Consider the following 40,783-nt stretch of genomic DNA (forward strand, 5'->3'; position numbering starts at 1 on the left):
TCCGCGCCGACGAAGAAGGCGTTGACGCCGATCAGCACGATCGCCAGGAACACTCCGACGGGATCGCTCATCGCGGACCCCCCGCCGCGCCGGTGTCGCCGTCACCCTGCAGCTCGTTGAGTTCCAGCAGGTCGATCCGGCGTCCCTCCACCCGGATGACCGTTGCCTGCCAGCGCAGCGAGGTGTCCAACAGGCCGTCGGCGTCCAGGGCCGGCAGCTTCACCGTTTCACCGGCCACCGGGATGTGGCCGAATTCGCGCAACGCCAGCCCGCCGATGGTCTCGTAGGGCCCTTCCGGCGCCCGGAACCCGGTGGCGGTGGCGACCTCGTCGATGCGCAGCAGTCCCGAGACGCGCCAGCCGGTGCCGGCCGCGACGACGTCCGGGGTGGCGTCGTCGTGTTCGTCGCGGACGTCGCCCACGATCTCTTCGATCAGGTCCTCGACGGTCACCATGCCCGCGGTGCCGCCGTATTCGTCGACCACCATCGCGGTCTGCAGGCTGTTCGCGCGGATCTCGGCCATGACGGCGTCGCCGTCCAGCGTCGAGGGCACCACCGGGACGGGCTGCGCCACGTTGGTCAGCGGCGTGCGCGCCCGGTCGGCCGCCGGGATGGCCAGCACCTGTTTGACGTGCACGATGCCGATGGTCTCGTCGAGATCGCCGTCGACGATCGGGAACCGGGAGAACCCGGACTCGGCGGCCGCGGCCACCAGGTCGGCGACGGTGTCGTCGGTCTGCAGCGCGACGATCTTGGATCGGGGCGTCATCAGCTCCTCGGCGGTCAGGGCGCCGAACTGCAGCGAGCGCCGCACCAGTGACGCGGTCGCGGGATCCAGCGAGCCGCTGCGCGCCGAGGAGCGCACCAGGGACAGCAGTTCCTGCGGCGACCGGGCCGACCGCAGCTCTTCGGCCGGCTCGATGCCCAGCTGGCGCACGATCCAGTTCGCCGCGCCGTTGGTGAGCCGGATCGCCGGGGTGAACAGCAGCGAGAACAGCAGCTGAACGCCCACCACGGCGCGCGCGGTGGACAGTGGCCGGGCCACGGCAAGGTATTTGGGAACCAGCTCGCCGAACACCATCGACACCGAGGTGACGATGACCAACGCCACGAACGCCATGATCGCGTCGGCCACCTTGTCGGGAATGCCCATCGCGTCGAACCACGGGTGCGGCAGGTCGGCCAGCATCGGATCGGTCAGGTAACCGGCCGCCAGTGTGGTTGCGGAGATGCCCAATTGGGCGCCGGAGAGCTGGAACGACAACTTGTGGTGGGCGCGCCGGATCGCGCGGTCGCGCCGGCCGCCGCGCCGCGCGTTGGCCTCCACGGCGCTGCGGTCCAGCGTGGTCAGCGAGAACTCGGCCGCCACGAATACCGCGTTACCGAAGATGAGCACCGCGATGGCAATGATGCTGATCACGGCGACGCTGACGTTCATCGAGCACGCCGCCCGCGGGCCGATTGTGTTGGCGGGATGGCCGGGGAAGGCTCCGCATCGGGCGGCTCGTCGGACGGCTGCCGCGCCCGGAAGCCCATGGGCTGCACGGGTGCCTGCGGCACGTCAATCCCTTCGCTGCCTGAAACCGGTGCGGACGCGGTCGCTTCCGTCTTTGCTGATTTATCGTAGCCCGGTCCGCCCCCCGTTCGGTCAACGACCGTTTTCACGGGGAGGCCGGGCCCGCCCGGGACCCAAGTATGGTTTGCCTAACCTTACTCGATAGGCTGGCGGACTATGGCGTCCGAAGGCCCACCCGAAACCAAACCGGCCCAAGTCCTTCCGCGCGAGCGCGTCGACATCTCCGACAAGGTGGCGCGCATCGGGCGACCGCCGGCCCCCGCGCTCGAACCGCCCTTCGCGCTGCGTGTCGCGCGGCCCGAGGACGCGGGCATGGTGGCGGAGTGGATGAACCGCCCACACCTGGCCGCGGCCTGGGAGTACGACTGGCCGGCCCCGCGATGGGAGCGGCACCTCGGCGCGCAGCTGGACGGCACGTATTCGGTGCCACTGCTGGGCAGCGTCGATGGCCAAGATTGCGCCTACCTCGAATTATACTGGGGCGCAAAGGACTTGATCTCGCACCACTACGATGCCGATCCGTATGACCTGGGGCTGCACGCCGCCATCGCCGACCCGGGCCTGATGAACCGGGGCCTGGGCCCGATGCTGTTGCCGCAGATCGTCGGGAGCGTCTTCGCCATGGAGCCCCGCTGCCGGCGCGTCATGTTCGACCCCGATCACCGCAACACCACCGCGCGCCGACTCTGCGAATTCGCCGGCTGCGCGTTCCTCGGCGAACACGACACCAGGAATCGCCGCATGTCGCTCTACGCGTGGGAACGTCCGGCCGGCGCCTGACCCACCAAATTGCCTGCGCCGCCAAAGAATTGCGTGCGGCGGGGGTCACCAACCCAGCGGCAGTGGATGGCCTTCGGCGAAGCCCGCGGCCGACTGCACCCCCACGACGGCGCGCTCGTAGAGGTCCGTCAGGTTGGCGGCGCCGACATAGGTGCACGTGCTGCGCACGCCCGAGGTGATGTGGTCGATCAAATCCTCGACGCCCCCGCGGTCGGGGTCCAGGCCCATGCGTGAGGTCGAAATGCCTTCCTCGAAGAGCGCTTTGCGGGCGCGGTCGAAGGCGGTGTCGGCGGCGCTGCGGGCGACCACCGCACGCTTGGAGGCCATGCCGTAGCTCTCCTTGTAGGGCTGGTCCTCGCGGTCGCGCATCAGGTCGCCGGGCGACTCGTAGGTGCCGGCGAACCACGATCCGATCATCACGTTGGACGCGCCGGCCACCAGCGCCAGCGCCACGTCCCGGGGATGTCGAACGCCGCCGTCGGCCCACACGTGACCACCCAATTGCCTTGCCGCCGAAGCACATTCGACGACGGCCGAGAATTGCGGGCGCCCCACAGCGGTCATCATCCGGGTGGTGCACATCGCCCCCGGCCCGACGCCGACCTTGACGATGTTCGCCCCGGCGCCCAGCAGATCGCGCGTGCCCTCCGCGGAGACGACGTTGCCGGCCACCAGCGGCACCCCGAGTTCGAGCGAGGACACCGTGCGGATCGCCTCGAGCGTCTTCACCTGATGCCCGTGTGCGGTGTCGATGACGAGCACGTCGACGCCCGCCTCGACCAGGGAGCGCGCCCTGGCGCCCACGTCGCCGTTGATGCCGACGGCCGCGCCCACTCGCAGCCGCCCTTCACGGTCGAGCGCCGGGGTGTACAGGCCGGTGCGGACGGCCCCGGTGCGGGTGAGCACGCCGGCCAGCGTGCCGTCGACGTTCGTCACGACGGCAACCCCGATCGGGGCGTGCTCGAGCAGGTCGAAGATCTTGCGTGGTTCGGTCCCGACCGGGGCGGTGACGAAGTCGGTGATCGCGACATCCCGAACCCTGGCGAAGCGGTCCACGCCCAGGCAGCAGGATTCGCTCACCAAGCCCATCGGGCGGCCCTCGAAGACGACGACCGCGACCCCGTGTGCGCGCTTGTGGATCAGCGCGGTCGCATCGGACACCGAGTCGTCGGGGCCCAGCACGACCGGGGTGTCGAGAACCAGGTCGCGGCTCTTGACGAAGTCCACCGTCTGCTGCACCGCGGTGATCGGGATGTCCTGCGGCAGAATCACCAGGCCGCCCCGCCGGGCGACCGTCTCGGCCATCCGCCGCCCGGCCACCGCGGTCATGTTGGCGACCACCACCGGGATGGTGGTGCCCGAGCCGTCCTGGGTGGACAGGTCGACATCGAAGCGCGACGCGACCTCCGACCGGTTCGGCATCACGAAGACGTCGTTGTAGGTCAGGTCGTAACCGGGCCGATGCCCGTCCAGAAATCTCATCGCTGTCGCCGCGCCCCCTCGTGTCCCTCAAGTAGTACCCGGCTAGGCGGGCACTTCACTGCGGTCCCCGCTCCACAGCGTGTGGAAGCGCTTATCGGGGTCGTCGTCGATGCGGCCATAGGTGTGCGCGCCGAAGAAGTCGCGCAGCCCCTGGGTGAGCGCCGCGGGCAGCCGCTCGGTGCGCAGCGCGTCGTAGTAGGACAGCGCCGAGGAGAAGCCGGGGATCGGGATGCCCAGCTGCGTAGCGGTCACCACGACGCGGCGCCAGCCGTCGATCGCGGCCTCGATCGCGCTGCGGAAGTAGGGCGCGACGATCAGGCTCGGCAGATCGGGGTCCTCGTCGAACGCGTCTTTGATGCGGTTGAGGAACTTGGCCCGGATGATGCAGCCGCCGCGCCAGATGGTGGCCAGGTCGCCCGGCGTGATGCCCCAGTCGTATTCGGCGCTGCCGGCCTGAATCTGGTTGAAACCCTGGGCATACGCGATGATCTTCGACGCGTAGAGGGCCTGGCGCACGTCCTCGACGAACTGCTGCGCGTCGGCGGGCTTGGCGCCCAACTCGCCCGAGGCCAGCCCCGTGGTGGCCTTGCGCTGGGTCACCGAACCCGACAGCGCGCGGGCGAACACCGCCTCGGCGATCCCGGTTACCGGGACGCCGAGGTCCAGGGCCGACTTCACGGTCCAGCGGCCGGTGCCCTTCTGCTCGGCCTCGTCGAGGATGACGTCGACGAGCGGCTTGCCCGTCTTCGCGTCCTTCTGGCGCAGGACCTCGGCGGTGATCTCGACGAGGAAGCTGTCCAGGTCGCCCTTGTTCCACTCGTCGAACACGTCGGCGATCTGCTCGGCGGTCTTGCCCAGGCCGTCGCGCAGCAGCTGGTAGGCCTCGCCGATCAGCTGCATGTCGGAGTACTCGATGCCGTTGTGCACCATTTTGACGAAATGGCCCGCGCCGTCGGGCCCGATGTGGGTGCAGCACGGGACCCCGTCGACGTGTGCGGAGATCTCCTCGAGCAGCGGGCCCAGCGACGTGTAGGACTCGGCGGGGCCGCCCGGCATGATCGACGGGCCGTTCAGCGCGCCCTCCTCGCCGCCGGAGATGCCGGCGCCGACGAAGTGCAGGCCCCGTTCGCGCATCGCCTTCTCGCGGCGAATGGTGTCGGTGTAGAGGGCGTTGCCGCCGTCGATGATGATGTCGCCTTCCTCCATGGCGTCGGCGAGCTCGTTGATGACGGCGTCGGTGGGGTCGCCGGCCTTGACCATGATCAGCACCCGCCGCGGCTTCTCCAGGGCGTCGAGAAACTCAGCGATGGTCTCCGACCGCACGAACTTGCCCTCGTCACCGTGCTCTTTGAGCAGCGCGTCGGTCTTCGCGATCGAGCGGTTGTGCAGCGCCACCGTGTAGCCGTGCCGGGCGAAATTGCGCGCGATGTTCGAGCCCATCACCGCCAGGCCGGTGACGCCGATCTGCGCGGTAGCGGTGGTTGATTCCGACGAACCCATGTCTTCGCCTCTCGAGTCGGAGAACTGTGCCCAAAAGCTTTCCGTCACACTGTGGCACAGGGGACCGGCGTCCGCCCGGGGTGCTGGCCGTCGAACGCGTCAGAGGTTGATCAGGCGCCGCAGCTCGGTGAGCCACGGCACGGCCAACGCGACGGTGGGCACGACGAACACGGCGACCGCGGCCAGGTATGCGGCCGCTGCCAGCGCAAGGCTGTTGCCGCCCCCGCACAGCCGGCGGACGCGGACCACGGTGCTGGGTCCGCCGGCGGCCAGTGCGCCGGACGGCGCCCGCCCGGACGCGCAGGCGACCAGCGCGCGAGCCAGGGGAGTGCGGCCCGCCGCGCGCACGGCGGCGTCGTCGGCGAGCAGCTCGACGAGCAGCTGCACCGCCCCGAGCGCGTTCGCGCTGCGCACCAGCCGCGGGAACGCGGCGTGCACCGCGGTGAAGGCCTCCAGGACGAGGTCGTGGCGGGCCCGCAGGTGGGCCCGCTCGTGGGTGAGGATCGCCGCGACCTCGGCGTCGGCGAGCGTGCTCAGCGCCCCCTCGCTGACCACCACCCTGCTGCGGACGCCCGGCAGGCAGTAGGCGAGCGGCTGCGGCACGTCCAACACACGAAGGTCCCGCGTGTGGGCGCAGGGCTGGGGAAGCGCGCCGCCGTGGTCCAGGCCGACCAGATCGACGACCATGCGGTGATGGGCGCGCCGTCGCCGGTTGGCGATTGCCACCCGGACGACGGCCACCATCAATCGGGCGCCGACCAGCACGGTCAGGGCGAAGACGCCGATGTACGCGGCCCACAGCGGCCAGCCGAGGCGGCCGGCGGCGCCGAGGATGCTGGCGGTGGGCCGCCCGTCGGGACCGGGCATGAGCAGCCGAGTGGCGATCGCGATGCCGGCGCTGAACGCCGAGAGGACCGCGGCGAGCGCGATGGCCTGCCACAACACCATCGCGGCGCGGGGAGCGCGCAGCGGCCAGCTCGCGCGTGCCAACAAGGCCGGCACCGGACCGACCAGCAGCACCGCGAGGATGGTGAAGGCCAGCGCGGACACGCTGTCAGTCTCCCTCAGTCCTCCGGCGACGCGCCAGCGGTTGGCGCGTTGTTGCGTTGATTAGCTTCCAGTTCGGCGAGCGCCCGCCGGAGCGCAGCTGCCTCATCGGCGCCGACCCGCTCGACGAAATGGACGAGCGCGGCCTGCCTGCCGCCGGGGTCCTCGGCCTGGGCCAGCGCGTCGACCATCAGCCCGGCGACCAGTTCGTCGCGGCCGTGCACGGGAGCGTATCGGTGCGCGCGGTCGTCGCGAATCTGCGAGACCAGGTTCTTCTTGGCCAGCCGCTGCAGGACGGTCATGATCGTCGTGTAGGCGAGGTCGCGTCGCGCGGACAACGCCTCGTGGACCTGGCGGACCGTTTGAGGTTCCGGCGTGGACCACAAGTGGTCCATCACGGCGCGTTCCAGATCCCCGAGCCGGGTCAGTTTCGCCATAGTGCGTTCTCTCCTGACGTCGACAACATCTTACTCCGCTTACTACCGACCGTCGTACCGCAGCTGCTCACCGCGCCGCCGGATAGGCGCTTGCGAAATTAGGGCAGCCTTGCCTATGCTAACCCAGTCGAGCGAACAACGACCGCGGCAGAGTCCTGAGGGCTGCAGTGACCCCCGGTCTACTCGATCGGCGAGCCCCGTGCCCCCGCGGCACGGGGCTCAGCCGTTTCCGGGGCGGCAACCCCGCCACCAGCGCCGTCGCCGGACCCATGGTGTAGACACAGAACGTGCCTCAGCCGCCGAGCATGCCGCCGGATTTCACCGCCCCCTTCGATCAGGAGATCGGGCTGCAGTTCACCGAACTGAGCCCCGACGGCGCCCGCGCGCAACTCGAGGTCACGCCCAAACTGCTGCAACCGATGGGCCTCGTGCACGGCGGGGTGTACTGCTCGATCATCGAGAGCATGGCCAGCGTGGCCGCCTACACCTGGCTTGCCACCCGCGGCGGCGGCAATGTCGTGGGGGTCAACAACAACACCGACTTCCTGCGTTCCATCGGTTCGGGCATGGTGTACGGCGTCGCCGAACCGATCCATCGCGGCCGGCGCCAGCAGCTGTGGCTGGTCACGATCACCGACGGCGACGGCAAGGTGGTCGCCCGCGGCCAGGTGCGGCTGCAGAACCTGTAGATCCGCGCGACGGCGTATTGCTGTGTTGCGCAACGACTTTCGCGGAGGCCGGATCCGCGATTTGGGCCCTGCTGCGATTGGCCCGTTAGCTCGCTCGCTTAGCGGTCGCCGGCCGCTTGGCTTCGGCGGCGAGCACCGCCAGCTGTTCGAGGCGGGTTCGGGCGAAGGCCTGCTGCTCGGTGATCGTCAGCTGGCCACGCCGGGTGCTCAGGAAGGTCACCGTCCACGACAGCAGCGTGCTGACCTTGGTCTTGAACCCGACCAGGTAGACGAGGTGCAGCACCAGCCACATCAGCCAGGCGATGAAGCCGCTGAACTCCAGCGGGCCCACCTTGGCCACCGCGGAGAACCGCGAAACCGTTGCCATGGAGCCTTTGTCGAAATACTGGAACGGCTCGCGCTCGGCGGGGTCGGCCCCGCCGAGTTCGGCCTTGATCGTGCCGGCGACGTACTTGGCGCCCTGGATCGCGCCCTGCGCCACCCCGGGTACGCCCTCGACGGCGGCCATGTCGCCGATCACGAACACGTTCGGGTGGCCGGGAACCGACAAGTCGGGCAGCACCTTGACGCGGCCCGCCCGGTCCAGTTCCACCGACGACTGGTCGGCGAGGTCTCGGCCCAGCCCGCTGGCCTGCACGCCCGCAGACCACACCTTGCACGCGGACTCGATGCGCCGGATGGTGCCGTCGGAGTCCTTGACGGTGATGCCGTTGCGGTCGACGTCGGTGACCATCGCCCCCAGTTGGATCTCCACGCCCATCTTCTCCAGCCGGGCCCGCGCCCGCGTCCCCAGCTTGTCGCCGAACGGCGGCAGCACGGCGGGGGCGGCGTCGAGCAGGATCACCCGCGCCTTGGTGGAGTCGATGCCACGGAACGAGCCCTTCAGCGTGTGGGCCGCCAATTCCGCGATCTGGCCTGCCATTTCGACGCCGGTGGGGCCTGCGCCGATGACGGTGAACGTCAGCAGCTTGGCCCGTCGCTCCGGATCGCGCGACCGTTCGGCTTGCTCGAAGGCGCTCAGGATCCGACCGCGCACCTCCAGTGCGTCGTCGATCGACTTCATGCCGGGTGCGAACTCGGCGAAGTGGTCGTTGCCGAAGTAGGACTGCCCCGCGCCGGCGGCGATAATCAAGCTGTCGTAAGGGGTTTCGTAGGTGTGACCGAGCAAATCGGACACCACGAACTTCCCATCGAGATCGATGTGCGTGACGTCACCGAGCAGGACCTGGACGTTGCGCTGCCTGCGCAGCACGACACGGGTGGGCGGGGCGATGTCGCCCTCGGACACGATGCCCGTGGCCACCTGATACAGCAACGGTTGGAAGAGGTGATGGGTCGTGCGCGCGATCAATTTGATGTCGACGTTGGCGTGCTTCAGTTTCTTTGCCGCGTTGAGTCCACCGAATCCCGAACCGATGATGACGACCTGGTGGCGCCGTTCGGTTCCAGCTGTGGTTTCGGGTGGGGGGCTCATGTTTCCGCTGCTCCTGACGGGGGCTTTTGGACACGCGACTGCAGTTAGCCACAACGCTAGTCAGGCGGGTACCCGGAAACCTAGTTGATACGCATGTGTTGTTTGCAACACTAACGGTGTTCGGGGCGAAAACCCTGGTGGGCGCCGGCCACTGTGGCGCAACTATCAGGGTGGCCGGCCCGCTGGCACGAGGCCGCCGTTATTGGCTCGAGCCTCCGCCCACGCAGTGGTCGTGGCCCGCCTGGATCGTTCCGCCGGGGGCGCGTGAGAGCGCCTGTGCCTCCGCCTCTTCGGGCGTCGGGCCCCAGCCCCCGAAGTATTTGGTCTTCGACGCGTTCATCACCAGCGCCACGCACCCACCCTGCCCACTGGCCAGCAGGCGGCAGTCGCTGATCGTCTTGCGGCAGGTCTCCATAACCGCCTTCTCGGCCGCACCCACGCTCGAGGCGCCGTCGGCGATGTCGATGTGGCCGGTGGAGTCCGATATCGCCATCGCGATCCCGTCGCCGCCGGCATGCGCGAGCGGGGGTGCGACAAACGCCACGCCGGCCACCATCAACGCCAGGGCTGCTGTCTTCATTGCCTTCCCGGCCTCTTCTTCCGCGCTGCGCCCCGGTGGCGCAGGTAAACGCTGCTACACGGAAGTATTACCGCCGCGGGGCCAAACCGCGACCCCACGACCCGCGGCGTCGGCTGCTACAGGCCGACGACCGGGCGCAGCGCCTCACCTACGGAGCTGATCACGCCGGGGGCGTAGAAGGGCAGGTTGATGATGACGCCGTCGATGCCGGCGTCCACCACCTTGGTTTTGATCTGCTCGGCGACCGACTCGGGGCCGCCGACCACCATGCGCTGGGTCATCTCGGCCGGAATCTGGTCCGGCTTGGTGTTCTCGTCGACCAGCACCGTGGTCAGCGTGCTGGTTTCCAGCGTCGCCGGGTCGCGGCCGATCTCTTCGCAGCGCCGCCGCACGACGTCCAATTTGCCCGGCAGTTCGTCGAATCCGGCGATGACGTTGAGGTGATCGAAGTGGCGCGCGGCGAGGGGGATCGTCTTCTTCTCACCGCTGCCCCCGATCATCAGCGGAATGTGGTCGCGGAAGCGGGGATTCGCCATCGCCTCGCGCACCTGGTACCACTTGCCCGAGAAGGTCGGCCGCTCGCCCTTGATCATCGGCAGGATGATCTGCAGCGCCTCCTCGAGCCGGTTGAATCGGTCGGTGAAAGTGCCGAATTCGAAACCCAGTTGATCATGCTCGAGTTCGAACCAGCCGGTTCCGATGCCGAGGATGGCGCGGCCCTGGCTCACCACGTCGAGGGTGGTGATGGTCTTGGCCAGCAGCGTGGGATTGCGGTAGGTGTTGCCGGTCACCAAGGTGCCCAACTGGACTCGCTCGGTGGCGGTGGCCAGCGCGCCCAGGGCGGTGTAGGCCTCCAGCATCGGTTGGTCGGGGTCGCCCAACATGGGCAGTTGGTAGAAGTGGTCCATCACGAAGACCGAGTCGAAGCCGGCGGATTCGGCCTCGCGGGCCTGAGCGATGACAGTGGGGAAGAGCTTGTCCACCCCGGTGCCGTAGGAGAAGTTGGGAATCTGCAGACCGAGTCGAATAGCCACGCGGTCTACCGTAGTGCCGCTCCACGCGCGACGAAACGGCTCGCGCCGCGATTACGCCCTCAGCCGAATTGGGCGAGCGCGCCGTGGCTGACGTGCAGCGTCTGGCCGGTGATGTGGCGGGCCGCCGGGGTGGTCAGGAACAGGGCCAGCCGGGCCACCTCGCCGGCGACCGACGGGGGCGTGCGCGACAGGCCGTCGTAGCCGGGCTGCGCGCTGCGCCCGCTGGCGACGGCGTTGACCGTGATGCCGCGGGTGCCGAAGACGCCCGCCTGTCCGGCGACCCAATTCGACAGGGTCGCCTTGATCGCGGCGTCGACGCTTCCGGCGGGCGGGTTCTCCGGCACCACGCTGATGATGGAGCCACCCGAGCGCAAGTGATCGCCCACGGTCTGCACCGTCAGCACGGCCGATAGCACCGTGGCGTCCAGGGCATTCCGCCAGGCGTTGGCCGTGTCGGCGATCGAGTACGCGCGGGGGTCGCCGGCCTCCCAGGTGGGAGCCGGCACGTTGACGATGGTGTCCAGATGGTGGGGGAACAGGGGACGGGCCTCGGTCAGGCTCGCCGGGTCGGTGGTGTCGCAGACGATCGCGTCGACGTCGAGTTCCTTGGCGGCGATCTCGAGGTCGCTGCGCCGTGCGCCCACGAGGGTCACCTTGTGACCGTCATCGCGGAAGCCTTCGGCCACTGTGCGTCCAAGTTCGGTGTCTCCACCGGTGACCAGCACTTCCACTGCCATGACCTCCTCGTGTTCAACGTTGAACCCAGATCCTGCTGCGGATCGAATGACGGACCGGCCTGGGATCTCAGCACGTTATGGCATCAGTATGCGTCCATGTTACTGGACAGTAGCTAGTCGGCGAAATTGTTCGCGCCGCGACGCGCGGATCATTTCCGTAACTATTCGACCCTCACTTTTTTGCGCCGTTAGGCCTGCAATAGGTCCGCATCGTCGGCGGGTTAGGGTGCATCCATGCCTCGGATCGGGTTCCTGGCCGGTTTCGTCTCGACGATGCTGATGGCGGCCCTGATCGGGTGCGGATCGAAACCGGCGGCGCCCGGGACGCTGGTGGTGTTCGCCGCCGCCTCGCTGAAGCCCGCGTTCACCCAGATCGGAGCGCAGTTCAAGGCCCAGAACGCCGGCAGCAACGTCGACTTCGAATTCGCGGGATCGTCGGAACTGGCCACCCAGTTGACGCAGGGCGCCGCCGCCGATGTCTTCGCGTCGGCGGACACCGCGCAGATGGACACGGTCGCCAAGGCCGGCTTGGTCGCCGGCGACCCGACGAACTTCGCGTCGAACACGCTGGTGATCGTCACCGCGCCGGGCAACCCGAGGCAGGTCGGGTCGTTCGCCGATCTCGCGAGGCCGGGGGTGGCCGTGGTCGTCTGCCAGAAGCCGGTGCCCTGCGGGTCGGCGACCCGGCGCGTCGAGGACAGCACCGGCGTTCACCTCAACCCGGTGAGCGAGGAACCGAGCGTGACGGACGTCCTCAACAAGGTCACCACGGGGCAGGCGGACGCCGGGCTCGTCTATGTCACCGACGCCCACAGCGCCGGGAACAAGGTGACGACCGTCAGCTTCCCGGAGGCCGCCGGCGCGGTGAACGTCTATCCGATCGCGGTGATGAACAAGGCGCCGCAAGCGTCGCTGGCGAAGCGGTTCGTGGCCATGGTGACCGGTGACGTCGGCCAAAACATCCTGGCCCAGGCGGGGTTCGCCAAGCCCTGATCAGCGGGGCGGTCCGAAACCCGTTCGGGCCTGGTCGATTTGGTCATATGCGTAGGTCACCATCTCGGCGGTGGTCATCGTCTCACCCTTGCGGGCGAGCGATTCGTAGGTTTGGTCACCGAGGACCTCGCGAAGGTCGGCGATCATTTCTGCGAGTTCGGGCAAGGTCGTTGCTGCCATCGGGCTGACCGCCGCCAAACCGGCGATGGTGGCAGCCGGTTCGTAGTGTCCTAGCCGGTTGAGGAACACGGCGAGGACGGCGAGCGCGTTGTACATCATGCCGATGTTGCCCGACTCGTGGTTGTTGCGGATGGCCGAGGCGAGGTGATCCACCGCCGCCCCGGGGTCCCCTTGCTCGGCCATGAGTCCGGCGGCCCAGTACGGGAATTGGGTCTCGTAGAACCGGTTGCCGCTATCCCGCGCGACGAGCAGACTGCGGCGCAGCGCCGCGAGGGCGCGATCCGGATCGGTCGCACGGACCGCGTACCCATACACGAAGAGTGCGTAGGCGAGGACCCATGGATTCCCGGTGGCCTCGGCGGCATCGATGAGGCCCTCGCCCGTTGCCAACGCCTCGTCAGACGAACCGCAGACGGCCAGAGCGAACACCAGGTTTGCCCTGGCGAAAGTGTTGGCGTCCCCACCGCGCCCCACCTGGGCCCGGCATAGCTCGAGATACCGTTCGGGCTGCCCGACGAACAAATACGCGCTGCCGAGAAAGGCCTCCCCGAACGACGACACCTTGTCGCTGGCGGCGGCGATGACCGTCTCGCCGATTTCGCTGTAGCGCACGGCCTCTTGGTACCGGCCGACCAGAACGGCCAGCGATGCCCCCACGCACACGGCTGCCAGCCGTGGGTGGTCGACGGCACGAAGGGGTTCGACCATTTCTTCGGCCCAGGCGATGGGTTCGTAGTTCTCGAGGAACGGACCAAGCAAGCCCGCGTATGCGGCGATGGCCGCACCCGCATCCAGGTCGCCGTGTTCGGTCGACCAGCGAAAGGCGGTGCGCAAGTTGGCCAACTCGACCGTGAGCCAGTCGTATGCCTCGCGCTGGCGCGGGCCGTCCCACAGCGCCATGACGTCGGCCTCGCGCCCGGCGAAATGGCGGGCATGCGCGGCGCGGATCTCTCCCGCAGCGCCGGAGGTGATGAGCTGTTCCTCGGCGAATTGGCGGATCGTCTCGAGCATCGAAAACCGGGTGCGCCCCGAAGACCGGTCGACGACCAGCAGCGACTTGCGCACCAAGGCATCGAGCAGGTCCAGAATCACGTACTCATCCTCGGCGCCCATTACGGCGCAGGCACTTTCGAGGTCGAATCCGCCCGCGAACACCGAACAGCGTGCCAGCACTGCCTTTTCGTCGTCGTCGAGAAGGTCGTAGGACCAGGCCACGGCGTGGCGCAGCGTGTGGTGGCGCTCCAGGCCGCGCCGCGCACCGACCAGCAGCCTGAAGCGGTGGTCGAGGCGGTCACGCACTTCACTGGCGGTCATTGACGCCATCCGCGACGCGGCCAGCTCGATGGCTAGGGGAATCCCGTCCAGCCGCTGACAGATCTCGGTGACGGCGGCGGCATCACGGCCGTCGACCATCGAGAAGCCCGCCGAAATGCCTTGGGCGCGTTCGGTAAACAGGGTAACCGCCGCGGAGTGGACGCCCGCCACGTCCAGGGAACGGACGGGCCGCACCTGCTCGTCGGGAATTCCCAGTCCTTCGCGGCTGGTGGCAAGGATCTTCACGGTGGCCGATCGGGCGAGGATGGTTTCGATCAGCTGGGCGGCGGCGTCGAGCACGTGCTCGCAGTTGTCGAGCACCAACAGCCTTACCCGGCCCTCCAATGCGGCAGCGACCGACTCGCCGACGGTCTGGCCCGGCTGCTGGGTGATGCCCAACACCGCCGCGACCGCGTCGGGAACCGCCGCCGGGTCGGTCACCGCGGCCAACTCGAAAAGCCACGCCCCGTCCGGGAATTCATCAGCCAACCGCGTGGCCACCTCTAACGCGAGGCGGGTCTTGCCGACCCCACCCACTCCGGTCAGCGTCACCAAACGATGCGTCTTGACCGCCGCTTCGATGTCGGCAACGGCGGCCTCGCGGCCGATCAAGCTCGTGTGGGCGGGCCGCAGGTTGCCCGGACTCGTGTCCAGCGCCCGCAGCGGCGGAAAGTCGGCCCGCAGGCCGGCGGCTCGGACCTGAAACACGCCGACCGGCATGGGGACGTCCCGCAACCGACGGGGTCCCAGGTCGACCAGATCCACGCCGCTCAGCAAGCCTGCCGTCGACGCGGCCACCAGGATCTGACCGCCGTGCCCGGCGGCCATCACGCGCGCCGCACGATTGAGCACCGTGCCGAAGTAGTCGCCGTCGCGCAGCTCGGCCTCGCCGGTCGCCAGCCCCATCCGCACCGGCAACTCGAGTGAGCGCTGTGCGGCCACGGCGGCATCGACCGCCGCGCGCGGCGAGGCGAACGCCGCGCACACGCCGTCACCGGTGTGCTTGAACAACCAGCCCCCGTGCGCCTCGATCGCGGTGCGCAACGCGTCGTCATGGGCCGCGAGGGCCACCCGCATCCCGTCCGCGTCGGCCTCCCACCGACGCGTCGAGCCCTCGACGTCGGTGAACAGAAACGTCACCACCCCCGAAGGAGCGGCCGCCGGCCGAGCGGACACCCCAGCAGAATCTCACAACGCACCTGCTTCTACCTCGCACATCGGCGGAAACCTCGGCTCTCGGGCGCTAGGTTGGGGCGGTGTTCATCGCCCGATCATGGTTGGGGTCCAAGCATTAGCGAGCGTCGCGCCGATCTACCGCGGTGGGTGTACGTTCCCGCCGCCGCGGGGACCGGGTTCGTGGTGCTGCCGCTACTCGCCATCGCGATCAAGGTCGACTGGCCCAACTTCTGGTCACTGATCGCCAGCGCGTCGTCGCGAACCGCCCTGCTGCTCAGCCTCAAGACCGCCGCGGCCAGCACCGTGCTCTGCGTGCTGTTTGGCGTCCCGATGGCCCTGGTGCTGGCCCGCAGCACCGCGCGACCGGTGCGGCTGCTGCGACCATTTATCCTGCTGCCCTTGGTGTTGCCGCCGGTCGTCGGGGGGATCGCGCTGCTGTACGCGTTCGGCCGGCTCGGGCTGCTCGGCAAGTACCTCGAGGCCGCCGGTGTCAGCATCGCGTTCAGCACCACCGCGGTGGTGTTGGCGCAGACCTTCGTGTCGCTGCCGTTCCTGGTGATCTCCCTGGAGGGCGCCGCGCGCACCGCCGGCGCCGACTTCGAGGTGGTGGCGGCGACCCTGGGGGCGCGGCCCAGCACCGTCTGGTGGCGAATCACCCTGCCGCTGCTACTGCCGGGCCTGGCGTCGGGCGCGGTGCTGGCGTTCGCCCGCTCGCTGGGGGAGTTCGGCGCCACGCTGACGTTCGCCGGGTCCCGCCAAGGGGTCACCCGCACGCTGCCGCTGGAGATCTATTTGCAGCGGGTCACCGACGCCGACGCCGCGGTCGCGCTGTCGATCCTCTTGGTCGCGGTGGCGGCGCTGGTGGTGCTGGGGCTCGGCGCCCGCCGGCTGACCGGAGACGAAACGAGATAGCCGGGGCCATGAGCGAACTGCAGCTGCGCGCCGACGTCGCGGACCGCCGACTGGACGTGGAGTTCACCGTGTCGGCCGGCGAAGTCCTTGCGGTCCTGGGGCCCAACGGCGCGGGCAAATCCACCGCGCTGCATGTGATCGCCGGGCTGGTTCGCCCGGACCACGGGGTGGTGCGGCTGGGCGACCGGGTGCTGACCGACACCGCGGCCGGGGTCAACGTGGCAACCCATGACCGCCGCGTCGGCCTGCTCATGCAGGACCCGTTGTTGTTCCCGCACATGAGCGTCGCCGCCAACGTGGCCTTCGGGACGCGCAGCCGGGGCGGGGGGCTGCGAACACGACGAGCCGCGGGGAGGGCGGCGGCCCTGCGCTGGCTGCGCGAGGTGGACGCCGAGCGGTTCGCCGACCGCAAGGCGCGGCAGCTGTCCGGCGGGCAAGCCCAGCGCGTGGCGGTGGCGCGGGCGCTGGCCGCCGAGCCCGACGTGCTGCTGCTGGACGAGCCGCTGAACGGTCTTGACGTCGCGGCGGCCGCGAGCATTCGCGCGGTACTGAGGCGCGTGGTCGCCCGCACCGGCTGCGCGGTGGTCCTGATTACGCACGACCTGCTCGACGTGTTCACGCTGGCCGACCGGGTGCTGGTGCTCGAGTCCGGCAAGATCGCCGAGATCGGTCCCGTTTCCGACGTGCTCACCGCGCCGCGCAGTCACTTCGGGGCGCGGATCGCGGGCGTCAACCTGGTCAACGGGACGGCCGCCGCGGACGCCGCACTGGACGCGCGCTCCGGCGTGCGCTGGCATGCGGCGCCGGGGGGTGAGGGGCTCGCCGCGGGCCAGAATGCGATTGCGGTGTTCCCGCCCACGGCGGTGGCGATCTATCGGGACCGACCGCACGGCAGCCCGCGCAACACGGTCGAGGTGACGGTGGCGGAGCTGGACATCCGCGGGGCGGCGGTGCTGGTGCGCGGCGAGCAGCAACCCGACGGTGCGCCCGGCCTGGCCGCGGAGATCACGGTCGACGCCGCATCGGAGCTGCGGCTGGCGCCCGGGGAAAGGGTGTGGTTCTCGGTCAAAGCGCACGAGGTCGAGTTGTATCCGGCGGCGCACTGAGGGTGCAATCGGGCGCCCGGTCGCGCATCGGCAACATCGGAAAAACGACGCTGCAATTGTCCGCAAGGCTCCTTGCGTCACAGCGGTAACACGGTAGGTTCGTCGCCATGGAGCAGGTGGATCCCAACTCGACACGTCGCAAAGGCCTGTGGGCGACGCTGGCGATAGCCACAGTGACCAGTGCCAGCGCCGTCACGATCGCATTGCCGGGGGCCGCGAACGCCGATCCGGAGGTTCCGACTCCGGTCCCGCCGACGACAACGACGGCGCCTCCTGCAGCCGGCCCCGCGGCTCCCGCGACCACACCGCCGCCGGCCGCCCCGCCGCCCGGCGCGTCCCCGGCACCGGTCGACCCGAACGCGCCGCCGCCGCCGCCCGTCGACCCGAACGCACCGCCGCCGCCCCCCGTCGACCCGAACGCCGGGCGGGTCGCCAACGCCGTGGGCGGTTTCAGCTACGTCCTTCCGCCCGGCTGGGTGGAATCGGACGCTTCCCACCTCGACTACGGCTCGGCGCTGTTGAGCAAGACGACGGGGCCGCCGCCGCTGCCCGACCAGCCGCCACCGGTCGCCAATGACACCCGCATCGTGATGGGCCGCCTGGACCAGAAGCTTTACGCCAGTGCGGAAGCCAACAACGCCAAGGCCGCCGTGCGGCTCGGCTCGGACATGGGTGAGTTCTTCCTGCCGTATCCGGGCACCCGGATCAACCAGGAAGCCACCACGCTCACCGGCGCCAACGGCATCACGGGCAGCGCGTCGTACTACGAGGTCAAGTTCAGCGACGCCTCCAAGCCCAACGGCCAGATCTGGACGGGCGTGGTCGGGCTGCCCGCGACGAACGCGGGCGGACCGCCGCAACGCTGGTTCGTGGTCTGGCTCGGCACGGCCAACGACCCGGTGGACAAGGGTGCGGCCAAGGCGCTGGCCGAGTCGATCCAGCCCTGGGCGGGCCCGCCCGCGCCGGCCGCTGGAGCCCCGGCGGCTCCGGGCGCACAGCCGGCACCGGCGGCACCTCCGCCCGGAGGCCAACCTGCGCCCGCCGCCCCGGCGGCCCCGGGAGCGCCATCGCCGGCTCCCGCTCCGGCTCCGGCCGGGGAGGTAAGCCCCACCCCGGCGCCGGCACCACAGCGGACGCAGTCCACCTGACACCCTGATCGGGGCGCCGGGATGATGGGCGAACCGTCGCCGAATCCGGACCTTTTTCGTTACGCGGAGCGGGTATACCGAAGTGACGGCCCAGCAATTCGCTGGGCTTTGCCAGCGAATGCAAGGAGACCCGCATGGACGTCATGGCAGCTACCGAATATCTGGCCCGCTCAACCACGTTCACGAGCGTCGGCATCATCGGATACATCATCATCGGCGGTCTGGCCGGCGCGCTCGCCAGCAAGATCATCCGGGGCAGCGGCGCCGGGATCCTGATGGACATCGTGATCGGAATCATCGGCGCGTTGATCGGCGGCTTCATTTTGAGCTTCTTCGTCAACACCGCGGGCGGGGGCCTGATCTTCACCTTCTTCACCGCGCTGCTAGGGTCGCTGATCCTGCTCTGGATCGTCGGGATGGTGCGCAGGACGTAGACCCCAGTCAACCCGTTGCGGCCGTGGCGGTTGGCGGCATGATTGACGGATGATTGCACCGCTGTCCACCGCGGCCATGCGCGCATGGCGGGTGCGTCAACCCGGCCCCATGGACACCGCCCCGCTCGAGCAAGTCGCCTCGGAGGTGCCGCGCCCCGGGCCATCGGATTTGCTGGTCGCCGTCCGGGCCTGCGGCGTCTGCCGCACCGACCTGCACGTCACCGAGGGCGACCTGCCCGTGCATCGCGACCACGTGACGCCCGGCCACGAGGTGGTCGGGGAGGTCGTGGAAATGGGCGCGCAAGCGGGCGACGAGTTTCGAGTGGGAGACCGGGTCGGCATCGCCTGGCTACGCCACACCTGCGGGGTGTGCAAGTACTGCCGCCGCGGCGACGAGAACCTGTGCCCGCAGTCCCGCTACACCGGCTGGGACGCCGATGGTGGTTACGCCGAATTCGCCACGGTTCCCGCCGCTTTCGCGCATCCGCTGCCCGCCGGTTACAGCGACAGCGAGCTCGCGCCGCTGCTGTGCGCCGGCATCATCGGCTACCGCTCCCTGCTTCGTGCCGACCTGCCGCCAGGCGGACGGCTCGGGCTGTACGGCTTTGGCGGCAGTGCCCACATCACCGCGCAGGTCGCGTTGGCGCAGGGCGCCGAGGTGCACGTGATGACCCGCGGAGCCGAGGCGCGTGAGCTCGCCATGCAGCTCGGGGCGGCGTCGGCGCAGGGAGCGGCCGACCCGCCACCGGTGCCACTCGACGCGGCGATCCTGTTCGCGCCGGTCGGGGAGCTGGTGCTGCCCGCGCTGGAGGCCCTGGACCGCGGCGGCACCCTCGCGATCGCCGGCATCCACCTGTCCGACATCCCGGTCCTGAATTACCAGCGACACCTGTTTCAGGAGCGCCAGGTCCGCTCGGTCACGTCGAACACCCGGGCCGACGCGCGGGCGTTCCTCGACTTCGCGGGCGAGCATCACATCGAGGTGACCACACCGGAATACCCGCTGGACCAGGCGGATCGGGCGCTGGCCGACCTCAGCGCGGGCCGCATCGCCGGCGCGGCGGTGCTGCTGGTGTGAGCGCCCTCAGCTGGTCAGATGCCACACCAGGGCGGCGGCCAGCGCCCCAAGCCCGTTCAGCGACCAGTGCAACGCGATCGGCGCGATCAGGCTGCCACTGCGCCGGCGGAGCCAGCTGAAGACGAAGCCGGCCGCACCGGTGGCCAGCACCGCGCCGGTGACACCCGCCAGCATCCCCACGACGCCGCCGCCGAACAGCCGGGTGAAGCCGACGTTGCTGCTGGTCAGCCCCAGCGACGTCGCGACGTGCCACAGGCCGAACAGCAGCGAACCCGCCAACGCGACCCCGCGGAAGCCCCAGGCCCGGTGCAGCGCGCCGTGCAGCACGCCCCGAAATGCCAGCTCCTCCGGGATCACGGTTTGCAGCGGGATGATCACCATCGATGCGATCAGCGCGCCGGAGACCGTGGCGTAGCGGTGGTTGAGGAACATCGGCCGGGTCATCGGCAGCAGCACCCCGACAGCTATCACCGACGCCACGACCAGCACCGCGGCCACGGCATAGCCCAACCCCGATTTCCAGTGTTCGCGCCCCAGACCCAAATCGGCCCACTCCAGACCGTTGGCGCGCATCAGGAACACCAGGCCGACGGCGGCGGCGGGAACGACGCAGATGCCGGCCCAGGGGGTGGTGAAGTGGGCGACCAGGTTGGTCAGCACCAGCACGAGCACGACGACGGCGATGTCGAGGTGGATCCGGACCCTGTGCAGCGCCGACAGCTGCGCGAGCACCGGGTGGGTGTCAGCGATGGCGGGCGCCTCGGGCATTTGGCCAGTTTACCGGTGAGCCGCGGCGGCGTGACTCCAACGAGATGGCCGTCACGGTTGTGGTCGGCGCCCGGGGCGCGACCGTGACGGCAATCTCGGCGCGCATGTACGTCTCGCTCCCATCACTGCTCGCTCGCCTCCCAGCCTGATCGGTCGTCTCGCTCCCATCACTCACTACGTTCGTTCTGCTCGCTCGCCTCCCAGGTCCAGTTGGCGATCTGCGGGTCGTCCTCGCCGTGCTCCCGGGTGTAGATGCGCGCCGCGAGCCGGGCGTCGACCATGCGCTGGCGCAGCACCGCGGCCTTGCTGGCCAGCCCGTCCACCCGGTCGATGACGTCGATAACCAAGTGGAAGCGGTCCAGATCGTTGAGCATCACCATGTCGAAGGGTGTCGTCGTGGTGCCCCGCTCCTTGAACCCACGCACGTGGATGCGCGGGTGGTTGGTGCGCCGGTAGGTGAGCCGGTGGATTAGCCACGGGTAGCCGTGGTAGGCGAAGATCACCGGCTTGTCGCGCGTGAACAGCGCGTCGAACTCCCGGTCCGGCAAGCCGTGCGGGTGCTCGGAATCCGGCTGCAGCCGCATCAGGTCGACGACGTTGACCACCCGGACCGCGAGCTCGGGCAGTTCGCGACGCAGGATGTCGGCCGCGGCCAGGGTTTCCAGCGTCGGGATGTCGCCGGCGCAGGCCAGCACGACGTCGGGTTCGGCGGTGGCGGTGCTTGCCCACGGCCAGATGCCCACGCCGCGCGCGCAGTGCGCGATGGCCTGGTCCATGTCCAGGTAGGCCAGCGCCGGCTGCTTGCCGGCGACGATGACGTTGATGTAGTCGCGGCTGCGCAGGCAGTGGTCGGTCACCGACAGCAGCGTGTTGCCGTCCGGCGGCAGGTACACCCGGGTCAGTTCGGCCCGCTTGTTGGCGACCAGGTCGATGAAGCCGGGGTCCTGGTGCGACGCGCCGTTGTGGTCCTGGCGCCAGACGTGCGAGGAGAGCAGGTAGTTCAGCGACGCGATCGGCCGCCGCCACGGCAGCTCCAGGCTGGTGGCAAGCCACTTCGCGTGCTGGTTCAGCATCGAGTCGACGATGTGGACGAACGCCTCGTAGCAGTTGAACAGGCCGTGCCGGCCGGTCAGCAGGTAGCCCTCCAGCCAGCCCTGGCACAGGTGCTCGGAGAGCACCTCCATCACGCGGCCGTCGGGCGCGAGGTGCTCGTCGTCGGGCCCGATTTCCGAGAGCCACACCTTGTCGGTCGACCCGTAGACGGCGTCCAACCGGTTCGACGCGGTCTCGTCGGGACCCATCAGCCGGAACCGGTCGGAGTTGCGGGCGATCACGTCCCGCAGGAAGGTGCCGAGCACCCGGGTCGCCTCGTGCGTCGTGGCGGCGGGCCGCGGCACCGCGACGGCGTAGTCGCGGAAGTCCGGCAGGTCGAGGTCGTGCAGCAACAGTCCGCCGTTGGCGTGCGGGTTGGCGCTCATCCGGCGGTCACCGCTGGGCGCCAGCGCGCGCAGCTCGGCGCGCAGCCTGCCGTCGTCGTCGAATAGCTCCCCGGGCCGGTAGCTGCGCAGCCACTCCTCGAGCTGGGCGCGGTGCTGAGGGTTGTCGTGCGTCTCGGCCAGCGGGACCTGGTGCGCTCGCCAGGTGCCCTCGACCTTCTTGCCGTCCACCACCTTCGGGCCCGTCCAGCCCTTGGGGGTGCGCAGCACGATCATCGGCCACACGGGCCGCTCGGTCCCGTTGCCGGCGCGGGCCGCGCGCTGGATGGCCGCGATGTCGTCGAAGGCGTCGTCGAGGGCGGCGGCCAGCTGCTGATGGACGTTCGCCGGATCGTCACCGGCGACCGTGATGGGCCGGTAGCCGTAGCCACGTAGCAGCGCCTCGAGTTCGTCGTGCGGGATGCGCGCCAGCACCGTCGGGTTGGCGATCTTGTAGCCGTTGAGAGCCAGGATGGGCAACACCGCGCCGTCGGTGACCGGGTTGAGGAACTTGTTGGAATGCCAGCTGGCCGCCAGTGGCCCGGTTTCGGCCTCGCCGTCCCCGACCACGCAGGCCACGACCAGATCCGGGTTGTCGAAGGCCGCGCCGTAGGCATGCACCAGCGCGTAGCCGAGTTCACCGCCCTCGTGGATGGAGCCGGGCGTCTGGGCGGCGACATGGCTGGGGATGCCGCCGGGAAAAGAGAACTGCCGGAAGAGCTTTCGCAGCCCTTCGGCGTCCTGCTCGATGCCGGTGTACACCTCGCTGTAGGTGCCCTCGAGGTAGGCGTTGGCGACCAGCGCCGGGCCGCCGTGGCCGGGCCCGGTGACGTAGATGATGCTGGCGTCGCGGTCGCGGATGATCCGGTTGAGGTGCGCGTAGATCAGGTTCAGGCCCGGGGTGGTGCCCCAGTGCCCCAGCAGCCGCGGTTTGACGTGCTCGGGCGAGAGCGGTTCGGTCAGCAGGGGATTGTCCAGCAGGTAGATCTGCCCGACGGACACGTAATTGGCGGCGCGCCAATACGCGTTGATCAGGTCGAGTTCGTCGTCGGCAAGGGGAGCGGTTGTCTGGGTTTCTAGGCTCACTCAGCCGATTGTCCGCGCTTGCGGTGAACGGCGCCCGACGCGGTCGCGATCGCCGACTACTCTTCGCCGCGGGCGCGCGACTCGTAGGCCCTGCGCTGCTCGGCGTCGACGTGGTCGGTGAAGACGTGCTCGCCGCCGAGCGCGCGGTTGAGCCCCTCGGACAGCGCGCGCGGCATGAACTTCTGCGAGGCGATCAGCGCGCCGGCCGTCTTGGTGACCCGCACACGCGGCCTGGGATGCGCCACCAGGTTGACGATCGCCTCGGCGATGTCGGCCGGCTCGGCGTTCTTGATGCCCTTGGCCCCCGACGTGCCGGCGATCAGCTCGGTGTTCACGAACGTCGGCATGACGACCGAGAATTTCACGCCCGTGCTGCGGTATTCGATCCGCGCGGCGTCGGTGAACCCGATCACCGCGTGCTTGCTTGCGCAGTAGGTGGCCGCCCCGGCGATGTAGGTCTCGCCGGCGAGCGAGGCGATGTTGATGACGTGGCCGGATCCGCGGGGCACCATGCGCTGGGCTGCCAGTTTGCTGCCCAGGATCACGCCGTAGACGTTGATGTCGAGGACGCGCCGGGTGACGGCGTCCGGCTCGTCCACGATCCGGCCGAGCGGCATGATGCCGGCGTTGTTGACCAGCACGTCGACCGGGCCGAGCTGGCGCTCGACCTCGTCCAGGAAATCGGAGAACGAGTGCGGGTCGGTGACGTCGAGTTTGCCGTACACGTCCAGGCCGAGCGCGGCGCCGGATTCCTTCACCCGGACCTCGTCGACGTCGCCGATCGCCACCTTGGCACCCAGATTGTGCAACGCGGTGGCGGTGGCCAGCCCGATGCCCCGGGCGCCGCCGGTGATGACGATGACCTTGCCGCGAACCTTCAACCCGACCGATGCCGTGTCTGCCATTTCCCTACCCTCCGAATTCTTGACGGGTGTCAACAGGCGACCCGGTAAGCACAGCACTCGGCGTCGGGCTGCGCAACAACCGTGGATACTGCACCGGTGATCGAGGTGCGCGCGGCGGTCCCCGCCGATGCCGACGAGGTGGCCCGCCTGCACGTGCGGTCGTGGCGGTCGGCGTACCGCGGTCTCGTCGCCGACGAGTACCTGGACAGTCTGACCCCGGAGGCGGTGGTCGATCGGTACGCCTTCGGCCGCGTGGGGTTGCGAATGCCCTCCACCTTGGTCGCCGTCGACGGCCCCGCGATTCGCGGCTTCGCCACCGCGGGCCTGTGTCGCGACGCGGCGTTGCCGAACTTCGGTGAGCTGATGGCTCTTTACGTCGACCCGGCGCACGCGGGTGCGGGGGTGGGCACCCTGTTGCTGGGGGCGGCCCGGTACCGGCTGCGGGCGATCGGCGTGACCGGGGCCGTGTTATGGGTGCTGGACGCCAACGCCCGCGCCCGCCGGTTCTACCAACGAGGCGGCTGGCGGCTCGATGGGGCTTGCCGCACAGAGCATTTCGGTGATGAACCGGCGCGACTGGTGCGTTATCGACTCGAGCCGGTGTAGCGGCGCATCACCAACCCGTCGAGCCCGGAACCCCTTTGAACGGCCCGGTCACCCAGCTGGTGATCCAGCCGCCGTAGAAACCGCCTGGTTGGGGCAGGACGACCTCTCCATTGACCGTGCAGCGGTCGACGTTGGCGGCCATCACCGCGACCGCCCCGGCGATAGCTTCGAATCCCGGCGCCGGACTCAAATAACTCCACGCGGATTTCGGGGCCACGACCCCGCCGGCGAGCAGGTCGTAATAGGTTGCCCTGCCTTTCCATTCACACCACGAGCTCCCGGACGCCCGGCGCAGCGCGCCGTCGGCGAAAGCCTCGCGCGGGAGGTAATAGGTCGGTGGATGACTCGTCTCGAGCACCCGCCAGGCCCGCCGGGTGGAAGCGACGACTTCCCCACCCAACTCGACGGTGATGGGACCGGTGAACGGCTCGACTCTGGGCGGGCGTGGGTAGTCCCACACCGACTCCTGGCCGGGTGCGGAACGTCCGGATTCAAAACGGCTCATGTGGGTTGCCTCGACTCGTCGGTCACTTCGTACCTCCGGCCAGGCTACGACCAATCTAGGGCCAGTATTCGTTCATCGGCTGGGCGAATTTGTCGTTGTTGGTGAGGCGGGGAAGCTGGAGGGAATCTTCGATGGTGCGCAGCAGGCTGTAGTGGTTGTTGTGGCTGGTGGACACCAAATGACCTTGGCGCATACCCGAATTCGGGGACGGGATGACGATCATCGGGATGTGGTTGCCTTCGTTGCCGTTGGTCAGCGACAGGTTGTTGTAATCCTCGTCCCACGTGATGAAGATGGCGCTGCGTTGCGTCTGGAAGGCGGGCGAATTGACGATCGTCGGCAGTACCTGCCGCAGAAACTGGTCGCCGGCCTTGATGTTGTACTGATGCGATGTCAGCTGGCTGCCAACGAAGCGCAGGTTGACCGGTCCTTCCATGTTGTTGTTTTCGTCGGCGGCGAACCACACGAAGTTCGGGGTGGTGTTGGCCGAGGCGAGATCCGTGGCCAGCCGCGTCAACGGCAGCACATGCGCCTCACACCGCGGGGTGTTGGACACGATGTCGTGGAACGCGAGGAACGGTAGTTCGCCCGGGGTGTATGGGCCGCTCGACGTCTTGGCGCACGGGGTGGGCATGGACTGCTCATAGCTGGCCCACGTCTTGTTGTTCGCCTCGACGGAGTCGGCCAGGTTGGGCGCGTCGAAGCAGTTCAGTTCGCAGTTGTAGTTGGCGCCGAAGTCGGATCCGCCGAGGATCGGGTAGTAATTGGGCAGGCTCGGGTGCGTCAGGGCGAAGTAGTTGGCCCCGTAGCCGTACGAGCTGATGAGGCTGTTGATGTACGGCGCATTGGGGCTGCCCACAACGTCTTTCACGCCATGGTTTTCCATGTACACCAGGAACACGTGGTCCAGTGGCTTGACCGTCGAGTTGGGCGGCGTGGGCAGCGGCGGGGCGGGCAGCGGGGCGCCGACGGTGAACGAGAGGTTGTCGGCATACGAGTGGTTGTACGCGCCGCCCGCCCAGTGGGTGTCCTTGAAGAGGACGGTCACCCGCGCGCTGCGCGTGCCGGCCGGGATTGTCCCGGTGGTGCTGCGCTCGAACAGCTCATTCTGGAATTCCCGCTGGAACACGGAGACCGGCCCGATTTTCCCTGTGCCCAGCGGTAATTGGCTGGCGGCCAGGAAATCCACGGTGGCCGACGCCTCGGACAGCTCCAGCCTGTTGCCGCCGAGCCAGCCGCTGAACGTGTACGGCACGGTGCCGGTGTCGATGGCCGCCGCGGCACCACTGAGGTCGACGACCTGGGTGATGGTGGACGACGCCACGTTCCCGCCGCCGAAGTACTGGGCGCCGCCGTCGGGAGGCCCGTGCTGGGCGGACGGAAACGCCAGGAACTTCGGCATGGTCGGCCCGGGCGACCCGAGCGGCGAGGGCAGGCGGACCAGGGTGTTGTATTTGATGACCGTCGGCGTTCCCGTCACGGTCCAGCCGGGCATGGTCACCCCGCTGTATCCCGACAATGACGGGTCACCGAGTTCGGCGCCCGGGTTGACCAACAGGTTCGGACTCATCGGGACCAGGGCGCCCACCTTGGGAGCCGTCAACGTCGAAAGCGCAAGCAGGGCGGTCCCGGCGGCAGCGCCGGCCACACGACCAAGGCGACAAAACATTCAGGCTTCACCTCTGTGATTGGGACGCCGCGCATTTGCTCCGTCGATGGTGAGCTACGCCACGCCGCGCGCCTATGTTCTTGCGCGAATCGATACCCAGCGGTTGCCGTTTGGTGACCGAGTCGGTGAAGCCTTGTCACCGAAATCGTGTACGGCGTTCAGCTGATGGCGAGCCACACCAGGCTGGCGCCGCCGGCCAGCGCGCAGTAAACGGCGAACGGCGTCAGGGTTCGGGTCTGGAAGTACCGCGTCAGGAACCGCACGGCGAGGTAAGCGCACACGAAAGAGGCGATGCTCCCGGCGAGCACCTGGCCGCCGATCCCGGCCGCGCGGGGCCCGAACAGTTCCGGGATCTTGTACACGCCGGCGGCCAGGATGATGGGCGTCGCCAGCAAGAAGGAGAACCGCGCGGCGTCCTCGTGTGACAAGCCGCGCCACAGGCCGGCCACCATGGTGATGCCCGAGCGGCTGATGCCGGGGAGCAGGGCCAGGATTTGCGCGGCGCCGATCAGGACGCCGCGGCGCAGGGGGAGTTGGGCCAGGCGGTTGTCGACGGCCTCGCCGCTGTGCGCGGGCTCTTCCCCGGCGGTTTGGTCGTGGTCGGGCGTGGGGGAGACGCGCCGGCGCAGCACCTCGCCCGCGTAGAGGGCGATGCCGTTGAGCAAAAGGAAGATCGCCGCGGGGACGGGCTTGCCGAGCGTGGTGCGGAACGTCCGCTCCAGCGCCAGCCCCGCCAGCCCGACCGGGATCGTGGCGCCCACGATCAGCCAGGCGAGCCGCTCGTCTGCGGTCTGGATGCGTCGATACCGCAACGACGACGTGAATCCGGCCACGATGCGGAGCCAGTCCCGCCAGAAGAAGACCAGCAACGCGGCCGCGGTGGCCACGTGCAGGCCGACGATGAATGCGAGGTAGGGCGATTCGGGGGCGGAGACGCTCAGGTCCCGGGCCCATCGACCGCCGACCACCGCCGGCACCAACACGGCGTGCCCGAGGCTGGAGACCGGGAACAGCTCGGTGACGCCCTGGAACGCCCCAACCACCACGGCCTCGATGTAGGTCAGGTGCGCGCTCATAGTGGATGCCTCCGTCGGATCGTTTCGCCCATGGCCTCGCCGATCGGCCTGTGACGATAGCCGACGGCGGGTTGGCCCACCCAATCAGCTTGCCCAGTTGGCCTTTTGGGGGGACAACACGGGGCCGGGCCGGATCAGGCACCTGCGGGTACGGTGTGCTGATGTCCGAGGGGTTGCTCGACGCCGTGCGCGTCCTCGACTTGTCGAGCGGCAATGGTGACGCGGTGACGCGCCTGTTCGCCGACCTGGGCGCCGATGTGCTCAAGGTCGAACCGCCGACCGGAAGCCCCGCGCGCGATGCGCCGCCGACGCTCGCCGGTGCGAGCATCCCGTTCGCCGTGCACAACGCCAACAAGCGCAGCGTGGTGCTGGACCCGTTCGACGAGGACGACTGCGGTGTCTTCCTCGACCTCGCCGCGCAGGCCGACATCGTCGTGGACGACGGCTTCTACGGGGAGGCCCCCACATTCGGGACGTCGGTCGAGGAGCTGGCCGCCCAGCATCCGCATCTGGTGGTGCTGTCGATCACCGACTTCGGGGCGACGGGCCCGCGGTCGTTGTGGCGGGCCACCGATCCGGTGCTGTACGCGATGTCCGGTTCGCTGTCGCGATCCGGTCCCACCACCGGGACCCCGGTGTTGCCGCCCGACGGAATCGCGTCGTCCACCGCCGCCGTCCAGGCGGCGTGGGCAACTCTGGTTGCCTACTACAACCGATTGCGTTGCGGCACCGGTGAATTCATCGATTTTTCGCGGTTCGACGCCGTCGTCATGTCGCTCGATCCGGCGTTCGGCGCGCACGGCCAGGTCGCCGCCGGCATCCGCCGCACGGGACAGTGGCGGGGCCGCCCGAAGAACCAGGACGCCTACCCGATCTACCCGTGCCAGGACGGGTACGTCCGGCTGTGCGTGATGGCGCCGCGCCAGTGGCGGGGCTTGCGGCGCTGGCTGGGTGAGCCGGCCGATTTCCAAGACCCGAAGTACGACGTGATCGGCGCGCGCTTCGCCGCGTGGCCGCAGATCAGCGAGTTGGTCCAGGCGCTGTTCGCCGGACAGACCATGAAGGAGCTGGTGACCGAGGGGCAGGCCCACGGCGTGCCGATCGCCGCCGTGCTGACGCCGTCGTGGGTGATGGATTCCGAGCATTTCCAGGCGGTGGATGCGGTCACTGATGCGGAGCTGGTCCCGGGGGTGCGCACCCGCGTGCCGACCGGCTACTTCCTCGTCGACGGCCACCACGCGGGTTTCCGCAGTCCGGCCCCGGCGGCGGGGCAGGACGGGCCGGGCTGGCGCGGAAACCCCGCGGTGGTGCAGTCACCGTCGGGCCGCATCGGCGACTATCCGTTTGCCGGCGTGCGCATCCTGGATCTCGGCATCATCGTGGCGGGTGGAGAGCTGAGCCGCCTGTTCGGCGACCTGGGCGCCGAGGTCATCAAGATTGAAAGCCCCGAATACCCGGACGGGCTGCGGCAGGCCCGCGCCGGCGACGCCATGAGCGAGTCGTTCGCCTGGACGCACCGCAATCACCTGGCGATGGGCCTGGATCTGCGCAGTCCCGCTGGCAAGGAGATCTTCACCCGGCTCGTCGCGGAATCCGACGCCGTCTTCGCCAACTTCAAGCCGGGAACGCTTACCGCGCTTGGCTTTTCCTACGACAACCTGCGCGCGGTGAATCCGCGCATCGTGCTCGCCGAGAGCAGCGCATACGGCGATCGCGGTCCGTGGAGCACGCGCATGGGCTACGGCCCCCTGGTTCGCGCGGCCACCGGCGTGACCCGGCTGTGGACGGGCGACGATCCGGAGGCGCACGATGGCGGCGCCCGGCACCACTTCTACGACGCGACCACGATCTTCCCGGACCACGTGGTGGGACGGATCACCGCGATCGCGGCGCTGGCCGCGCTGATCCACCGCCATCGCTCGGGCGGCGGGTCGCACGTGCACATCTCGCAGGCCGAAGCCGTCGTCAATCAACTCGACACCCTGTACGTCACCCAGGCCGCGCTGGCCGCGGGCGTGCCGCGAATCTCCGATGACACCAGCTTGCACGCCGTCTATCCGTGCGCCGGGGACGACGAATGGTGCGTGATCTCGATCGGCTCCGATGAGGAATGGCGTTGCGCCGCAGGCGTTTTCCATCACCCCGAATGGGCCGACGATCCGCGCTTCGCCACCGGCGAGGCGCGGCTGGCGAACCGGCGCGAGTTGGTCGGTTTGGTGTCGGCGTGGACCCGGACGCGCACCCCGGTGCGGGCAGCCCAACTACTGCAGTCCTCGGGGGTCGCGGCCGGACCGATGAACCGGCCGCCCGACGTGCTGGAGGACCCGCAGCTGGTCGAGCGAAAACTGTATGCCGAGATGCTGCATCCCCTCGTCGAACGCCCGCTGCCCGCGGAGACGGGCCCGGCGCCGTTCCACCACATCCCGCCGGCCCCGCAGCGCCCGGCCCCCGTGCCGGGCCAGGACACCGTCGACGTCTGCCGACGGGTGCTCGGCATGAGCCCTCCGGAGATCGACCGGCTCGCCGCCGAGGGCGTGCTGTTCGGGCCGCCGTGACGCGCGGCGAACGCGCCCCGCGCGACCCGCCGGATCGATAGCCACGCTAAGTTCGACCCATGACCGTCGACCCCAGGACACCGGTGCTGATCGGCTACGGCCAGGTCAACCACCGCGACGAGATCGACCCGGACAAGCGGTCCGTGGAGCCGATGGACCTGATGGCGGCCGCGGCCCGGCAGGCCGCCGATTCGCGGGTGATCGAGGCCGTGGATTCCATCCGCGTGGTGAACATCCTCTCGGCGCAGTACCGGGACCCTGGGCTGCTGCTCGGACAGCGGATCGGCGCGAGCGACTTCACCACCCTCTACAGCCCCGTCGGCGGCAACGTGCCGCAGTCCCTGGTCAACCAGGCATGCCTGGACATCCAGCGGGGCCGTGCCCAGGCGGTGCTGCTCGCCGGCGCCGAGACCTGGCGCACCCGCCGGGGGCTGCGGGCCCAAGGCGGCAAGCTCGAGTGGACGATCCAGGACGACTCGGTGCCGATGGCCGAGGTCAGCGGCGACGACGTCCCGATGGCCGGCGACGCGGAGATCAGGATCCGGCTGGACCGTCCGGCCTATGTCTACCCACTGTTCGAGCAGGCGCTGCGGATCGCCAACGGCGAGCCCGTCGAGCGGCACCGCAGGCGCATCGGCGAGCTGTGGGCCCGCTTCAACGCCGTCGCGGTCGACAATCCACACGCGTGGATCCGCAAGCCGGTGACCGCCGAGGAGATCTGTGAGCCCGGCCCGCAGAACAGGATGATCAGCTGGCCCTACACCAAGCTGATGAACTCCAACAACATGGTCGATCAGGGCGCCGCGCTCGTCTTGACCTCGGTGGAGCAGGCCCGGCGACTGCAGGTCCCCGCGGACCGCTGGATCTACCCGCACGCGGGCACCGACGCGCACGACACCTCGGCCATCGCCGAGCGCGACGAGCTGCATCGTTCTCCGGCCATCCGGATCGCCGGCGGCCGCGCGCTGGAGCTGGCGGGCCTGGGCATCGACGACATCGACTATGTCGACCTGTACTCCTGCTTTCCCTCGGCCGTCCAGGTCGCGGCGGCCGAACTCGGGCTTGCCGTCGACGACCCCGCCCGCCCGCTCACGGTCACCGGGGGGCTGACGTTTGCCGGCGGCCCGTGGAGCAACTACGTGATGCACTCCATCGCCACCATGGCGGAGTTGCTGGTGGCCAACCCCGGGCGACGCGGACTGATCACCGCCAACGGCGGCTACCTGACCAAGCACAGCTTCGGCGTGTACGGCACCGAGCCGCCCACCGAATTCCGTTGGGAAGACGCGCAACCGGCGGTCGACCGCGAGCCGACTTGTGCCGGCCTGATGGAATGGGAAGGCGTCGGCAAGGTGGAGGCGTGGACGACGCCGTTCGACCGCGAGGGACGACCGGAGAAGGCCTTCGTGGCCGTGCGCACGCCCGACGGCTCGCGGACCCTGGCGGTGATTACCGATAGTGCCGCGGCGCAGGCCACGGTGCGGGAAGACATCGGCGGCGCCAAGGTTTCCGTCGCCGCAGACGGCAGCGCCGCGCTGCAATAACCGCCCTCGCCGGGTCTACTGGCGTTTGCTCAGTAACGGTCGCGTAGGTCATGCCGGCTGCCTATTGTTTAGTTTTGAGGTCGGGGGAGGTGAGCCCAGGTGCAGATCCTGGTTACCGACGCCACCGGCGCACTCGGGCGGCTGGTTGCACGGCAGCTGATCGCTGCCGGGCACACGGTCAGCGGCATTGCCGAGCGCCCGCATCCCTGCCTGGATCCCAGCGTCGAATTCGTTTGCGCATCGCTGAGCGACCCCGTCCTGCGTGAGCTCGCCGACGACGCCGACGCGGTGGTTCACCTGGCCCCGGTCGATACGACCGCGCCCGGCAGCTCCGATCTCGAGGGCCTCGCGCACGTGACCGACGTCGCCGCCCGCGCAGGCGCCCGGCTGCTGTTCGTGTCCCAGGCCGCGGGCCGGCCCGAGCTGTACCGGCCGGCCGAGGACCTGGTCGCCACTAGTTGGGGCCCCAGCCTGGTGGTCCGGATCGCCCCGCCGGTCGGCCGCCAGCTCGACTGGATGGTGTGCCGCACCGTGGCCACGCTCCTGCGCACCAAAGTCTCGGCGGAGCCGATGCGGGTGTTGCACGTCGAGGACCTGGTTCGCTTTCTGGTGGCGTCGCTGAACACCGACCGCACGGGTGTGGTGGACCTCGCCTCGCCCGACACCGTCAACGTCGTCACCGCGTGGCGATTGCTGCGGTCCGCCGACCCGAGATCGCGGTTGAACCGGGTGCGCAGCTGGCCGCAGCTCATCCCGGACATGGACATCGCCGGGGTGCAAGAGGATTGGTCGTTCGAGTTCGGCTGGCAGGCGCTCGAAGCGGTCGCCGACACCGCCCGCGGCCTCGTCGGCCGCCAGATCGCCGCCGCGGGCGCCACCGGGCACGGTCGCCAGGTGGCCCTTCCGGTCGAGGTGGTCCCGCGCCCCGGCCCCTCTGGCGACGAGCGCAGCGCGGCGCCCGAGGGCGTCGAGGGCGAATTCGACGACCGGATCGACCCCCGCTTTCCGATCTTCAGTGCGGGCAACCTCGCCGAGGCGCTGCCCGGGCCGCTCACCCCCATCACGCTGGACGTCCAGCTGAACGGACTGCGCACGGCGAATCGGATGCTGGGCCACGTTCTGGCGCTCGGCGGCGTGGTCGGCGACGAGTGGGCAAACCGGGCCATCGCCGTGTTCGGTCACCGGCCCTACGTCGGGGTGTCGGTCAACATGGTCGCCGCCGCGCAGCTGCCCGGCTGGGACCAGGAAGCCGTCGCCCGGGACGCGCTGGTGGGCCGGCCGCATGTGGGGGACCCCCTGCCGTTCGGGGAGCCCGCGCTGGCCGGCGGGGCCCTGGGGTCGATCGCCAAAGCCGTCGTCGCGGGCCGGTCGCTGGCGCTCCTGCGCCATCTCAAGTCCGACACCCGCGCTTACTGCGCGGCCGCCGAAACCGAACACCTCGACGCGGCGCAGCTGGCGTCGCTGCCCGATGCCGGCCTGGAGGTTCGGATCGGCTTGCTTCGTGACCGCATTCATCAGGGCTGGATCCTGACCGCGTTATGGCTGATCGACAGCGGTGTCACCGCGGCAGCGCTGGAGCGGAGCAACGCGGCGCGCGGTGTGCCCGGGGTGGGCATGATCATGGAAAGCAGCATCGTGGCGTCCGAAACGGCCCAGCTGGCCGCCGTGCTGCGGGCCGACCCGCCGCTGTGTGCGCTGGCCCAGGAGGGCAACCTCGCCAGCATCCGCGCGTTGTCTCCCACGACCGCGGCCGCCGTGGACGCGACCGTCGCCCGCATCGCGCATCGCGGGCCCGGTGAGGCGGAGCTGGCCAGCCGAACGTACGCCGACGACCCGACGATGCTGCTGACGGCCGCCGGGGAAGCCGCCGTGGCCGCCGCCGCGTCGACCGAGCCGGCGTCGCCGACGCTGGCCCAGCGGCTCACCACCAACGCCCGCGACTCCCGCGAGCTCGCTCATGACGCCACCCTGCGCTTCACCCATCAGCTTCGAATCACGTTGCGGGAGTTGGGTTCTCGCCGAGCCGCCGCGGACCTTTTCGACGTAGCCGAGGACGTGTACTACCTGACCTGTGACGAGCTGGTCAGCATGCCCGGCGACGCCCGGTTGCGGATCAAACGTCGCCGCGCCGAGCGGGACCGGTTGCAGGCGCAGCGCCCGCCCGAGGTCATCGACGGGGCGTGGGCCCCCGTCGACCAGATCTCCGATTAACCCAGCAGTTCGCGCAGGTACAGCGCGTTGCGCACCGCGTGGCCGCCCAGGTCGTTGTTGAAATACATCCACACGTCTTTGCCGTCGTCGCTCCACGCGATGATTCGCTCCGCCCACTCCCGCAGCTGGTCGTTCGAGTAGGAGCCGGCATAGATCGCGTCCTGATCCGGACCGTGCATGCGCACGTACACCAGATCGGTGGTGGCGCGCGGCACGCACGCCAGTCCGGCGCCGCTCATCACCACGTAGGCGGCGCGGCGCCGTTCCAGCAACTCGTAGACGCCCTCGTGGTTCCAGGACGGGTGGCGCAGCTCGACGGCCACCCGGATCGACTCCGGCACGGCCTCCAGAAAGGCGTCCAGGCGCGCGTCGTCGCGCTGCTGCTCGGGGTGCAGCTGCACGAGTAGCACCCCGCGGCGATCACCGAGCAATTCCCAACAACGCTCGAAGCGCTCGATCCACGTGCCGGACGACGCCAGGCGACGGTAGTGCGTCAGTCCTCGATGCGCCTTGACGGACATCTTGAAGCCGTCCGGCAGCTTGTCGCGCCATCCCGCGAAGGTCGTATCCTTCGGCCACCGATAGAAGCTCGCGTTCAGCTCGACGGTATCGAACACCTCGACGTAGCGCGCCAGCCGGCGCGCGGCGGGCAGGCCCGGCGGGTACAGCACGTCCGCCCAATGGTTGTACGACCACCCGGAGGTACCGATGCGGACGGTCAACCGGTCACCTGCCGACGCACGCCGTCGTCCAGCGACACCCTGATGAGCGCGGCGGCGAGCCTCGCATTGGCCTGCGGCGCAAGGGCTCCCAGCCTTGCCGGTTGTGCGGGCAGACCCAGTTGCTTGGCCGCGGCGGTGGCGCGGTCGTCGAAATACGGCCGCAGCCAGGTCCAGACGTCCTGCACCTCGCGCAAGAAGATGTCGGCGCCGGTGTCCCCAATTCCCTTGAACTGCTTGAGCAATCGTTTCGCCGAGGGGGCGTCGTGTTGGCTGCGTTCGGCCAGCGCGCGCAGATCGCCGGAATATTCGTCGCGCACGCGCTGGGCCATGTCGGTGAGCCGGGTGGCCGAACTTTCGTCGTAGCGCACGTAGTGGGCCCGGCCGAAGGCGTCGATCATGGTCTGCCGGTCGGCGTCCAGCACGGCCGCGGGGGTGCGCAGACCCGCCTCGAACAGCTCCCGCCCGGCCGCCATGGCGATGGCGGCATCGATCGGCTTACTGGCCAGCATGCACACCACCAGCAGCTGAAATAACGGCATCGGCTTGTCGCCGAGCTTGATTCGCGCCTCGGCCGCGTAGGTGGTGCCGGCGACGTCGAGCAGTCGTCGCACCAGTCGCTCGCGGTTCGGCATACCCGACCACGTACCCGCACCGGGTGTCAGCAAACCGCGCCGGTCACTTGGCGGGCAGGCTGCGCGCGTAGCCGACGCCGCGCGTCACCCAGCTCTGCAGCTGGCGTTTGGTGCGCACGCCTGCGGCGTCCACCCGCACCCAGCCGCGGACGTCGCGGCCTGCCATCACCATGGGGCTGACGTGGTCTCGCTGCAGCACTTTGTCGAGGTCGTCCTTCGGGACCCTGACCAGCAGACCGCCCTGGCCGCTGACCGCCACGGACATGTTGCCGTTGACCAGGAACGCAAGGCCGCCGAACATGCGCTTCTCCTCGATGCCGTGCTCGGAGGCCACGAGCTCGCGGATTTCGTTCGCCAGGTCTTCGTCGTAGGCCATGCGGCGCGTCAGTCCAGATCCACCCGAATGGTCAGCAAGTCGCTGCCCATCAGGCGCACCACCGCGCTGTTGAGCCGCGGCAGGTCACCCAGCCGGCGCAGGGGGTCGTCGTCGGGCAGTAGATGCGCTGTGCCGCTGCGCCATTGGCCGCCGATGCGCACCCGAACGGCGGGATTGGCCTTGATGTTGCGGACGTAGTCGGAGTGTTCGCCGTGTTCGGAGACCATCCAGAACTGATTGCCGACCAGGCGCCCGCCGACGGCGGTGCGCCGCGGCCTGCCGCTCTTGCGGCCGGTGGTTTCCAAGCTGATTCCGGGCATTTGTCGGCCCACCGGGTTGACGAGCAACCGCTGCACGCGGTGGACCACTTGGCGTTTGAGACTCACGGGTCCATTCAACGCCGAGCGTGCCGCCGCTGTCACCGTGCAACGAAACAGCCGCCCCCTTTCGGGGGCGGCTGCACGTCGTTAGCTACCGGACTTTAACGCGGAGAGCCGACGTTTCCGCCGACGCTGCCGCCGGCGTTGGCACCGCCGACGGGCGTGTACGCCTGGAACCCGGTAGACGTCTGGACGCCCCACTGACCGAGGTCAGGGTTGAACACGACCGGAAGCTGGGCTCCGTCCGGGTCACCCACTGGCGGGACCCAGGTGGCCGGTAGGCCGTAGCGGCCCGGGTCGTTGTAGTGCCCCGGCGGCGGGAAGTTGTCGTGTCCCGGGGGAAGCGGGCTGCCAGGCGCGTTGCAGTTCACGCCCGGCGCGCCGGGGTTACAGATCGGCTGTCCCGGCACATGCTGGCCCGGCAGGTCATCCCGGTCGCCGCCCGGGACGTTCGGACCCGGAATGCCCGGATTCGGCACATTCGGGCCATCCGGGCCGGCTTGTGCGATGCCGGCGCCGATGCCGAGCGCCGCGGACGTAATGGTTCCGGCCATGATTGTGCCGGCTGTGATTTTGCTCAGATTCATCAGTGAACCCCCTTGTCGAGCAGTTTGGCTGCCTGAACAGCAGCTGAACCAATTGACTTGGTGATTCGCTCACCCCACCGCCCTCATCGGGCAGTCGAACCTCCAACCCCGCAGATACCCGGGTGTCGGACGTCGAAAACCTCTTCGCCGTATTTGCTGGCCTCACGCAGGCCGGGGGGCGGGAACGCCGACGGCGCGCAACACCCATTCACGCGGGACCGAGAAACTCAGCGACCGACGGGGGAGGGTGGTCAGCACCGGCTCCGGAATCGCCGTCTTGTAGTGCAGCGACAGCTGACCCGTGAAGGCGGGATCGACCTGGGCGACGTCGACGTTGACCGCTATTCCGGTCGACGAGATCTCGGCTCCAACCGGGCCCTCCTGCGGAGCATCCCAGCGCTGGTCGATGGCCCGCCCGGCGAGCTTGGGCACCGTGGACAGCGTGCCGAGCACCCGCTGGGAGGTGAGCACGAGGGAGCCGACGTAACTGCGGACGCTGCCCTTGGAAACGAGCCCCGGCACCGAGCCGCCGAACCGGAAGGTGACGGGGACGTATTCGGCCAGCAGGAGGATCCCCTCCGGTTCGACCTCTGCTCTCATGTCGGCGGGAAGGTTGCCAATGCGTAGCAACCTTCGCAAGATCACGGCCATTCACGGACCTTAACGCGGTTGGCCGGGATGCGCGCGAGTTTGCTGCGCATCCCGGCCAAGCTCAGCTCAAGCGGCGACCGTCGCGGTCTGCGCGACCGGTTCCAGCGCCTGAGCAACGATGTCGGCGACATCGGTCACCGGCCGCACGTTGAGCGCGCCGAGCACCTCGGCCGGCACGTCATCCAGATCCGGCTCGTTGCGCGACGGGATGAAGACGGTCGAGAGGCCGGCCCGCTGGGCCGCCAGCAACTTCTGCTTCACGCCGCCGATCGGCAACACCCGGCCGTTCAGCGTGACCTCGCCGGTCATGCCGACATCTGAGCGGACCTGCCGTCCGGTGGCCATCGACACCAGGGCGGTCACCATGGTGACGCCGGCCGACGGGCCGTCCTTGGGCACCGCGCCGGCGGGCACGTGGACGTGAATGCGCCGGTCCAGGGCCTTGGGGTCGACGCCCAGCTCGGTGGCGTGGGAGCGCACGTAGGACAGCGCGATCTGCGCCGACTCCTTCATCACGTCACCCAACTGACCGGTGAGCTGCAAGCCCGCCTCGCCGTCCGTTGCGCCGGCTTCGATGTAGAGCACGTCGCCGCCCAGGCCCGTGACGGCCAGGCCGGTGGCCACGCCCGGCACGGCCGTGCGTTCGGCCGATTCCGGGGTGAACCGCGGACGACCCAGGTAGTCGACCAGATCCGGCTCGTCGATCGTGATCGGCTCGGGGGCCTCGGCCAGCTTGGTGGTCACCTTGCGGAGTGCCTTGGCCAGCAGCCGCTCGAACTGCCGCACGCCGGGCTCCCGCGTGTAATCGGCGGCGATCTTGCGCAACGCGGCGTCGGTCAGCGTCACCTCGTCCTCGGTCAGCGCCGCCCGCTCCCGCTGCCGTGGCAGCAGGTAGTCCCGCGCGATGGCGACCTTGTCGTCCTCGGTGTAGCCGTCGATCTGCACCAGCTCCATGCGGTCCAGCAGGGCCGACGGGATGTTCTCGATCACGTTGGCGGTGGCCAGGAACACCACATCGGACAGGTCCAGGTCCAGATCCAGGTAGTGGTCGCGGAACGTGTGGTTCTGCGCCGGGTCGAGCACCTCGAGCAGCGCAGCGCTCGGGTCGCCCCGATAGTCGGATCCGACCTTGTCGATTTCGTCCAGCAGCACAACGGGATTCATGGTCCCGGCCTCGCCGATCGCCCGCACGATCCGGCCCGGCAGCGCGCCCACATAGGTGCGGCGGTGTCCGCGGATCTCGGCCTCGTCGCGCACACCGCCCAGGGCGACGCGCACGAACTTGCGGCCCAGCGCCCTGGCGACGCTCTCGCCCAGCGACGTCTTGCCGACGCCGGGGGGACCGGCCAGCACCATCACCGCGCCGGAGCCGCGGCCGCCGACCACCTGCAGCCCGCGCTGAGCGCGGCGGGCCCGCACGGCCAGGTACTCGACGATGCGGTCTTTGACGTCGTCCAGCCCGTGGTGGTCGGCGTCCAGAACGCCGCGCGCGGCCTTCAGATCCGTCGAGTCCTCGGTCCTGACGTTCCAGGGCAGGTCGAGCACGGTGTCCAGCCAGGTGCGGATCCAGCCGCTCTCCGGGCTCTGGTCGCTTGACCGTTCCAGCTTGCCGACCTCACGCAGCGCGGCCTCCCGCACCTTCTCGGGCAACTCCGCGGCCTCGACACGCGCCCGGTAGTCATCGGAGCCGTCGGGCTCGCCTTCCCCGAGTTCCTTGCGGATGGCCGCCAGCTGCTGGCGCAGCAGGAACTCCTTCTGCGTTTTCTCCATGCCCTCGCGCACGTCCTCGGCGATCTTGTCGTTGACCTCGACCTCCGCCAGGTGGGCGCTGGTCCAGTCGATCAGGACCCGCAACCGCTCGGCGACGTCGACGGTCTCGACCAGCTGCCGCTTCTGCTCGCTGGACAGGTAGGACGCGTACCCGGAGGTGTCCGCCAGGGCCGACGGGTCGGTCAGCCGGTTGACGTAGTCGATGATCTCCCAGGCCTCGCGCCGCTGCAGCATGGCCAGCAGCAGCTTCTTGTACTCCGCTGTCAGCGCCTTGATCTCGTCCGTCGTCTCCGCCTCGGGGACCTCGGTCACCTCGACCCACAGCGCCGCGCCGGGCCCGGACGCTCCGGTCCCGATCTGCGCCCTGCGTTCGCCGCGGACCACGGCCGCGGTGCCCCCGCCCGCGATGCGGCCGACCTGCAGGATCTTCGCGATCACACCGTGCGACGGGTAGCGGTCGTCGAGCCGGGGCGCGATCAGCAGCTGCCCCGATTCGCTCGCCTGAGCGGCGTCGATCGCCGCGCGCGCGGTGTCGTCGAGCGCGATCGGCACGACCATTCCGGGCAACACGATGGTGTCAGTGACGAACAGCACCGGCACCGATTTGGCTTCAGCCATCAATCCTCCAAAATCTGAGTCTGATGCGCTCAACCCAGCCCGGTGCCGGTTTGTTCCCGGGCGTGGTTTCGCCACGAGCGTGCGGCTGGCCGCACGCTCGAAGTCCAACGTGCGGCCCGCCGCACGTTCGGGACGCGGGTGCGCGCCGCCGTTACGCTGGCGGCGAAATGGGCCCGAACCGCCGCAACTGGGTCACGTGCTGCGGCGAAAGCTCTTCGAGGCAGGTGACACCGAGAAGCCCCATCGTCCGGATGATCCCGCTCTGGAGGATCTCGATGGCGCGGGTCACACCCGCCTCGCCACCGGCCATCAGCCCGTACAGGTAGGCGCGCCCGATCAGCGTGCACCGCGCACCCAGCGCGATCGCCGCGACGATGTCGGCGCCCGACATGATGCCGGTGTCGACCAGGATCTCGGTGTGCTTGCCCAGCTCACGGGCCACGGTGGGCAGCAGGTGAAAGGGTACCGGGGCCCGATCCAGTTGCCGCCCCCCATGATTCGACAAGACGAGGCCGTCGACGCCGCGATCGACGACGGCGCGGGCGTCCTCGAGCGTCTGGATGCCCTTGACCACCAACTTGCCCGGCCACTGAGCCTTGATCCACTCGAGGTCGTCGAAGGTCAGGCTGGGGTCGAACATCGTGCTGAGGTACTCGCCGACGGTGCCCGACCAGCGATCCAGCGATGCGAAGGACAGCGGCTCGGTGGTCAGCAGGTCGAACCACCACTTCGGGTGCGGCACCGCGTCCAGCACGGTGCGCAGCGTCAGCGTCGGCGGGATCGTCATTCCGTTGCGGTTGTCACGTAGCCGCGCGCCCGCGACCGGGACGTCGACGGTGGCCAGCAGGGTGTCGAACCCCGCGTCGGCCGCGCGCTTCACCAGCGCCATCGAGCGGTCGCGGTCGCGCCACATGTAAAGCTGAAACCACTTGCGCCCCTGGGGAACAGCGGTCACCAGGTCTTCGATCGC

At 69.3% G+C, this 40,783-nt stretch carries 36 protein-coding genes; 12 read left to right on the forward strand and 24 right to left on the reverse strand.

The window, feature by feature from the left end; genetic code table 11:
- Positions 1-67: 67 nt before the first annotated feature.
- Complete coding sequence (locus A5704_RS16330) at positions 68-1,438, reverse strand: hemolysin family protein (RefSeq protein ID WP_067889898.1); 1,371 nt, start codon at positions 1,436-1,438, stop codon at positions 68-70.
- Between the two features lie 294 nt (positions 1,439-1,732).
- On the opposite strand from A5704_RS16330, the gene A5704_RS16335 reads away from it, so the two are divergent.
- A complete protein-coding gene (locus tag A5704_RS16335; protein WP_067889901.1) occupies positions 1,733-2,356 on the forward strand; it encodes a GNAT family N-acetyltransferase in 624 nt (207 codons plus the stop codon).
- Positions 2,357-2,401: 45 nt separating this feature from the next.
- On the opposite strand, the gene A5704_RS16340 is transcribed toward A5704_RS16335, so the two are convergent.
- From A5704_RS16340 to A5704_RS16355, 4 genes are all read right to left on the reverse strand, one after another.
- Positions 2,402-3,838: a GuaB1 family IMP dehydrogenase-related protein gene (locus tag A5704_RS16340; protein ID WP_067760726.1), complete on the reverse strand. Its 1,437-nt coding sequence runs from the start codon at positions 3,836-3,838 to the stop codon at positions 2,402-2,404.
- Positions 3,839-3,880: 42 nt separating this feature from the next.
- Entirely contained in the window at positions 3,881-5,338 is a 1,458-nt protein-coding gene (gndA, locus tag A5704_RS16345; protein WP_067760728.1) for an NADP-dependent phosphogluconate dehydrogenase, read from the reverse strand.
- 99 nt (positions 5,339-5,437) lie between these two features.
- On the reverse strand, positions 5,438-6,388 hold the full coding sequence (locus A5704_RS16350) for a M56 family metallopeptidase (protein ID WP_067889903.1): 951 nt from the start codon (positions 6,386-6,388) through the stop codon (positions 5,438-5,440).
- A 14-nt stretch (positions 6,389-6,402) separates the two neighbouring features.
- Positions 6,403-6,822 (reverse strand): BlaI/MecI/CopY family transcriptional regulator, encoded by a 420-nt coding sequence (locus tag A5704_RS16355; RefSeq protein ID WP_067889905.1) that lies wholly within the window; start codon positions 6,820-6,822, stop codon positions 6,403-6,405.
- Between the two features lie 305 nt (positions 6,823-7,127).
- On the opposite strand from A5704_RS16355, the gene A5704_RS16360 reads away from it, so the two are divergent.
- On the forward strand, positions 7,128-7,511 hold the full coding sequence (locus tag A5704_RS16360) for a PaaI family thioesterase (protein WP_067760734.1): 384 nt from the start codon (positions 7,128-7,130) through the stop codon (positions 7,509-7,511).
- 85 nt (positions 7,512-7,596) lie between these two features.
- Here the strand turns inward: A5704_RS16360 and A5704_RS16365 are convergent, their stop codons facing one another.
- The 4 genes from A5704_RS16365 to A5704_RS16380 form a co-directional block, all read right to left on the reverse strand.
- A complete protein-coding gene (locus tag A5704_RS16365) occupies positions 7,597-8,985 on the reverse strand; it encodes an NAD(P)/FAD-dependent oxidoreductase (RefSeq protein ID WP_067760736.1) in 1,389 nt (462 codons plus the stop codon).
- A 199-nt stretch (positions 8,986-9,184) separates the two neighbouring features.
- Positions 9,185-9,565, reverse strand: coding sequence for a DUF4189 domain-containing protein (locus tag A5704_RS16370; RefSeq protein ID WP_067760738.1), 381 nt, complete (start codon positions 9,563-9,565; stop codon positions 9,185-9,187).
- Between the two features lie 116 nt (positions 9,566-9,681).
- Positions 9,682-10,599, reverse strand: a complete 918-nt coding sequence (locus A5704_RS16375; protein WP_067889914.1) for an LLM class F420-dependent oxidoreductase — start codon at positions 10,597-10,599, stop codon at positions 9,682-9,684.
- Between the two features lie 59 nt (positions 10,600-10,658).
- Complete coding sequence (locus A5704_RS16380) at positions 10,659-11,336, reverse strand: SDR family oxidoreductase (protein WP_067760746.1); 678 nt, start codon at positions 11,334-11,336, stop codon at positions 10,659-10,661.
- Between the two features lie 234 nt (positions 11,337-11,570).
- On the opposite strand from A5704_RS16380, the gene modA reads away from it, so the two are divergent.
- On the forward strand, positions 11,571-12,329 hold the full coding sequence (gene modA / locus A5704_RS16385) for a molybdate ABC transporter substrate-binding protein (protein WP_067889916.1): 759 nt from the start codon (positions 11,571-11,573) through the stop codon (positions 12,327-12,329).
- Here the strand turns inward: modA and A5704_RS16390 are convergent, their stop codons facing one another.
- Positions 12,330-14,999: an adenylate/guanylate cyclase domain-containing protein gene (locus tag A5704_RS16390; protein ID WP_231969143.1), complete on the reverse strand. Its 2,670-nt coding sequence runs from the start codon at positions 14,997-14,999 to the stop codon at positions 12,330-12,332.
- A gap of 114 nt (positions 15,000-15,113) precedes the next feature.
- Between A5704_RS16390 and A5704_RS16395 the strand changes: the two genes are divergently transcribed.
- The 5 genes from A5704_RS16395 to A5704_RS16415 all read left to right on the forward strand — a co-directional run bounded on the left by A5704_RS16395 (position 15,114) and on the right by A5704_RS16415 (position 19,677).
- Positions 15,114-15,911, forward strand: a complete 798-nt coding sequence (locus A5704_RS16395) for an ABC transporter permease (protein ID WP_197499222.1) — start codon at positions 15,114-15,116, stop codon at positions 15,909-15,911.
- An 8-nt stretch (positions 15,912-15,919) separates the two neighbouring features.
- Positions 15,920-17,017 (forward strand): sulfate/molybdate ABC transporter ATP-binding protein, encoded by a 1,098-nt coding sequence (locus A5704_RS16400; RefSeq protein ID WP_067760752.1) that lies wholly within the window; start codon positions 15,920-15,922, stop codon positions 17,015-17,017.
- Between the two features lie 107 nt (positions 17,018-17,124).
- Positions 17,125-18,165 (forward strand): alanine and proline-rich secreted protein Apa, encoded by a 1,041-nt coding sequence (locus A5704_RS16405; protein WP_067889919.1) that lies wholly within the window; start codon positions 17,125-17,127, stop codon positions 18,163-18,165.
- Between the two features lie 134 nt (positions 18,166-18,299).
- Positions 18,300-18,599, forward strand: a complete 300-nt coding sequence (locus tag A5704_RS16410) for a GlsB/YeaQ/YmgE family stress response membrane protein (RefSeq protein ID WP_067760758.1) — start codon at positions 18,300-18,302, stop codon at positions 18,597-18,599.
- 49 nt (positions 18,600-18,648) lie between these two features.
- Positions 18,649-19,677, forward strand: coding sequence for a zinc-binding alcohol dehydrogenase family protein (locus A5704_RS16415; RefSeq protein WP_067760760.1), 1,029 nt, complete (start codon positions 18,649-18,651; stop codon positions 19,675-19,677).
- A gap of 6 nt (positions 19,678-19,683) precedes the next feature.
- Here A5704_RS16415 and A5704_RS16420 read toward each other — a convergent pair whose 3' ends face one another.
- The 3 genes from A5704_RS16420 to A5704_RS16430 form a co-directional block, all read right to left on the reverse strand.
- Positions 19,684-20,445 (reverse strand): CPBP family intramembrane glutamic endopeptidase, encoded by a 762-nt coding sequence (locus tag A5704_RS16420; RefSeq protein ID WP_067760762.1) that lies wholly within the window; start codon positions 20,443-20,445, stop codon positions 19,684-19,686.
- Positions 20,446-20,612: 167 nt separating this feature from the next.
- On the reverse strand, positions 20,613-23,006 hold the full coding sequence (locus tag A5704_RS16425) for a phosphoketolase (RefSeq protein WP_067760764.1): 2,394 nt from the start codon (positions 23,004-23,006) through the stop codon (positions 20,613-20,615).
- A gap of 56 nt (positions 23,007-23,062) precedes the next feature.
- On the reverse strand, positions 23,063-23,911 hold the full coding sequence (locus A5704_RS16430) for an SDR family oxidoreductase (protein ID WP_067760766.1): 849 nt from the start codon (positions 23,909-23,911) through the stop codon (positions 23,063-23,065).
- 96 nt (positions 23,912-24,007) lie between these two features.
- Between A5704_RS16430 and A5704_RS16435 the strand changes: the two genes are divergently transcribed.
- The gene (locus A5704_RS16435) at positions 24,008-24,517 is read left to right on the forward strand and encodes a GNAT family N-acetyltransferase (RefSeq protein WP_067778389.1); all 510 of its coding nucleotides are present in this window, start codon (positions 24,008-24,010) and stop codon (positions 24,515-24,517) included.
- 7 nt (positions 24,518-24,524) lie between these two features.
- Here A5704_RS16435 and A5704_RS16440 read toward each other — a convergent pair whose 3' ends face one another.
- The 3 genes from A5704_RS16440 to A5704_RS16450 all read right to left on the reverse strand — a co-directional run bounded on the left by A5704_RS16440 (position 24,525) and on the right by A5704_RS16450 (position 27,767).
- Positions 24,525-25,022, reverse strand: coding sequence for a DUF427 domain-containing protein (locus tag A5704_RS16440; RefSeq protein WP_067760771.1), 498 nt, complete (start codon positions 25,020-25,022; stop codon positions 24,525-24,527).
- Positions 25,023-25,077: 55 nt separating this feature from the next.
- On the reverse strand, positions 25,078-26,670 hold the full coding sequence (locus tag A5704_RS16445; protein ID WP_231969145.1) for an alkaline phosphatase family protein: 1,593 nt from the start codon (positions 26,668-26,670) through the stop codon (positions 25,078-25,080).
- A 179-nt stretch (positions 26,671-26,849) separates the two neighbouring features.
- Positions 26,850-27,767, reverse strand: coding sequence for an undecaprenyl-diphosphate phosphatase (locus A5704_RS16450; RefSeq protein ID WP_067889921.1), 918 nt, complete (start codon positions 27,765-27,767; stop codon positions 26,850-26,852).
- A 161-nt stretch (positions 27,768-27,928) separates the two neighbouring features.
- Between A5704_RS16450 and A5704_RS16455 the strand changes: the two genes are divergently transcribed.
- The 3 genes from A5704_RS16455 (at position 27,929) to A5704_RS16465 (ending at position 34,077) form a co-directional block, all read left to right on the forward strand.
- Positions 27,929-30,322 (forward strand): CaiB/BaiF CoA transferase family protein, encoded by a 2,394-nt coding sequence (locus A5704_RS16455; protein WP_369828465.1) that lies wholly within the window; start codon positions 27,929-27,931, stop codon positions 30,320-30,322.
- 59 nt (positions 30,323-30,381) lie between these two features.
- Complete coding sequence (locus A5704_RS16460) at positions 30,382-31,866, forward strand: acetyl-CoA acetyltransferase (protein WP_067889925.1); 1,485 nt, start codon at positions 30,382-30,384, stop codon at positions 31,864-31,866.
- A 99-nt stretch (positions 31,867-31,965) separates the two neighbouring features.
- Entirely contained in the window at positions 31,966-34,077 is a 2,112-nt protein-coding gene (locus tag A5704_RS16465) for an NAD(P)H-binding protein (protein ID WP_067889928.1), read from the forward strand.
- On the opposite strand, the gene A5704_RS16470 is transcribed toward A5704_RS16465, so the two are convergent.
- From A5704_RS16470 to A5704_RS16505, 8 genes are all read right to left on the reverse strand, one after another.
- On the reverse strand, positions 34,074-34,799 hold the full coding sequence (locus A5704_RS16470; RefSeq protein ID WP_067889931.1) for a DUF72 domain-containing protein: 726 nt from the start codon (positions 34,797-34,799) through the stop codon (positions 34,074-34,076). The genes A5704_RS16465 and A5704_RS16470 overlap by 4 nt on opposite strands.
- Positions 34,796-35,431, reverse strand: coding sequence for an endonuclease (locus A5704_RS16475; protein ID WP_067889939.1), 636 nt, complete (start codon positions 35,429-35,431; stop codon positions 34,796-34,798). Before A5704_RS16475 ends, A5704_RS16470 begins: the two co-directional genes overlap by 4 nt.
- A gap of 43 nt (positions 35,432-35,474) precedes the next feature.
- Entirely contained in the window at positions 35,475-35,807 is a 333-nt protein-coding gene (locus A5704_RS16480) for a TfoX/Sxy family protein (RefSeq protein ID WP_067889940.1), read from the reverse strand.
- A gap of 8 nt (positions 35,808-35,815) precedes the next feature.
- Positions 35,816-36,193: a nitroreductase family deazaflavin-dependent oxidoreductase gene (locus tag A5704_RS16485; RefSeq protein WP_067760789.1), complete on the reverse strand. Its 378-nt coding sequence runs from the start codon at positions 36,191-36,193 to the stop codon at positions 35,816-35,818.
- A 95-nt stretch (positions 36,194-36,288) separates the two neighbouring features.
- A complete protein-coding gene (locus A5704_RS29265) occupies positions 36,289-36,774 on the reverse strand; it encodes a hypothetical protein (RefSeq protein ID WP_067760795.1) in 486 nt (161 codons plus the stop codon).
- Between the two features lie 162 nt (positions 36,775-36,936).
- A complete protein-coding gene (locus A5704_RS16495; RefSeq protein WP_067889943.1) occupies positions 36,937-37,425 on the reverse strand; it encodes a hypothetical protein in 489 nt (162 codons plus the stop codon).
- Positions 37,426-37,491: 66 nt separating this feature from the next.
- Positions 37,492-39,813, reverse strand: a complete 2,322-nt coding sequence (gene lon / locus A5704_RS16500; RefSeq protein ID WP_067889946.1) for an endopeptidase La — start codon at positions 39,811-39,813, stop codon at positions 37,492-37,494.
- A 151-nt stretch (positions 39,814-39,964) separates the two neighbouring features.
- Positions 39,965-40,783, reverse strand: an 819-nt coding sequence (locus tag A5704_RS16505) for an alpha-hydroxy acid oxidase (protein WP_067760801.1), incomplete at its 5' end; no start/stop codon positions are given.

The sequence above is a fragment of the Mycobacterium sp. E735 genome (assembly GCF_001666955.1).
GTDB lineage: Bacteria > Actinomycetota > Actinomycetes > Mycobacteriales > Mycobacteriaceae > Mycobacterium.

Coding starts and splice junctions, on each gene's coding strand:
- A5704_RS16410 (WP_067760758.1), top strand. CDS start 18,300: ATGGACGTCATGGCAGCTACCGAATATCTGGCCCGCTCAACCACGTTC.
- lon (WP_067889946.1), bottom strand. CDS start 39,813: ATGGCTGAAGCCAAATCGGTGCCGGTGCTGTTCGTCACTGACACCATC.
- A5704_RS16400 (WP_067760752.1), top strand. CDS start 15,920: ATGAGCGAACTGCAGCTGCGCGCCGACGTCGCGGACCGCCGACTGGAC.
- modA (WP_067889916.1), top strand. CDS start 11,571: ATGCCTCGGATCGGGTTCCTGGCCGGTTTCGTCTCGACGATGCTGATG.
- A5704_RS16495 (WP_067889943.1), bottom strand. CDS start 37,425: ATGGCCGTGATCTTGCGAAGGTTGCTACGCATTGGCAACCTTCCCGCC.
- A5704_RS16450 (WP_067889921.1), bottom strand. CDS start 27,767: ATGAGCGCGCACCTGACCTACATCGAGGCCGTGGTGGTTGGGGCGTTC.
- A5704_RS16480 (WP_067889940.1), bottom strand. CDS start 35,807: ATGGCCTACGACGAAGACCTGGCGAACGAAATCCGCGAGCTCGTGGCC.
- A5704_RS16415 (WP_067760760.1), top strand. CDS start 18,649: ATGATTGCACCGCTGTCCACCGCGGCCATGCGCGCATGGCGGGTGCGT.
- A5704_RS29265 (WP_067760795.1), bottom strand. CDS start 36,774: ATGAATCTGAGCAAAATCACAGCCGGCACAATCATGGCCGGAACCATT.
- A5704_RS16440 (WP_067760771.1), bottom strand. CDS start 25,022: ATGAGCCGTTTTGAATCCGGACGTTCCGCACCCGGCCAGGAGTCGGTG.
- A5704_RS16460 (WP_067889925.1), top strand. CDS start 30,382: ATGACCGTCGACCCCAGGACACCGGTGCTGATCGGCTACGGCCAGGTC.
- A5704_RS16455 (WP_369828465.1), top strand. CDS start 27,929: ATGTCCGAGGGGTTGCTCGACGCCGTGCGCGTCCTCGACTTGTCGAGC.
- A5704_RS16430 (WP_067760766.1), bottom strand. CDS start 23,911: ATGGCAGACACGGCATCGGTCGGGTTGAAGGTTCGCGGCAAGGTCATC.
- A5704_RS16405 (WP_067889919.1), top strand. CDS start 17,125: ATGGAGCAGGTGGATCCCAACTCGACACGTCGCAAAGGCCTGTGGGCG.
- A5704_RS16370 (WP_067760738.1), bottom strand. CDS start 9,565: ATGAAGACAGCAGCCCTGGCGTTGATGGTGGCCGGCGTGGCGTTTGTC.
- A5704_RS16335 (WP_067889901.1), top strand. CDS start 1,733: ATGGCGTCCGAAGGCCCACCCGAAACCAAACCGGCCCAAGTCCTTCCG.
- A5704_RS16330 (WP_067889898.1), bottom strand. CDS start 1,438: ATGAACGTCAGCGTCGCCGTGATCAGCATCATTGCCATCGCGGTGCTC.
- A5704_RS16360 (WP_067760734.1), top strand. CDS start 7,128: ATGCCGCCGGATTTCACCGCCCCCTTCGATCAGGAGATCGGGCTGCAG.
- A5704_RS16475 (WP_067889939.1), bottom strand. CDS start 35,431: ATGCCGAACCGCGAGCGACTGGTGCGACGACTGCTCGACGTCGCCGGC.
- A5704_RS16420 (WP_067760762.1), bottom strand. CDS start 20,445: ATGCCCGAGGCGCCCGCCATCGCTGACACCCACCCGGTGCTCGCGCAG.
- A5704_RS16365 (WP_067760736.1), bottom strand. CDS start 8,985: ATGAGCCCCCCACCCGAAACCACAGCTGGAACCGAACGGCGCCACCAG.
- A5704_RS16380 (WP_067760746.1), bottom strand. CDS start 11,336: ATGGCAGTGGAAGTGCTGGTCACCGGTGGAGACACCGAACTTGGACGC.
- A5704_RS16355 (WP_067889905.1), bottom strand. CDS start 6,822: ATGGCGAAACTGACCCGGCTCGGGGATCTGGAACGCGCCGTGATGGAC.
- gndA (WP_067760728.1), bottom strand. CDS start 5,338: ATGGGTTCGTCGGAATCAACCACCGCTACCGCGCAGATCGGCGTCACC.
- A5704_RS16340 (WP_067760726.1), bottom strand. CDS start 3,838: ATGAGATTTCTGGACGGGCATCGGCCCGGTTACGACCTGACCTACAAC.